General features: G+C 47.9%; 35 protein-coding genes (2 of these 35 running past the window's edge). 30 read left to right on the top strand and 5 right to left on the bottom strand.

Translation table 11 applies throughout. The features are described 5' to 3' along the window. Positions 1–538: the 5' portion of a carbonic anhydrase gene (locus tag ACFQRK_RS17445; RefSeq protein WP_379008992.1), read on the bottom strand. Its footprint begins 125 nt before the window's first position; only the first 538 of its 663 coding nucleotides appear in the window; the start codon lies at positions 536–538; its stop codon lies off the left edge, out of view. 22 nt (positions 539–560) lie between these two features. After that, entirely contained in the window at positions 561–2201 is a 1641-nt protein-coding gene (locus ACFQRK_RS17440; protein WP_379008990.1) for a SulP family inorganic anion transporter, read from the bottom strand. Between the two features lie 767 nt (positions 2202–2968). Here ACFQRK_RS17440 and ACFQRK_RS17435 point away from each other — a divergent pair. Further along, positions 2969–4837, top strand: a complete 1869-nt coding sequence (locus ACFQRK_RS17435; RefSeq protein WP_379008989.1) for a glycoside hydrolase family 2 protein — start codon at positions 2969–2971, stop codon at positions 4835–4837. 79 nt (positions 4838–4916) lie between these two features. Here ACFQRK_RS17435 and ACFQRK_RS17430 read toward each other — a convergent pair whose 3' ends face one another. Further along, entirely contained in the window at positions 4917–5702 is a 786-nt protein-coding gene (locus ACFQRK_RS17430) for a response regulator (RefSeq protein ID WP_379008988.1), read from the bottom strand. Then, a complete protein-coding gene (locus ACFQRK_RS17425; RefSeq protein WP_379008987.1) occupies positions 5677–8865 on the bottom strand; it encodes a two-component regulator propeller domain-containing protein in 3189 nt (1062 codons plus the stop codon). The genes ACFQRK_RS17430 and ACFQRK_RS17425 overlap by 26 nt, the downstream gene beginning before the upstream one ends. Before the next feature lie 493 nt (positions 8866–9358). On the opposite strand from ACFQRK_RS17425, the gene ACFQRK_RS17420 reads away from it, so the two are divergent. The 9 genes from ACFQRK_RS17420 to ACFQRK_RS17380 all read left to right on the top strand — a co-directional run bounded on the left by ACFQRK_RS17420 (position 9359) and on the right by ACFQRK_RS17380 (position 24585). Further along, positions 9359–10519, top strand: coding sequence for a cellulase family glycosylhydrolase (locus ACFQRK_RS17420; protein ID WP_379008984.1), 1161 nt, complete (start codon positions 9359–9361; stop codon positions 10517–10519). Positions 10520–10556: 37 nt separating this feature from the next. Then, a complete protein-coding gene (locus ACFQRK_RS17415) occupies positions 10557–13589 on the top strand; it encodes a SusC/RagA family TonB-linked outer membrane protein (protein ID WP_379008982.1) in 3033 nt (1010 codons plus the stop codon). Between the two features lie 28 nt (positions 13590–13617). Further along, positions 13618–15177 (top strand): RagB/SusD family nutrient uptake outer membrane protein, encoded by a 1560-nt coding sequence (locus ACFQRK_RS17410; protein ID WP_379008980.1) that lies wholly within the window; start codon positions 13618–13620, stop codon positions 15175–15177. Further along, a complete protein-coding gene (locus ACFQRK_RS17405) occupies positions 15177–16163 on the top strand; it encodes a glycoside hydrolase family 43 protein (RefSeq protein ID WP_379008978.1) in 987 nt (328 codons plus the stop codon). The genes ACFQRK_RS17410 and ACFQRK_RS17405 overlap by 1 nt, the downstream gene beginning before the upstream one ends. 37 nt (positions 16164–16200) lie before the next feature. Next, complete coding sequence (locus ACFQRK_RS17400; RefSeq protein WP_379008976.1) at positions 16201–17202, top strand: glycoside hydrolase family 43 protein; 1002 nt, start codon at positions 16201–16203, stop codon at positions 17200–17202. A gap of 82 nt (positions 17203–17284) precedes the next feature. Continuing rightward, positions 17285–20428 carry a SusC/RagA family TonB-linked outer membrane protein gene (locus ACFQRK_RS17395; RefSeq protein WP_379008973.1) on the top strand — a complete coding sequence of 1048 codons (3144 nt, stop codon included), beginning with the start codon at positions 17285–17287 and terminating at the stop codon, positions 20426–20428. 7 nt (positions 20429–20435) lie between these two features. Beyond that, a complete protein-coding gene (locus ACFQRK_RS17390) occupies positions 20436–22235 on the top strand; it encodes a RagB/SusD family nutrient uptake outer membrane protein (protein WP_379008972.1) in 1800 nt (599 codons plus the stop codon). Positions 22236–22286: 51 nt separating this feature from the next. Continuing rightward, entirely contained in the window at positions 22287–23438 is a 1152-nt protein-coding gene (locus ACFQRK_RS17385; protein WP_379008970.1) for a sialidase family protein, read from the top strand. A 64-nt stretch (positions 23439–23502) separates the two neighbouring features. Then, complete coding sequence (locus ACFQRK_RS17380; RefSeq protein WP_379008968.1) at positions 23503–24585, top strand: family 43 glycosylhydrolase; 1083 nt, start codon at positions 23503–23505, stop codon at positions 24583–24585. 8 nt (positions 24586–24593) lie between these two features. Here the strand turns inward: ACFQRK_RS17380 and ACFQRK_RS17375 are convergent, their stop codons facing one another. Then, on the bottom strand, positions 24594–25496 hold the full coding sequence (locus ACFQRK_RS17375; RefSeq protein ID WP_379008967.1) for an AraC family transcriptional regulator: 903 nt from the start codon (positions 25494–25496) through the stop codon (positions 24594–24596). 128 nt (positions 25497–25624) lie between these two features. Between ACFQRK_RS17375 and ACFQRK_RS17370 the strand changes: the two genes are divergently transcribed. The 20 genes from ACFQRK_RS17370 to ACFQRK_RS17275 form a co-directional block, all read left to right on the top strand. Next, positions 25625–28960, top strand: a complete 3336-nt coding sequence (locus ACFQRK_RS17370; protein WP_379008965.1) for a PVC-type heme-binding CxxCH protein — start codon at positions 25625–25627, stop codon at positions 28958–28960. 43 nt (positions 28961–29003) lie between these two features. Then, positions 29004–29714 carry a ThuA domain-containing protein gene (locus tag ACFQRK_RS17365; RefSeq protein WP_379008964.1) on the top strand — a complete coding sequence of 237 codons (711 nt, stop codon included), beginning with the start codon at positions 29004–29006 and terminating at the stop codon, positions 29712–29714. 34 nt (positions 29715–29748) lie between these two features. Further along, entirely contained in the window at positions 29749–30858 is a 1110-nt protein-coding gene (locus ACFQRK_RS17360) for a Gfo/Idh/MocA family protein (RefSeq protein ID WP_379008962.1), read from the top strand. Positions 30859–30873: 15 nt separating this feature from the next. Next, positions 30874–31719: a sugar phosphate isomerase/epimerase family protein gene (locus ACFQRK_RS17355; protein ID WP_379008961.1), complete on the top strand. Its 846-nt coding sequence runs from the start codon at positions 30874–30876 to the stop codon at positions 31717–31719. A gap of 91 nt (positions 31720–31810) precedes the next feature. Further along, the gene (locus tag ACFQRK_RS17350) at positions 31811–33019 is read left to right on the top strand and encodes an enolase C-terminal domain-like protein (protein WP_379008960.1); all 1209 of its coding nucleotides are present in this window, start codon (positions 31811–31813) and stop codon (positions 33017–33019) included. Positions 33020–33158: 139 nt separating this feature from the next. Beyond that, complete coding sequence (locus ACFQRK_RS17345; protein ID WP_379008958.1) at positions 33159–36299, top strand: SusC/RagA family TonB-linked outer membrane protein; 3141 nt, start codon at positions 33159–33161, stop codon at positions 36297–36299. A 30-nt stretch (positions 36300–36329) separates the two neighbouring features. Further along, positions 36330–38204 carry a RagB/SusD family nutrient uptake outer membrane protein gene (locus tag ACFQRK_RS17340; protein ID WP_379008957.1) on the top strand — a complete coding sequence of 625 codons (1875 nt, stop codon included), beginning with the start codon at positions 36330–36332 and terminating at the stop codon, positions 38202–38204. 17 nt (positions 38205–38221) lie between these two features. Next, on the top strand, positions 38222–38896 hold the full coding sequence (locus ACFQRK_RS17335; protein WP_379008955.1) for a DUF3823 domain-containing protein: 675 nt from the start codon (positions 38222–38224) through the stop codon (positions 38894–38896). A 180-nt stretch (positions 38897–39076) separates the two neighbouring features. After that, positions 39077–39706, top strand: a complete 630-nt coding sequence (locus ACFQRK_RS17330; protein WP_379008954.1) for a TetR/AcrR family transcriptional regulator — start codon at positions 39077–39079, stop codon at positions 39704–39706. A 1056-nt stretch (positions 39707–40762) separates the two neighbouring features. After that, complete coding sequence (locus ACFQRK_RS17325) at positions 40763–42406, top strand: vitamin K epoxide reductase family protein (protein ID WP_379008952.1); 1644 nt, start codon at positions 40763–40765, stop codon at positions 42404–42406. Between the two features lie 739 nt (positions 42407–43145). Continuing rightward, positions 43146–44489, top strand: coding sequence for a hypothetical protein (locus ACFQRK_RS17320; protein WP_379008951.1), 1344 nt, complete (start codon positions 43146–43148; stop codon positions 44487–44489). A 10-nt stretch (positions 44490–44499) separates the two neighbouring features. Next, positions 44500–46386 (top strand): glycosyltransferase, encoded by a 1887-nt coding sequence (locus ACFQRK_RS17315; protein ID WP_379008949.1) that lies wholly within the window; start codon positions 44500–44502, stop codon positions 46384–46386. Further along, positions 46367–47503: a UDP-galactopyranose mutase gene (gene glf / locus ACFQRK_RS17310; protein ID WP_379008947.1), complete on the top strand. Its 1137-nt coding sequence runs from the start codon at positions 46367–46369 to the stop codon at positions 47501–47503. The genes ACFQRK_RS17315 and glf overlap by 20 nt, the downstream gene beginning before the upstream one ends. A 9-nt stretch (positions 47504–47512) precedes the next feature. Further along, positions 47513–49693 carry a peptidase domain-containing ABC transporter gene (locus ACFQRK_RS17305; RefSeq protein WP_379008945.1) on the top strand — a complete coding sequence of 727 codons (2181 nt, stop codon included), beginning with the start codon at positions 47513–47515 and terminating at the stop codon, positions 49691–49693. A 9-nt stretch (positions 49694–49702) separates the two neighbouring features. Then, on the top strand, positions 49703–51034 hold the full coding sequence (locus ACFQRK_RS17300) for an HlyD family secretion protein (protein WP_379008944.1): 1332 nt from the start codon (positions 49703–49705) through the stop codon (positions 51032–51034). A 242-nt stretch (positions 51035–51276) separates the two neighbouring features. After that, positions 51277–51534 (top strand): hypothetical protein, encoded by a 258-nt coding sequence (locus ACFQRK_RS17295; RefSeq protein ID WP_379008942.1) that lies wholly within the window; start codon positions 51277–51279, stop codon positions 51532–51534. Between the two features lie 363 nt (positions 51535–51897). Continuing rightward, on the top strand, positions 51898–53283 hold the full coding sequence (locus tag ACFQRK_RS17290) for a sulfatase (protein WP_379008941.1): 1386 nt from the start codon (positions 51898–51900) through the stop codon (positions 53281–53283). Positions 53284–53303: 20 nt separating this feature from the next. After that, complete coding sequence (locus ACFQRK_RS17285; RefSeq protein ID WP_379008940.1) at positions 53304–54755, top strand: sulfatase; 1452 nt, start codon at positions 53304–53306, stop codon at positions 54753–54755. A gap of 3 nt (positions 54756–54758) precedes the next feature. After that, positions 54759–56207, top strand: a complete 1449-nt coding sequence (locus tag ACFQRK_RS17280; RefSeq protein WP_379008938.1) for an arylsulfatase — start codon at positions 54759–54761, stop codon at positions 56205–56207. A 104-nt stretch (positions 56208–56311) separates the two neighbouring features. Continuing rightward, positions 56312–57671, top strand: the 5' portion of a protein-coding gene (locus ACFQRK_RS17275) for a sulfatase (protein WP_379008937.1). It continues 176 nt past the right edge of the window; the window shows 1360 of its 1536 coding nt (coding positions 1–1360); it begins with the start codon at positions 56312–56314; its stop codon lies beyond the right edge, outside the window.

Below are 57671 nucleotides of genomic sequence, written 5' to 3'. Positions count from 1 at the left end.
AGGCGTTTTGCACAATTGACGTGGTACACAGGTTGAATACCTGCTCGGCAACATTGAGTTCGACCAGGCGGCTTACCTTTTGTTCCTCATCTTCAATGGCATCGATTTCGTCGCTGTGGAATCGGTATACATCCTTGATATGGCAGAGCCAGTTGTCAATGATGCCGAATTGTTTACGGCTGAGCGCTGCCGCGACACCCCCACAGCCGTAGTGGCCCGCTACGATAATGTGCTTTACTTTTAATACGTTGACAGCGTAGTCAAGCACGCTGAGCATATTCATGTCCGAATGGACACACATGTTCGCAATGTTGCGATGAACGAATACTTCACCCGGCTGGGTATTCGTGATTTGGTTGGCGGGAACCCGGCTGTCGGCGCAACCGATCCACAATAACTCCGGACTTTGGCCTTTCGCCAATTGTTGGAGTTTGCCTGTCGTGTCTTCTTTTACTTCTTTAACCCAAACGTCGTTACCGGCTAATATTTTTTCGAAACTCGCTTTTAAAACTGGGTTCTCTAATTGTTTTTTATACATGTTGATATTTCGTTTAAAGTAATTAAATGGTCTCCGTTGTTTTTTTGATCGTCGCTTTCCGTTTCAGGGAATCATTTTTCAGGATTGCCTGCGTAAAACGCTTGATGTTAGGCACGTTCTTCTTATTCACGATACCCACCAGTTCGATCGTTTTTCCTTTACTTACCGCATTTTGTTCAAAATCTTTGATGACTTCGATAACATCCTTGTCAATAAAGCGGCTCTGTGAACCATCAATAATGATTTCATTGATGCGTCTTGGAAGTCCATAAAGCGCTTTTTGTATCGCTGCTTTGTTGAGGAATGTCACTTCTTCTGCTAAGGTAAAAGTTATTTTCGCTCCGTCCTCATTTTCTTCCACATCATATTCAAATGCATTGGAAAGATTGTTCCTTAGGATATAGAACATCGCAACCAGTAGACCCACACCGACACCGGTAAGCAGGTCCGTGAACACCACGGCAAGGATGGTTACAACAAATGGCACGAACTGATCGAGGCCCTTGTGCCACATTTGTTTGAACGACGAGGGTTTTGCCAGCTTATAGCCCGTGTGCAACAAAATTGCCGCCAAACAGGAAAGGGGGATCAGGTTGATGATTGACGGGATAGTAATCACCGCCAGCAATAGCCAGATACCGTGCAATATCGCGCTTTGTCGAGTGCGTCCGCCGGAATTCACGTTGGCTGAAGACCGGACAATCACCGCCGTCAGTGGTAGTCCGCCCAACAAACCGGAACTCATATTTCCGATTCCCTGTGCGAATAGTTCCCGATTGGTCGGAGAAACCCGTTTGAAGGGGTCTATTTTATCAACGGCTTCCAGGCTAAGCAGTGTTTCCAAACTCGCAATGATGGCGATGGTAATCGCTACGATCCAAACCTCTTTATTTACGATCTGGGTAAAGTCAGGAAAGGTAAATAGGCCCAGAAATTCGTTAAATGAGTTGACCACGGGGATAACCACTAGGTGATTCTCAGCCAATTCAAAGCTCGTGCCCGCAAAGGACAGACTTAACAATACACCCAGGATTACCACGACCAAAGGTGCGGGAACGATGCTTAACTTTTTGAATTTCGGCCACAAGATCAAAATAGCTAACGAAAGGATACAGATAATAGTAGCGCCGTAATTTATGGCTCCAAAGGCTTTTTGTAATGCCGAAAATGTGTTTTCGCTATTAAGTTGGATAAAACTTTCCTCTCCGAAGAAACTCGAGTCGTACCCCACGGCGTGGGGCAATTGCTTGAGTATAATGATAATGCCGATCGCAGCGAGCATGCCGAGGATGACCGACGAAGGAAAATAGTTGCCAATCATTCCTGCCCTGATAATGCCCAGCACTACCTGGATCATTCCCGCTAGCAACACCGCTAATAAAAATGTTTCAAAAGCACCTAATTGCTCAATGGCGCCTAAGACGATCACCGTAAGGCCGGCAGCGGGGCCGCTCACACTAAGTTGCGAGCCACTAAAAGACGCGACGACTATGCCTCCGATAATTCCTGTCAATAAACCAGCAAATAAGGGTGCGCCCGAGGCTAGCGCGATGCCCAAACATAAGGGCAAAGCGACCAGGAAGACGACAATACTTGCCGGAAAATCATATTTCAAATCCCGCTTTGACAGTTTCAAAAACGCGGATGTGCGTGTACCAAACATATGGATAAATATTAATAAACTATATACATGATTTCACAGCCTAAGAAACCTAAATTTAGGTTCCGCAGACTCGAAGCCTACTGCTCATGGCCGATCATTGACCGGTAGAGCATATAAGCTGATCAGGAGGGCAATCGTAACGATGCCTCAACAAGATAATAAACAGAAATCTGTACTAGCAGTTTGGAGGGGGGGTCGGTACGCTTGGATAAAACGCACGGATGTGCCGTGCGTCATCAGCGATAAAATTTGCGTTCGTTGTCAGATGAGTAGGCGGTTGCAGACCAAAGTAAAACGACATCTTGGGATACCCTTTGGCGAAAATGTCCTTGACCTGGTCCCCGAGGCCTGATTTACCGTTATTATTTTCGATTTCCAGCTGCAGTACTACTTGCAGCAACGTGTCTCGGTCAAACTTATGAATAAAAATAGGTACCGTAGAAATAAACATTTTTGCAAAAAAGATTGCAAAAAATAATTTAGCGTATATTTCCCTTGTTACCTTCGTTGACATATAATTATGCGATCACTTGGCACAAAAATAATTAAAAGTGGGCTGAATATAGCGAATTTTTGTTGAAATTGTTACAAAAAACAGAGAAATTAACGTTATTTTAATAAATTGACATTCTGGTGATTGAACAGGTCGGAATATGGATAAGACGATTTGTAGAAACATTGAGACAAAAAAGCTGGGTTTTGTCTCTATTTTCGTCCGCTGGAGCCAATAGATAAACTCAGATACAATCTTATAAATAGTAAACCGTATGGAAGTAATAAAAAAAACGAAACACATCTTGGTACTCGGAGGCCTGTGTCTACTGCAGATCGGGCAACTTGTCGGTCAGCCATCGCAGACATGGCAACCTAAGGGAGATCGGATTCAATCGGCATGGGCAACCCAGATCGATCCCGCCAATCCACTTTCTGAATACCCACGCCCCCAGTTGGTACGGGAAAATTGGCAAAACCTCAACGGTTTGTGGGACTATACGATCGTGCCCGGTAAATTAGGCGCGATTCCAGCCCGGTATGAGGGACAGCTTTTGGTGCCGTTTGCGGTAGAATCTGCGCTTTCCGGCGTCGGACGCACCGTAGGTAAAGATAGTTCCCTGTGGTATCGCAGGACCATCGTCATCGACAAGAAGTTACGTAAGCAGCGGGTGCTTCTGCACTTTGGTGCTGTCGATTGGCAATGTGACATCTATGTAAATGGCAAAAAGGCCGGTTCACATGAAGGCGGTTACGATCCGTTTTCAGTTGATATCACTCCTTACCTGGCAAAAGGATCCGAGCAGGAGCTGGTAGTTGGGGTTTGGGATCCCACCGATGAGGGCCCCCAGCCCAATGGCAAACAGGTGGTTCGGCCGCACGGTATCTGGTATACGCCTGTGACCGGTATCTGGCAGACGGTATGGTTGGAGGGCGTGCCCGAAACCCATATTACAGCAACCAAGCATACGCCTGATATCGATCAAGGCAAATTAGCCGTTCAAGCTACCGTGGAAGGGGCAAAAGAAGGCGACCAATTGCGGATTTCCGCTTGGAAAGACCAGGAAAAAGTTGCTGAGGAAACCGTAGCCGTGGGCGGCGAGGTGTCATTGAACATCAACAATGCCGAATTATGGTCGCCCGCCAATCCGTTTCTTTACGACCTCAAGGTAGCGGTGTTGCGCAAAGGAAAAGTGGTGGATGAGGCGTCTTCTTATTTTGCGATGAGAAAGATCTCCATGGAAAAAGATGCAAATGGCATCCAACGCATGTTACTGAATAATGAATTCGTATTCCAGTATGGACCACTTGATCAAGGGTGGTGGCCGGATGGACTATATACCGCGCCGACCGATGAAGCCTTGCGTTTCGATGTTGAAAAGACCAAAGCCATGGGTTTCAATATGATCCGCAAGCACATAAAAGTAGAGCCCGCCCGTTGGTACCACCATTGTGACCAACTAGGGCTGCTCGTATGGCAGGATATGCCTAGTGGCGACCTAGGGGGCAATCATTGGGACATGCGGCCCGGTATCACATCAGGCCGGCAACACGATAAAACCCGCAGCGCCGAATCGGAAGCTATCTATCGCAAAGAATGGAAAGCGATCATGGATGCGTTGCATAATTTCCCAAGCATCGTGGTTTGGGTGCCGTTCAATGAAGCGTGGGGACAGTTTAAGACCCAGGAGATCACCGAGTGGACCATGGGGTACGATCCTTCGCGTCTGGTAAACAGCGCAAGTGGTGGTAACTTCTTCCCCACGGGACACATTTTGGACATCCACAACTATCCCGATGCGGTCATGCCGCGTCCCGAACTGTTCGGCGATCAGCAAATATTGGTGCTTGGCGAGTTCGGTGGCCTTGGATTACCTATGGAAGGCCATACCTGGCAGGCGAAGGACAACTGGGGATATCAGAGCTTCAAGAATGTCGACGAACTGAAACGTCGTTACCAAGGATTGGTAAAAGATTTGGCGCGTCTGATTCCGCTGGGCCTGTCGGCAGCTGTATATACGCAGACTACCGATGTGGAAATCGAAACCAATGGACTGATGACCTACGATCGTAAGGTGATTAAAATGCCCGAGGCGGAATTACACCAATGGCATCAGCAGCTGTACGACATCGAAATTGATTAATAAATAGCCGATAGATTGTGCTAGACAAGGGGCGATAAGCCCCTTTTCCGTTTCCACTCTCCATTTTTACGTTCGATTTTCACTTCCTACTTTTTGCCATATACTCGCTTGGTGACATACCGAATTGCTTTTGGAAATTCCGGCCAAAGTGCGTCTGCGAACTGTATCCGACCATGTCCGACACCTCGTAGATTTTGTACTGGCCTTCCGCGAGCAGCTCGGCCGCTTTTTTTAGGCGGGCCACATTGATGAGGTCGTTGGGCGTCAGGTCCGAAATCGCCTTGATTTTACGGTATAGGGTTGGGCGGCTCATGTTCATTTTATTGGCCAGGTGTTCCACATCAAAATTCGTTTCGGCCATATGTTCGTGGATGAGTTCATTTAGCCGTTCCAGAAAGTGTTCATCGGCTTTGGAATGGGCCATGGTCCGGATGTGGGCCAATGGTGAGCTGGCAAAGTATTCTCGGACTTTATTGCGGTTGGAGAGAAGGCTGTGGATCTGCGCCTGTAAGTGTTCGGGTGAGAACGGTTTTTCGATGTAGGCATCTGCCCCCTGTTCAAGGCCCTGGATTTTCGATTGAAGTGTGTTTTTGGCGGTCAGAAGAATCACGGGTATATGGCTGTATTGTAGGTCGGATTTGATGTGTCTGCAAAGTTCATAGCCATCCAGACCGGGCATCATAACGTCACTGACCACAAGCTGGACCGGCTGATCAGCCAACATTTCAAGCGCCTGGCAACCATTTTCCGCACGCAATACCTGGTAGTCATCACTCAGGTCATCCGCGATAAAGTCCAAAATTTCCACGTGGTCATCAACCACCAATAAGGTAGGGCGTTCAGTTTGTTGAGGTGCCGGTTCCATCTTCCTTTTCTTTTGGGTGTTGCTTAAAAGGCAACGTCAGTACAAATACATTCATGTCGTCTTCAGGTAACCCCAATTGGAGGCTACCCTTGTGTAATTGGGCCAATGAGCGGGCAAGTGCAAGGCCCAGTCCGGAGCCTTGTTGACGGTCGGTTGCTTTCAACCTGACAAAGGTTTCAAAAATCTTTTCCCGCATTTCGGGAGGAATCAGATAGCCGTCGTTTTTGACCAAAATGGTAAATTGTGAGTCCGAAGGTCCCCATTCCAGCAATGAAACGTAAATCTTCCGTTCGGCGTACTTGAGTCCGTTGATCAGCAGGTTGCTGACGATCTGGGTAACGGCTTCTTTATCCACAAAAGCAATACAGGGAACAGCCGGCAGGTCTAGCTTAAGCCGGATATTCTTCTGCGCGGCTACCAGTTTGAAGTTGCGGCAATTTTCCCGAAGCAACTCGTTGATGGAGATGGATACGAAGTTCAACTGATAACCCGTCACTTCGGTTTTTCTGAAATCCAGCAGCTGGTCAGTCAGCTCCAGTAAGCGTTCGGTATTACGTTCCATTGTTTGCAAGTGCCGCTTTACCGTTGGCAGTTCGTCTGCCTTTTTCATTACTTTTTCCAGTGGCGCTTTAATCAGCGTAAGCGGTGTCCGGATTTCATGGGTGACGTTCGTGAAAAAATCGATCTTCGCCCGGTAAAGCTCTTCTTCTTTGCGATGCCGCAGCAACTCCAACTTCCGTCTGTTTTTCTCCTTGACGCGTCGGTGATAACTCCGTACCAGATACCATGTGGCCAGCAAAATCAGAATTAGATACAGCAGATAAGCCGGTGCGCTCGCCCAAAACGGGGGCAGGATGGTGATGCGAAGATTTGTCTCCTTGCCTTTGAAACTTCCGCCGCTGTTCGCCACATTCACCCTAAACACATAATCACCGGGTGGCAGTTTGGTGAAATAGGCTCTTCGATTCGTCCGGATGTGCGTCCATTCTTTATCCAGCCCCTCCATCTTATAGGCGTACTCCGTCATCACGGGCGAAACAAAGCTCAAAGCGGCAAAGTCGATGCTGAACGACGACTGATTATATTTCAGCTCAACGGCATCCGTAAACGTGATCGATTGATGAAGAGGCGAACTTTTTTTGTTGATTTCCAATTCGCGGTTATAGACCTGTAATCCAGTAATGTAAACTGGCGGCTGGAAATCGCTTTCCCGATAGTTTGCTGGATTAAACCGGATCAACCCTTTTACACTGCCAAAGTACAAGGTTCCATCGGGAGCCTTGTATGCCGAATTATAGTTGAACTGGTCGCTTAGCAAGCCATTTGCTTGGGTAAACACCTTGATTACTTCCGTTTTCGCATCAAAGCATACCAACCCTTTGGATGTGGTTACCCAAAGTCGGTTATTCGCGTCTTCGAGAATCGCCAGTATGAGGTTGCTTGGTAATCCATGGGCGGTGCCGTAACGTTTGAAAGAGCCGTCAGGGGCATGCAGGCGGCACAAACCGCCTTCGGTGGCTATCCAGAGGGTGCCTTCGCTGTCTTCAAATATCCGGTTCACGCGATTACTGCCGATGCTATTGGGTTTACGGGCATCGTGGGTGAAAAAGCCCCGTCGACCGGTTTTCGGGTTAACATAATATAACCCGTCGCGCCACGTGCCAGCCCAGATCGTTCCCTGGCTATCTTCAAAGAGTGTGGTGTAAAAAATGTGTTCCGGAAATCCATCCAGAAGTCGGAAATATTTCCCTCGCCTTACGTATTCATAGAGGCCTTGTCCCGTTGCCAGCAATATTCGACCGTTCCGTGTTTGGTAACAATTGAATATAAAGTTATTACGTAAGGATCCATCGCTATTTTCAGCGTTGTAATGCTGGATAACCTTTCCGGTATTGATGTCCAGTAAATCCAGTCCATGTTCAAATGTACCGACCCAAAGTGTGTCGCCCGTGACAAGAAGTCCGTGAATGTTTGAGTAGGCAAGGCTATGCGGGCTGCCGGTAGGCTGGTAGTTAGTAATCCGACCGGTTGACAGCTCCATTTTATTGAGTCCTGCGTCTTCGGTTCCAATCCATACGTTTCCGTATCGATCCGCACAGATTTCCCTGACGGCATTGCCCGAAATGGTATTCGTGGCTTCACCCAACGGGAAAAACTTTTCAAAGAACGTATTGGCAGAAGCGTAGTGATTGACGCCGCCGAAATACGTGCCAGCCCAGATGCTGTGCTCACGATCTTTGCATAATGTATAGACTGCGTTGTCCGATAGCGCCCAGGGGTTGCCCCGTTGTTTCCGGAGGTTGGTCCATCGCCCGCTATCATATTGAAAAATGAAAATACCGGATTCGGTTGCTAACCAGTATTCATCGTTTTCATTCTCCAGAATATCCCTGACAAAGATATCCGTGCCATGTGGGTCATGCATTAGCAGGTCGCTGTACGTGCCCGTACCGGTATCAAACACTTTTACCCCCTGTTTGGAAGTGCCGATCAGTAGAAACCCCTCGTCACTGCAATACACTTTTTCAATCCATTGGGAAACCACATGAGGCGAGTGATCGAATAGCGTATATCGGCCTTTTAAACCTTCGGCAGGATGGTAATGGAGGAGGTCGCCCTGCGCGGTTCCCATCCAGACCTCACCCGCTTCCGATACGCCTAGGGAACTTATGAAGTCCAGCGAATTATCGGTGATCTTGGTCAGACGGTCCGAAGCAACCGCATACTTATACAACGTGAGGTTGTCGATAAACCAAACGTTGCCTGCGTGGTCGCCTTTTATCCCGAGTATTTCATTGGTAATGGTTGGGTGGAACAGCGTAAAGGTCTCGGACGTTGGGTCGAAAATATAGATTCCCTGATCGGTGCCAACCCAGACACGTCCGGTTTTGTCCACAAACAATGCCCGGATGAAATTACTGCCCAGTCCGTTTGGATTGTCGGGGTCGCTGTGAAAAACTTTGAATGAGTAGCCATCGAAGCGATTCAGGCCGTCTTTGGTACCAAACCACATAAAACCCATCTGATCCTGTGCGCTGCACAATACGGCATTGTTTGATAAGCCATTTTCTACCTGATAGTGGGTGAAATAGTAGGGCTGGCCGTAGGCATAATTGAAGAATGCCAGCGCAAACAACAGGTATTTCAGCAAAAGCGATCTCACAACAAAAGAACCCTCCCTGGGTATCCAGCCAAAGATAGCGGTAAAATTTGCAAGATCGGGGTATTTGTTTTATATTTGATCAATCAACCCAAAATCTTTTTTCCTCAATCCGGTACGTGTAACGACAAGGTAAGCATGGTCCGTACCCGCCAGGTACCTTCGCTACACTTCCTTCTCAATGAGTCCAAGATGAGTCCAATATAAGTCCAATATGACTCCAATTTTTACAAGTAAAAACTGGACTTACCTGGGACTTATTTTGCTGTTAACTTAGGTCCATGGAGAAGAAGGTGCACATAGGTCCACTTGTAGGTACAGAGAACGTTTGAACTCAGATAAGGAAGGGGCTAGGTCAACTAGCGTTGTTGCTAAGGTACCAAAAAATCATTGAGACAAAATAGGGAAAAATTGAAACAAATTGGTATCGAAGTCAGCGAGCATAATACCGTCCTTTGTCATTGAGGAAGGCAATAAGCCTAATTGATAACCAACGATGAGACCCGTAGCAATGCGTTTTTTTAGTACATTTTTATTTTTTGCGGCATTATTTGCCTGTATCCTATCAGCTTGTAGTAACCAAAGTGAAAACGTTAACCGTGATCCAGAACGTGGTATCTGGACAGCCGAAGAAGCGAATGCCTGGTATGCCCGGCAAGGTTGGTTGGTAGGCCCCAACTATACACCCGCTACGGCGATTAACCAATTGGAAATGTGGCAAGAGGATACCTTCGATCCCGAAACCATCGATAAAGAGTTAGGGTGGGCCAAGGAACTCGGAATGAATACGGCCCGGGTGTACCTGCATGATCTGCCCTATGAACAGGATTCAGCAGGGTTTATCGACCGGATCGACCATTTTCTGCGGTTGGCGGATAAGCACGGCATCCGTCCTTTGCTCGTTTTTTTTGATTCATGCTGGGATCCGTTCCCGGTTGCAGGCAAGCAGCGTGCCCCCAAACCACATGTGCATAATTCAGGATGGGTGCAAAGCCCCGGACAGCACGCTTTGAAAGACTCAACGCAATATCCCCGTTTGGAACGTTATGTGAAAGGCATTGTTGCGCATTTTGCCGATGACGACCGGATTTTGGGCTGGGATGTATGGAACGAACCGGATAACATGACCGGCCCCTCTTATGAAGCCGTGGAAATCAAGGATAAGGTATCCTATGTGTTGCCCTTGCTGGAGCAGGCATTCGAATGGGCTCGATCAGCGAATCCATCCCAGCCGTTGACCTCCGGCGTTTGGGCGGGCAATTGGTCGTCAGACAGTACCTTGAAGCCGATCGAACGGTTGCAGATCGAGCAGTCGGATGTCATCAGCTTTCATAACTACGATACGCCGGAAGATTTCGAGAAGCGTATCCAACAGCTCCAGCGCTATGGTAAACCGATTCTATGCACCGAGTACATGGCACGTCCGAATGGCAGCACATTTGCCGGATTTCTGCCGATCGCAAAAAAACATAACGTAGCTATGTTTAACTGGGGGTTTGTGGATGGCAAGACCCAAACCATCTATCCGTGGGACAGCTGGACTAAAACGTACACTGCGGAGCCGCCGTTGTGGTTCCATGACATTTTCAGGGGTGATGGTACGCCTTATAAGCAGGAAGAAGTGGAGTTGATTAAAGACCTTATTAAAACACCATAGACGTTATTTTAATAACGATAAACCAAACATAAGCAACATGATACAGCGCATTTTCATTTATTTCTTACTCCTTGCCGGTATCTGCTCGTCCGCATTCGCGCAGCAGGTATTGAACGGACAGGTAGTGGACGGAGACGGGCAACCCTTGCCCAATGCGACCATCGCAGTCAAAGGAACCTCCCAGGGTACCGTCGCCGATGAGGAGGGACGGTTCAAACTGGAGGTTGCCGATGGAAACGCCGTCATTGTCATTACCCACCAGGGTTATTTACCCTTGGAGGAGCCGGTTGGTACGCAACGCGACCGTATATTCACACTTCAGGTGGATGAAGCGCAAGCAACCCTGGAAGAGGTGGTGGTGATCGGTTACGGAACGACCCGGAAAAAGGATTTAACAGGTGCCGTGTCGGTCATAAACCCGAGGGAATTGACCAAGACCGGGGCAAGTACCATCGGGTTGGCCATGCAGGGACTGGCTACGGGGGTAAGCGTACGAAATACCGGAAATGCCGGGGCGGATGCCAATATCGAAATCCGCGGTGTGGGTAACCTCACCAACAATGCCCCGCTTTGGGTGATAGATGGGATGATCACCACCGGCGGTGCCGATTTCAATCCCAACGACGTGGAATCCATTCAGATTCTGAAGGATGCTTCAGCCGCAGCCATTTACGGTTCCCGGGCCGCCAATGGGGTTATTATCGTTACGACCAAGTCGGGCGGAAAGGGGCCGATGAAAGTTGACGTCTCGGTCAGGGAGTCGTTTGATTGGTCGCCGAAATACGACCTGATGGGGGCCGAGGAGTATAAGAAATATAACGACATGGCCTATCAGGAAGGGATTAACGATGGCGTTTGGAACCGCGGACTACAAAATCATGCCAACTTCGATACGGATTGGCAGGAGGAGACCATGAAAACCGCGCTGGTTCAGGATTATAACATCTCCCTGTCGGGCGGTGGAGAATCGGGCAACTATTTCATTTCCGGAGGGTATTACAACAACGAGGGGATGATGTACGGCAACTCGTTCGATCGGTACACGTTTCGGGTCAATACCAGCGGCAAGCGCGGTATTTTTTCGTTTGGTGAAACGTTCAATTTTGCTCAGACGGACCGCGATCCCTTGCAGACCTCACCCTATGTCGACGTCGTCCGCATGCTGCCCACCATCCCTGTCCGTGATCCAAACAACCCGGGTGGGTACGGCTATGGCAACGAAGCCAATGCCCGTACATTCGGTACCAATCCCATCGCGCGTGAGGACTTAGAAGCGACCAATACCAAGATTTACCGGTTGCGGGGCACGCTTTGGGCGGAAGCGAGGATTACCGATTTTTTGACGTATAAGATAAACGGTGGTATTGATTATATTTTCGACGACTACCGCTATTTCCGGGGCATGGGCAACTGGAGCATGAATCAGGAGTTCAGGGATCCTACGGGACAGAAGAACCGGATCAAGGAAACCAATGAGCTCATTGAGAATACACTGAATCTTAACAAGGACTTTGGTAAACATCACATTGATGCCGTAGCCGGTCTGACGTATCAGCACTTTTATTGGGAAGACGTCGGTGCACAGCGGCTTCGTTTTCCCTTGTTGGGAGGCGATTATCTAACGGTATTGAGTGCTGGGCAGGCCAACCAGACCAACTGGAACACCATTGGCGAAAACGCCCTAATTTCGTACCTCGGACGGGCCAATTACATCTACGACGATCGGTATTTCCTGACGCTGACCTATCGCCGTGACGGTTCTTCCAAATTGGCTAAGCAGTACCGGTGGGAAGATTATTATTCAGTTTCCGGTGCCTGGCGCATCAGCAGCGAACCCTTTTTCCAGTCGTCCTGGATCAACGACTTGAAATTGCGGGCCAATTACGGCCAGCTTGGCAATGCAGCGTTCGGTTCGGGAAATTCTGGGCATTGGGATTACATGAATACGGTGAACTCGAATATCGTAACGGTATTCGGCATTGACCAATCACTGATCAACGGCGCCACCCAAGTACGGATTCAGAATGAAGACCTGCGGTGGGAACGGACCGAGCAGGTCAATATCGGATTGGATGCCGCGTTTCTGTCCAATCGGTTAAGCGCAACGGCTGAATACTACCGGTCGACTACTTCGGATGTGCTGACTGCCATGCAGATCTCGATGACGACCGGGCATACAGGGCCCAACCCATTGGCAAATGCCGCAAGTATACAGAACAGTGGCTTTGAACTGTCGACAACGTGGCGTGATCAGGTGGGAGATTTCAATTATTCGGTGGGAGCCAACGTGACGACCCTGAATAATAAGATTCTCAAGCTCGGTTATGGAACACAGGTGTTCTATACCGGGCAGACCCGGAGCGAGATCGGCAGGTCACTCGGCGAGTTTTACCTGCTGAAAACCGATGGATTATTCCGTACGCAGGACGACATCGATAATTATGTGAATTCGCAGGGCGTGCCGATTACGATCGAAGGGAAAAGGCCAAAGCTCGGCGACCTACGGTACATAGATACGGATGATAATGGCGTGATTACGACCAACGACCGGCAGATTGTCGGCGATCCGTGGGCAGACCTCCAACTGGGTCTGACTGCTAATTTATCCTGGAAAAATCTCGATTTCTCCATGCAGTGGTATGGGCAGTTTGGCAATGAAATCATCAATGGTGCACTGCGTCAGGGTAGATTTTTTTCGGACAACTCCAACTACATCCGGTTTGAGCCGGGTAATGAGCCCTATCAGGAGAATCCCAACAGCAATTTCCCCCGCATTATTTATGGGGATATGCGGAACACACGCGGAGATACCGACCTGTGGCTGGAGAGTGGCTCGTTCTTCCGCATGCGGAATGTCCAGATCGGCTATACCTTCCCACAGCGCTGGCTAGCCAAGGCGGGAATGAATACGCTGCGGGCTTACGTGAGCGGCAACAATCTGATTACGCTGACGAAATATACCGGGCTTGACCCCGATTTCATCAACACGAGCGTGTGGGACCGCGGAACGGACAATATGGCGTTCCCGAATGCGCGTACCATCATGTTGGGATTGCAGGTTAATTTTTAAGAGAGGGATCTTTAAAATGCAGACGAAGATGAAGACATATCAATTGATCATGCTGGGTGTGGGGCTCAGCCTATTGGCGGGAGGTTGCAACAAAAACTTATTGGATATCGATAATCCCAATGAGGCGCCCGTCCATACGTTCTGGCAAACCGAATCCGATGCACAGATGGGCATCAACGCGGCATACAGCAGTTTATATAAGGAAGGCACCTGGATGCGGTGGCTGTCGTTTCGCTACGACCTGTCCTCCGACGAAGGCTGGAGCAGTAGTCCGTGGAACGAATTGGGAGATTGGACCCGGTTTAATTATGTGAATTATAACTTTTTTGAAGGTAACAATGTGCATTGGGCCAATTTCTATGCCGGGATATTCCGTGCCAATCAGGTGCTCACCAAAGTTCCCGCTATTGAATTCGCCGATCAACAGGTGAAGGACCAGGTGTTGGGGCAGGCGTCGTTCCTGCGGGCGTTATGGTATTTCCAGATTGCTACGCTTTGGGAAAAGGGTGCGCTGGTATTGGAGCCCAAGGATCCCAGCTACGTACCGGAGGAAGCTTCTGAGGAAGCTATCTGGGCACAGGTAGAAGCCGATCTTACGGATGCCATCGCTAAATTACCAGAAAGCTGGGACGGCAACAATGTGGGTCGTGCTACCATAGGGGCTGCCAAAGCCTTGCTGGCAAAAGCGTATATGCAGCAACACAAATATGCGGAAGCTCGGGATGAACTAAAATGGCTGATCGATCGGGAAGGAAGTCTATACGGGTTGGTTGATAATTACCTGGATAATTTTACGCACCTGCGCGAAAATAATATCGAAAGTGTATTCGAAATCCAATTTGATGACGAAAACAAAGGCGGGACAGGCGACGACATTTCCATGGCAACGGGATTTCAGCGCACCCAGTTTTATGCACCCGGGGGAATTGGCTGGCAGGACGGAAAGGCACGTTCATGGTTGGTTGGAGAATATAAAAAGGAGAAAAACCTGGAGGGCACCAACGATATCCGGCTTTACCATAATCTGTATTACAAGGCGAGCGCCACAGACTTTCCGGATGAAAATGCGTTGATTTACGGAAGGCCATGGAACGATGCGGATTGGGGGGATCACCTGTATATCCGGAAATATTCCACGGGGTATTACCGGAACTTTGAAGACTATTTCGCCCCCAACAATTACCGTCTGATCCGTTATGCCGACATCTTGCTGATGTATGCGGAATGTCTGGTGGAAACCGGGGGAACACCAGCTCAAGCGGCTCAATATGTTAATAAGGTGCGCCAACGGGCTTCTACGAATTTACCAGCGTTGGAAAATAGCATATATGCCGATGCGCTGACGTCAAGTGAACGTTTTCTTAAACATTTGCAGATGGAGCGCACGCTTGAACTTTGTTTTGAAGGTTGGCGGTGGGCAGACCTGAAACGCTGGGGACTGCTCGACTCACAGGAAGGAATCGACGAGTTGAAATCGAGAGATGCCGACTTCAATAACTTCATCATCGGTAAACATAGGCGTTTGCCTATTCCACAAATCGAAGTGGATAATAGCGGTGGGCAATTTACGCAAAATCCGAATTACTGATGAAATTGTTTAAAAGCAAGAAGTATTGGTTGCCCTTGGCAGCGTTCGTTTTATTAATGACGGTAAACTGTTCGTCGGACGCCTCGGTAGGTGAACCGGAAGAGCCAGCGAAGAAAGCAGAATCGCAGGTGTTCTTCGGAGATCCGTTCATTATGCTGTATGAAGGCACTTATTATGCTTACGGTACTGCAGAGGAGGACGGGATTGCCGTGCTGGTATCGCAAGATTTGTTGACGTGGGAGTCGGTCGAGGGCAATCGGCTGGCCTTAAGCAAGCAGGATTCCTGGGGCGACCGTTGGTTCTGGGCACCGGAAGTCTACCCGGCAAACGGCAAATTCTACATGTACTATACGGCAAGCGAGCATATTTGCGTGGCTGTCGCCGATAGTCCGTTGGGGCCCTTTAAACAGGCCGAAAAAAAGCCGATGATCCCGGGAGAGAAGTGCATCGACAACTCGCTGTTCATCGATGACGATGGAAAGCCGTACCTGTTTTTCGATCGCTTCAACGATGGCCTGAACATCTGGGTGGCCGAACTGGAAGACGACCTTATGACCCTCCGGCCCGAAACCATGAAGAAATGCATCAACGTTTCCCAGCCGTGGGAGGAGGTGTGGCCACGGGTTAATGAAGGGCCTTTTGTCATGAAACACGGGGGCAAATACTACATGACTTACTCGGCAAACAGCTACGAAAGTCCATTTTATGGAATCGGGTACGCTACGGCTGACCACGTTACGGGCCCGTGGACGAAATATGAAGGGAATCCCATTCTCCAAAAACCCGGAGAACTGGTGGGAGTGGGGCACAGTGCAATGTTTACCGATAAAGCGGGACAATTGCGGATTGTTTTTCATTCGCACCGGAGCGCCACATCCATTCATCCGCGGTACATGAACATCAGTACGGTAGACTTTGTGGAAAAAGACGGTGAGACCATCATGCAGATTGATAAGGAATACATGACGCCAACACTCCTGAAGTAACCTGTGAAAGACTGGAGCCTATTAAACTAACGAAAAGATGAAAACCATTATTTCCTATTCCATCGTTTTAACTACCCTATTGTCAATCCCTGAAATGCGGCTGGCGGCTCAGGAAAAGCAGGAGTTGTTTTTTGCAGACCCGACGATCTACGTCGAAAACGGCAAATACTACCTGACCGGAACCGGTGGAAGCGGAAAAAGGGCGGCATCAGGGTTTGCTGTTTTAGAATCCACGGACCTGAAAACCTGGACCAACCCCGTCGGTGCAAGCGACTCACCGCATATGATCTTAACCAAGGGGCGACAGGCCTTTGGTACCGAAGGCTTCTGGGCGCCGCAACTGTTCCGGGAAGGCAATACCTATTACCTGACTTACACCGCAAACGAACAAACCGTATTAACGCAATCGGGATCGCTACTGGGACCCTATACGCAAGCGGAAGTTGCACCCATCGACGGCTCAGAGAAGAATATCGATTCTTATATTTTTAAAGACGATGATGGTACCCATTATTTCTACCATGTTCGATTTGGTGGAGGCAACTACCTCTGGGTGGCGGAGTTTGACTTGGAAAAAGGGAAGATCAAGCCGGAGACGTTAAAGAAGTGCTTTAACCAAACAGAGGCGTGGGAGGCCACACCCGCTTACGAATCGGCACCCATCATGGAAGGGCCGACCGTCATCAAATTAAAAGGCAAGTATTACCTGTTCTATTCGGCTAACCACTTCATGAACATTGACTATGCGGTTGGTTATGCCGTTGCCGATTCTCCGTATGGTCCATGGGTCAAACAGAAAGACAGCCCGATCCTTCATCGTTCCATTGTTGGTGAAAACGGCTCTGGCCACGGCGATTTGTTTACAGGGCTGGACGGTCAATTGTATTACGTGTATCACGTTCACTTTGACGGACAACAGGTAACGCCGAGAAGGACACGGATTGTTCCCATAACCAAGCAGTGGGATGCCAAGGCAGGCCTTTACAAATTCAGCGTAAATAGCAACGAAATCATTGAACCTGTACAAGGGGAAGAATGATAAAAATCACGTTCTTTTATAACACTTAACGAATGTCTATGTAGTCAAACATTACTTAATTAACCATTACAAAGCTAAAATTATGATTAAACCATTGACACACAAAGGCTGTCATGATGGCCGCCGGCGTGGGCTGTCGCTGCGCCAGACCATGCCCTGTAACCAGGTATTCTTCGTACTGGGTATGGTGCTTACCTTTTTATTCGTGCAGACTAATGCGTATGCGCAACAGGTGCTTAACGGCACGGTGTTGGATGCAGCTGGGTTACCCCTGCCGGGCGCTTCGGTAAAAATTAAGGATTCGGACCGCGGAACGGTTTCGGATGTTGACGGTAAATTTTTGCTGGAAGTGCCTTCACCCGAAACGATGATTCAGATTACCTATCAGGGATATTTTCCATTGGAGGTTGTGGTGGGAAGCGCTCGCGAGCAGACGTTTACCTTACAGTTGGATGAAGAACAGAGCCGGCTGGACGAGGTCGTGGTTGTGGGGTTTGGCACCCAGAAGAAGATAACCGTTACAGGGTCGATGACATCCGTATCGGTAAAAGACTTGGAACAATCAACTGCTCCTTCGTTGTCGAACGCGCTGGCTGGTCGCATGCCCGGGATCATTACGAGGCAGACCAGCGGTGAACCCGGTTACGACCAAGCACAGGTATATATTCGAGGGATGGGTACATGGGGGGCCAGTCGTTCGCCATTGGTGCTGGTGGATGGCGTAGAACGTGGCATGGCTGCACTAAATAGCATCAATGCGCAAGAAATCGAAAGCTTCTCTGTGTTGAAAGATGCTTCGGCTACTGCGGTCTATGGTGTCCGAGGGGCGAATGGCGTTATTCTGATCACCACAAAAAGAGGGGTGCAGGGCCGGCCGAAAGTCACCTTGCGTTCTGAAACCGGGCTATTGACAGCGCAGCGGATGCCTCGATACATTGATGGTGTAGAGTACGCCGAATTGTGGAACGAAGCCTACCGGAATATGGGACAAGAGAACTTTTTCAGCGAAGAAGAGATCGAAAAATACCGGAGTGGCGAAGACCCTTACTTGTATCCCAATGTAGATTGGACGAACGAGATCATGAAGAAAAATACCTACCAGACCATCAATAACCTGAGTATCAATGGAGGTACGGAAGTTATCCGGTATTATGGTAATGTGGGGCTCACCGAGCAGAGCGGCCTATGGAAATCGGACGGGGCCAATTTATATGAAACGAATATCAACATGCGGCGGTACAATCTTCGTTCTAATATCGACGTGAACGTGACCAAGAATTTGCTGTTTGAGTTTGGCCTTGGCGGAATCATTCAGCAAGGAAATTATCCTGCACGTACGGCACCCGAGATTTTTGATGCGCTCCGGAAAACGCCGCCCATTGTGTTCCCGAAGCAAAACCCCGATGGAACACCGGCCGGCATTACGCAATTTTTGGGGTCAAACCCGTGGGGGATGGTTACGCAATCGGGATACTTGGTACAGGCCCGAAATACCGTGCAGGGTACCTTCGGCGCGAAATGGGATTTGTCTGAATTCCTTACGCAAGGACTTTCGCTCAATGGCCGGTTTGCTTATGACCACTATTATCAATCCGATGTAGATCGGGAAAAAAATTTCGAGGTTAAGCAATATTTAGGTAAAGATCCCGAGACGGGCGAGGATCGCTATAGCGAAATTCTTCGTGAGGCGACGCCATTGGGATATTCCACACTTAACGAGGCCGAACGGATCTATTATACCGAGCTGGTAGCCAATTACAATCGAGCATTTGGACGCCACGAAGTAACTGGTATGATGATGTATAACCAGCGCGATCTCGTTCGCTTAACAGTAGGAAACTCGATGCTGAATCTACCTTACCGACGATTAGGTACGGCAGCCCGATTCACCTACGCATATGATAATCGGTACTTGTTTGAAGTGAATGCCGGATACAACGGTTCAGAGCAATTTCCCAAAGGTAATCGATTCGGATTCTTTCCCTCCGCGTCTGCAGGATGGATCGTGTCGAATGAATCCTTCTGGGGCGAAACGAATCCGATAAACCACTTGAAGGTTCGCGGATCATTGGGAAAAGTCGGAAATGACGATCTTGGCCGAGACGTCCGTTTTCTGTTCCTCACGTCTATGAATACACGGACTGCGCAATCGTATCGTTTCGGGGAAGATATGCGTGTCATGCCGGGTATTGACGAAGCGACAACGGGAAATCAGAATGTCACCTGGGAAGTGGCCAGCAAAGCTAATCTAGGCTTGGATTTAGAGCTGCTCCGGAGTAAGATCGTTTTACAAGTGGATGCCTTTTGGGAAGATCGGGAAGGAATCCTCATCCGACGTCAGCAGATTCCATTTGTGACTGGCTTTTACCCCTGGGTCATTCCGTGGGCAAATCTGGGCAAAGCCAGAAATCGGGGCATTGATGGCATGTTGGAGTTAAAAAATTCCACGCCTTCCGGCTGGTATTATTCGTTCCGCGGTAATTTTACCTTTGCCAAGAATGAAATCGTAGAAAATGACGAAGCCACGCAACGATTTCCATGGCTATCCGGCAAGGGATCGCCTATTGATCAGCCGTTTGGCTGGATAGCTGAAGGGATTTTCCAGAACGACGAGGAAATCGCAAACAGCCCAGAGCAGCGGTTGGGAAGGGCTACTCAACCAGGCGATATCCGATATCGGGATTTGAATGGGGACAATATTATTGACGACAACGATCGGATGGCCATTGGCTATCCGCGTACTCCGCAGATCGTCTATGGTTTTGGTGGCACGGTAGCCTATAAAGGATTCGATGTAAGCTTGTTTTTAACAGGGGCGGGTCGGACTAGTATATTTCTAAATGGATCGACCATGTATCCGTTCCAGGATGGTGTGGGTACCTTCAACGTGCAACGTCAATATTACGATAACCGTTGGACACCCGAAAACCCGGAAGGTAAATATCCCGGTGCAATTACCGTGGCCAACCCGAATAATAACCGATCCTCCACACTTTGGCAGGTGGATGGTTCTTTCCTGCGGTTGAAAAACGCAGAGGTTGCCTATACATTTTCACAAAAAAGCTTAGCGAGATGGGGTATGAATAATATTCGATTGTTCGTCAATGGTGTAAACCTCCACACGTGGGATAATGTGAAAATCATGGATCCCGAATCCAATGACGGAACAAATTTTTATCCTTTGCAGCGTACATTGAATTTCGGTTTCCAAGTCAACTTTAAATAACGATACCATGAAGCAGATTATTAAAAATATAGGGATAATTACATTCTTTGTTGTACTTTCAGGATGTACCAAAGATTTTTTGGATAAGACGCCCGACGAAGATATGACGCTGGATGAGGTGTTTGCTCAGCGCCAATACGCAGAGCGGTTCCTTACATCGGCTTATTTCACCTTACACGAAGAAATCAGTTTCAACGACTGGTGGGGTCGTAATCCATTTGTGGGAGCGTCTGACGAAATGGAAATCACATGGACTTACCCGTTTGCCCATGTGATGACCTCCGGGGCGTGGAGCCCGCAGAATATTGAAGAAAATATCTGGCGATTCGATTGGGAAGGCATGCGAAAGGTCAATATTTTCCTTGAAAACATTGACAAGACGCCCATGAGTGATGCGGAAAAGAACCGATGGAAAGGCGAAGCCCATTTTTTGCGGGCATTCTTCCATTTCTACCAAGTTCGATTGCATGGCCCTATTCCGATCATGGATCGAGCGAGTACCTTAAATGATGATTTTACCCAAATTAAACGCAAACCTTACGAGGAAGTAGTGAATTTCATCGTTGCTGACTGTGATAGGGCCGCTTCATTGCTGCCGCCTTCTTATATCAGCGGGCCCACGGAAGATCGTACGCAATTGGGTAAACCGACGAAATCATCGGCATTGGCCCTGAAATCGCGCATGCTTTTGTATGCGGCCAGCCCGCTGTGGAATGGAAATCCCGACTTAACAGGCTTTACCGACCAGGATGGCGTCCGTCTGTTTGCAGAAGCGAATTCGCAAAAATGGCAGATCGCCGCTGATGCCGCGAAAGCAACGATTCAGGAAGCCGAGGGTGCAGGATATGGTTTGTATACATCATCGAACAATGATCCGATGAAAAATTACCAGGAATTGTTCTATATACGTAATAACAAAGAGGTGCTTTTTGCAAGGAACATGGGACCTTGGGATCATCAGGAACGTTGTACGAGCCCCAATGGGATGGGCGGATGGAGTGGTTACTGCCCTACGCAGGAACTTGTTGATGCCTATGAGATGGCAGACGGCAGTACACCCATAACCGGATATGGTGCCAATGGTCAACCCCTCATAAACCCAGAATCGGGATATCAAGAAACCGGATATGCGGAGGCTGCACATCCGAATGGCTATCACCCCGATCAGATTAGAAACATGTACGTAGGTCGTGAACCGCGCTTCTACGCGGCAATTAATTACAGTGGAGCAAACTGGCGAGGTCGCCGGATCGAATTCTGGAATAGTGGCGCAGATGGTCGTGCGCGGAGTGCGGTGGATCATTCCGTTACCGGATACCTAATGAAAAAATTCTCGGAGGAATCTGTGCGTATCCCGCAAAATATCTTTACGCAAAAGACTTGGATCTATTTTCGCCTTGGCGAACAATATCTGAATTATGCTGAAGCATTGAACGAAGCGCAGGGGCCGGTGGGAGATGTATATGTTTATGTCAATGCAATCCGTAACCGGGCAGGTCTGCCCAATCTGCCGGAGGGACTCAGTCAAGAGGAGATGCGGGAGCGGATCCGGCATGAAAGGCGGATTGAATTAGCGTTTGAAACCCATCGCTATTTTGATACAAGGAGATGGCTCATTGCCGAGCAGACGGACAACAAAGATTTCTACCGGATGACCGTGGACAAGGGTACCCACTTGCAGGATGATGAATTCTATCAACGCTCGCATTTGAAGCGCCGGGTGTTCGAGAAAAAGCACTACTTGTGGCCGATACCGCAATCGGAAATTAACAAGACGCCGACGATCATTCAGAATCCCGGATGGTAGGCTTATTTTTGAGGCATGGATAAAAAGGGTCAGTTGTTGGTTTTAATTTGTATGGCTGCGCTTCAACTGGTTGTTGCGCAGCCTACAAAGCAAGTCGATGGGCGTTCCGAACGTCGCGGCATCCGCATTGAATGGGACCAGAGCACCTTGCAACGCTTGGCGCCGAGGGATGGCCGCCAGCTGCGGTACGCGGGATACCCGCGGGTAAAGCGACTGCGTGATGGTACCGCCGTTGCCGTTTATGAAGCACAGGGCAATGCGGAATTGATCTGGAGCACGGATGCAGGGAAAACATGGAGCAGTCCGGTGATCACGTTCCATGGACACGCCGGGAAGGACTCCCTCGGCAATCAGGTAAAGGTGAATATTGCCAATCCGGAATTTATCGAACTGTACAATGGCGACTGGTTGATGGCTTGTAATTATCGGCCTACGCAACCTGAGGTCGTTCCCTTCGCCATCGCCATCTCGCGGAGCGGTGACCGTGGAAAGTCTTGGAGCCAGCCCCAGGTGATCTTTGAAGGGGGACCCCGATTCACAGACGGGTGCTGGGAACCGGCTTTCCTGCAATTACCCGACGGTACGTTGCAGGTGTACTTTGCTAACGAGGCACCCTACACGGCGACGGACGAGCAGGAGATATCGCTGCTGGCCTCTAGCGACAATGGGTACACCTGGGATGCCGAACCCCGCACCGTCAGTTTCCGGGCGGGGCGCCGCGATGGAATGCCGGTACCGGTGGTGGTGGATGATGAAATTCTGGTAGCGATTGAGGACAATAAAGTTGGACAGTTTAAACCCTACATTGTGCGTACTTCTATTGCCGACAACTGGAACGAACCGGTTACTGCTCATTCCCGGTTCAGGGAATATGCGTTGCAGGATTCGCTTCCGGAGCACGTTTATGCCGGAGCGCCATACCTCACCAGGTCGCCTTCTGGCGAAATCCTGCTATCCTACCAAACCACGAAAGGCCGCGGTACCGATTGGGAAAAATCAACGATGGAGGTGGCCATTGGCGACAAATACGGTCGCCATTTCCAAAAACTCACACAACCCTTTCCCGTGCCTTTGGATAAGGAAGCCAAATGGAACGCGATCAGTGTGTGGGACGATGACACGGTGGTGGCGACGTCCGCGACGAATTTCGACGGTGGACCCATAGGGGCGTGGATGATTCTCGGACGTATTAAGCGTGATTAACTCCGCGCTCACCGAGTCTGGTAGCTTTTACCCGCTAATGTTGAATAGTTAATAAATCATGACCATGGCACTTTATGTAGTTAATTACCCAATTTTTGCGTTTTTGCTGACGTTGATGGGTTGCGGGCAATCGCCCGTTGGCCCGGATCCGGTTGTGCAGCCACCCGCCGCCCGCGAGGAAGGTACATATGTTAACCCGGTTTTCGAGCCGATCCTCGCCGACCCGACGGTCGTCCGCGATCCGCAATCGAATTACTTTTACGCGTATGGGACGCAGGACGACTGGGGCGATGGGCAGGGGAGCCGGTTAATTCCGATTTTGCGTTCAGCCAATCTGGTGGATTGGGAGGTCGTAGGCCAAGCGTTTTCCAGCAAACCCCAATGGAAAACAAATGGCGGGCTTTGGGCGCCTGATGTGAATTACGTGAATGGCAAATATTACCTGTACTATGCCTACTCTACCTGGGGAGATCCCAATCCGGGTATCGGGGTAGCGACAGCGGAAAAACCTACCGGGCCTTTTCTGGACCACGGCAAACTGTTTACCAGCGAAGAGGTAGGGGTACCCAATTCAATAGATGCATTTTATTTCGAAGAGAACGGTGCCAAATACCTGTTTTGGGGAAGCTTCAGCAACGCACCTACCCAGGGTACCTATGTGGTGGAGCTAGCTGATGATGGACTTTCCGTTCCCAACCTCTCGCAAAAAGTCAAGATCGCAGCCGGGGATTACGAGGCCGTAATGATTCATAAGCGTGGCGAATATTATTATTTTTTCGGTTCTAAGGGCAGTTGCTGTGAGGGAGCGAACAGTCAATACCACGTGTTGCTGGCACGATCAAAGCAATTAATGGGGCCCTATTTGGATAAAGACGGAAATGTCATTACGGATCGAGGAAACGGAACGCTGTTCATCAAAGGCAATGAAAAATTCGTAGGGCCGGGACATAATGCACGGTTGATTGCCGATGACGAAGGTACCGACTGGTTTATCTATCACGGGATCGATCGTTCCAAGGGAAAGGTGGCCAGCGGAGCCAGTCGGCGGACCTTGATGCTCGATAAGGTCATTTGGCGTGACGGCTGGCCGGAGGTCGCGGGGGATGCACCCAGTACCACATCGCAGCAAGCGCCGATATTTCGTTAACGGTTATCTTAATAATAGTGGTGATAAGATTCCACGGCCATTTTCTGGTATTCATGCCGGTACTGGTGTGGCTGCTTGCCGGTGACCATCTTGAATTGTTTGTTGAAATTGGTCAGTGATTGAAAGCCGCACTCGTACCCAATGCGGTTGATATTCATTTTATCTTCTTTCAGCAGTTTACAGGCATATTCAATGCGTATCTCCTTCAAAAAATCCGAAAACGACTGGTTGACACGGGATTTGAAGTACCTGCTGAAAGACGTACAGGTCATGCTGGCAATCGAGGCCACCTCTTCGAGGTGAATTTTACGGTGGAAGTTTTTCATGATAAACTCGTAGACCTTGTTCATCCGGTCGGTTTCGGCTTCGGTGTTGTAGGATTTGGAATGCGTATCCGTAATCAGGTGGCATCCGTCTGAAAGGGCGATGGTATTCAGGATTTTCAGTAGCTGGATGATGCTGTCGGTTCCCGTCATTTCCAGTAACTCCAGCATGAGTTGACCGACTTTTTTCTGGGTGTCGCCGGTAATCTCGATACCGCATTGCGAACGTTGAAAGAGGTGCCGGATGCTTTCCAGTTCCTCCCGCTCGTGTATGGTTTCACCCAGAAAATAGTCATGGAAATAAATGACGACTACGGTCGTACTTAGCTGGCTGTCTTTTTCAAAATAAGCATTGTGACTACGCCATACGTGGGGAAGATTCGGGCCGATCAAGACCAGATCGTTTGCCTTGAAGGGCTTTATGCTGTCACCCACAAACCGATTCCCTTCGCCTTCCATGACATAAGATATCTGAAATTCGGGATGCAAATGAAACGTGGGGTCAAAGTAGGGCTCGACCTGTTTGCGTATAACAAAGGAACGGTTTTCAGGAATAAGAGCTTTGGGAATCACGTGGCCTTTCTTCATAATTTATCTTTGTTGAGAAGCAAAGATAGTATATCATGATATAATTTGACTATAAAGTGATAATATATCGCGGTTTTCCGAACACTTTCAGGCATACTTTTGTATGAACAATTGTAAGAATCCATATTATGAGCCGAATATCTTGCTTTATCAGCATTTGTTGCCTGTTGCTTATTGCTTGTACAAGTGATTCCCCGAGAAGGGCGGAAGTCCTGTTTTTGGGGCATGCTGGCGAATCGGCTGAATCTACCAAGTATGCGTCGTGGTTGGCAATCGAGCTTTTCAAAAGCGGGATTAACCTAACTTATACGGTTGATCGGAACGATTTAAATGACAACAACCTGGACGTATACGATGGACTCATTCTATTTTCCGGTCTGGATTCACTCTCTTCCAATCAGATAGATGCCGTTGAGGATTTTGTGGAAGATGGTAAGGGATTAATTACCTTGGGAATGGATCCGGCCAATAGCCCGGCGTGGTATAGGGAGATGATATCCGGAGGTGAGTCAACCGATTCGGCGCTTCGGGTAACCAAAGGGAGTGGCCGCATTTTCCATACGGCTAACGGTGGTGATGAATCTACCTGGAAGCGTCTGGACTTTTTGCGATTGATCGGCAGTGGCGTGCAATGGGCCATAGGTGACAAGGTAATGGAGCTGGTCGCGCAATTGAAAATCCCTAACGTGAGCATCTACGAAGATACGATTGCAGATTTCACCGCACGCCATTTTGTGCCGAAGATGCAAGATCCTTTGACTTCGGAAGAATCGAAGAAGTTGATACAGGTGCCTCTTGGTTTCGAACTGCAATTATTCGCTTCAGAGCCTGATATTGTTAATCCCATGGCGATGAGCTGGGACGAACGGGGCCGGTTGTGGATCATTGAGGCGATGGATTATCCCAATAATTTTGTGGAGCTGAAAGGCGAAGCCAACGACCGGATTAAGATATGCGAAGATACGGACGGTGATGGCTTAGCAGACAAATTCACCGTTTTCGCCGATGGGTTGAATATTGCCACCAGCTTCACATTTGCCAATGACGGCATCTTGGTGGCCATGGCTCCGCATTTCATTTTCCTCAAAGATACCAATGGTGATGATGTCGCCGATGTGCGGGATACCGTAATGACGGGATGGAACAAGAACGACACCCATGCCGGGCCTTCCAACCTACAGTATGGATTTGACAACAAAATCTGGGGCGTAACCGGCTATGCCGGTTTCAACGGAAGCATCGATGGCCAACAGATGGCGTTTGGCCAAGGGGTGTATCATTTCAAGCCCGATGGAACCGATTTCGAATACCTGGCCACCACCAGCAACAATACATGGGGCTTGGGGATGACCGAAGATAACAACGTGTTTATCTCCACGGCAAACAATACCCATAGTGCGTTTTATTCCATGCCCGAAGAACTGGTGCAGCGCCGGTTGCAGGAAGACGACCGGAAGCTCAATGTCAACGCGGTGCAAAAGATCGATGGGCACTATGAGGTACATGCCATGCAGCCCAACCTCCGGCAGGTGGATGTGGTGGGCGGTTTTACTTCAGCAGCAGGGCACCAGCTATACACCGCACGAGATTATCCTCAACAATATTGGAATAAGGTGGCTTTCGTCACTGAGCCTACGGTACGGTTGATCCACAATGCCGTTATCGAGCCGGATGGTGCCGGTTTCAAGGAACATGACGGATGGAACTTGGTGGCCAGCTCGGATGAGTGGTTTGGCCCCGTACACGCGGAAGTTGGGCCGGATGGCGCGGTCTGGATACTCGATTGGTACAATTTCATTATCCAGCACAACGTATTCGTGCCTGCACAAGCACCCTCAGATAAGGTGTTGCCGTTCGTAGAACAACCACACGGCCCGGGCAATGCGTTTGAGAGCGATTTGCGCGACAAAAAATACGGTCGGGTCTACCGATTGGTTTATAAGGATGCCAAGCATAAGTCAGCATACAAGCTTTCCAAAGATGACACCAACGGACTGTTAAAAGCCTTGAAGAGTGACAATAAGTTTTGGCGGATGCATGCCCAGCGGCTCCTGGTGGAGCGGCAAAAGGACGACGTGGTCAACGACCTGATTCGCATCGCCTCGGATAAAAAGGTTGATAAGATCGGCCTGAATGCTCCCGCTATCCACGCTTTATGGACCTTGCAGGGCCTGAACGTTATCGAGTCTAATCAGGATGTGTTCAATGCCGTGGTGAAATCCCTGAGCCATCCATCTGCGGGCGTGCGCAAGGCAGCCGTTCAAGTATTGCCGATTACGGAGCAATCCAGAAACGCCATACTGAAAAGCAACATTCTGGCAGACACTGCGCTGAACACTCGGCTCGCGGCCTTCGTGAGGTTAGCTGAATACCCGGCCTCGGCGGACATTGCCAGCGCCTTGCTTGAGGCGGCCAACGACGCTGTCAACGAAAGCGATCGATGGTTATCGCAGGCGTTGTTCGGAGCCATTACACGACATGAAGATGAGTTCTTCAAGGCTGCTTCGCAGGCGACCGGTAGTTTCGCTAGGCGTATCGCCGAGTCGTTGGCCAACGAGCAGTACACGCTCGGGCGCCGCAGCCGCTTCCAGTTCTCTCCCGATGTATCGAATAAGGAAATCCACATCCAGACCGAAGTCAGCCGGCGGGAGAATCAGCCGTACAATGGACTGATCGTAGGGCAGGGCGACAAATCTGAAGGGTACGCGTTGTACCTGAAAAACAACCGGCTGTTCTTCGAGGTCTACCAGCACGGCCAGACCGCCACCGTTTCCTCACGGGGCACTGTACCCAGCAATTTCACGGTAGATGCACAGTTAACTGCCGATGCGACCCTTGAGTTGGCCGTAAACGGTGCCAGCCAGGGCACGGCAAAAGCTATGCATTTATTTGCCGCGCCGCTGAAGTTCAACTTGCGCTCCGGAGAAGATTTTGACGACGATCATGCATTGACCGAATATGGTGAATCATCGCGCTTCACCGGCAATGTCAATAACATCATCGTACGGCTTTCGAAGAAGAGTCGGCAGGTTGTGCACGGTCAGGATCCCGCTACCGACCAAGCCAATGCTGCGCCTTCGGAGCGAATAGAGATCAAGGCTGTAAAGGACATCATGCAGTACGACAAAAAGTCGTTTACCGTGCCCGCGGGTAAACGGATCACGTTGGTATTCGAGAACCCCGACGGGATGCAGCACAACCTGGTCATTATCCAACCCGGTTCCTTAGAGATTGTAGGCAAGGCAGCGGACGACATGCTGCGGTCGTCAGAGGCGTATGAAAAGCAATATATTCCGTCTATTCCTGAGGTGTTGCACCATACACCCCTAGTGAATCCGGGCGAGAGCTTCACACTCGAATTTACGGCACCCACGGAACCCGGTGATTATCCGTATGTCTGTACCTTCCCCGGGCATTGGCGGGGGATGAATGGCATTATGCGTGTGGTTAATGGAAATGATTAATTGGATGTGATTAATAGAAAGTTGAACTTAACTATATATGAATATGAACAGGATTATGAAGCTATTTACAGGGGTATGCTTGATGGTGATGACCGTGAGTGCGACGTTGGCCCAACCCCAACCCCTCCGCGTGTTAATGGTCGGCGGTGGCGGATCCCATGATTTCGGTCGATGGTACGGCCAAGAAGACAAAAAGACCATCGAATCAACCGGCAAGTACAGCGTTACATACACAGAACAGACGGATTCCATACCTGCTTACCTGAAACAAGCTGATCTGTTGATTTTGACCAACAATCAGCCGATCAGTGCAGCAGGCCAGGCAGCGATCACCAAATTCGTCGAGAAGGGGCATGGGCTGTTGCTCCTCCATGCCGCGGTGTGGTACAACTGGGCAGACTGGCCCGCCTACAACCTGAACTATGTAGGCGGCGGTAGCAAGAGCCACGAAAAGCTTCAGGAAATAAAAAACCTTGTCGTCAATCCAGCGCATCCAATTACACAAGGTGTCCCGGCTAAGTTTGAGTTTGTGGATGAATTGTACCGTCATGTCCCCGATCCCGCTGCGAAAGGAATTGAGGTGTTGGTCATTGGTCAATCTAAAGAAACCGACGCCGTTTATCCAGGCGTATTCACCGTGAAGCACCGGAAGGCAAAGATTGTCGGAATTACAACTGGACACGATGAACGTAGTCATCAACATGAAGCATACAAAACATTGTTAATCAATGCGCTTAACTGGATTGCAAACTAACTAAAACGTATAATTAGCTAATTAGAATCAGAACATGTCAAAAATCACTGTCGTTATCGTAGGTATGGGTTTTGGGAAAGAGTTTATTCCCATCTATCAGAAGCATCCCAACATTAAAGCCGTCGGAATTTGTACCCGAAACGAAGATACGCTCAACGAATTAAAGAACAAGTTTAATCTGGACGAGAACCTGATTTTCACCGACTTCGAAGACGTGGTGAAGCGGGACGACGTAGATGCGATCCATATCGTCACCCCCGTACCAGAACATGCGCGGATGACCCTGGCCTCGTTAAACGCCAACAAGCACACGGCCTGTACCATACCGATGGCCATGACGGTTGAAGACTGCAAAGCGATTGTGGAGGCAAAACGGAAGTCGGGCAAGGTTTATATGATGATGGAAACAGCCCTGTATACCCGCGAGTTCCTTTATGGACTGAAATTGGCTGAAACCGGCCAGTTGGGTAAGATCCAGTTTGTGCGCGGATCCCACATCCAAGATATGAGCATGGAGGGTTGGGCCGAATATTGGAAGGGCTATCCACCTATGCTGAACGGAACACACGCTATTTCGCCGTTGCTGCGCATCAACAATACGATTGCCGAGTCGGTGGTTTGCCATGGCTCCGGCCGGCTGTCAGATGATCTGGCTAGCCGTTACAACGCGCCGTATGCCGTAGAAACGGCTACGTTCAAATTGAAGGATTCAGATGTAGTGGCGGAAGCAACCCGTTCACTCTTTGATGTGGTGCGCCAATACCGGGAAAGTTATGACGTGTATGGTACCAAAATGTCGTTTGAATGGGAGCAATTGCAAGACGAAGAACACGTCATTTTCGACGGCGGTGAAAATGCACGACGGATTGATGTGCCGGATACCGATGAACTGCTGATTCCTGAAATCGCCGATTTTACCAAACGCGAGAAAATCGACGATCCCAATCATGTGTCGTTCCTCCAGGGAGCCGGACACGGCGGATCACACCCTCACTTGGTCCAAGAGTTTGTCGCAGCCATTGTGGAAGGCCGGGATTCAGCAGTGGATGCTGCGTTGGCAGCTAATTATACGTGCGCAGGAATATGTGCGCATGAATCGGCCATGAAAGGCGGAATTCGGGTAGAAATACCAAGTTTTGAATAAGTTAATTTGTTGAAGATGACGATAGGAATAAGCACATTTGTTTGGGTTTCGCCGTTTTCCACGCAATCTTTTGACGTCTTGCGCAAGGCCAAGGCGGCAGGTTATGACCTGATTGAGATTGCCGTTGAAGATCGGGAGTTGATCGACTGGAATGCGTTGAAGCGCACGTGCCGGGAGCTGAATCTGAAGCTATCCGTGAGCGGCGCGTTCGGCATGGATCGGGATGTTTCCAGCGATCGGCCGGAAATCCGGGCGAATGGGCTTTCCTATATCATCGATTGCTTAGAAATCGCCAACGACCTGGAAAGTCCGGTTTTCGGCGGGCCGCTCTACTCGGCGGTCGGGAAGACCCGGCTGGTTTCGGCCGATCAGAAAAAGCAGGAAAGACTATGGTGCCTGGAGAATCTCTACGAAGCATCGAAGCGCGCCGAACAACTGGGCGTGACTTTGGCGCTTGAACCGCTAAATCGATTTGAAACCGATATGGTCAATACGGTCGACCAAGCCATTTCGTTGGTCGATGAACTCAATAGCTCTTATTTAAAGATTTTATTGGACACTTTCCACAGCAACATTGAAGAGAAGGACATCCCCGCTAGCATCCGAAAGCTGGGCGACCGGTTGGTCCACGTACAGGCCAACGAGAATGATCGCGGTACACCGGGCACAGGCCACCTGGATTGGCTCGGTATGCGCGATGCGTTCCAAGACATTGGGTATCGGGGAAGCCTCGTCATCGAAACCTTCGGTGCACCTTCGAAGGAGTTAGCCAGGGCGGCGAGTATCTGGCGGCCTTTGGCCAACAGTGCGGATGAATTGGCCGAGGAAGGTTTTGCATTTTTAAAACGAACGTTTTGTTAACGGCGAACCGTTAGTAAACAAACGTATAAAGCGCCCGCCCGCATAAGCGAGGGAGGTACGGGCGGAAACGTTAACCATTAAAACACCAATTATGAGACGAAGGGAATTCATCTATGCACTGAATGCCGGGATAGCCGCCAGTGTAGTATCAAAGACAGCGCTTGCTGGGGTATTTGAAGGCAGACCGGACGCGTCGCGTATGCAAGCCGAGCTGGCCTACCACACCATACAGTCGGTAGCATTTGATGATGTGCGACTGCAATACCCCCGTTTTGTCGGTAAAAACGCACGGCTTGATGTCCACGGTTTCGGACCGCGCATCGGCATATGTATCATCACAACAGACAAAGGCACAAAAGGCTGGGCTTCCCTCCGCGGCGGCCGCGGTGAGGCGCAGCAGCTCGTCCCCGAATTGATAGGCAAAAAACTGTCTGACGTTTTCAATGTTAATGCAGGCATTACGGATGATCGTTATCTGCCCTTTGACATCGCGTTGCATGACCTTGCTGGCGTAGCGTTAAACAAGCCCGTGTATGCATTGCTGGGCCGTGATCAGCCGTTTACTACCAAGTACTACAGCGGGATGATTTATTTCGACGATCTGGAGCCCGCCCATGCACCGGGAGGAATCGATAAGGTGTTGGCAAACTGTCGTTATGATTACGAGTACGGCTACCGCCAGTTCAAATTAAAAATCGGGCGGGGCCATCGCTGGATGTCGCTAAAAGACGGGCTGGCACGTGATATCGAAGTCACCAAGGCTGTTGCCCAAGCGTTTCCAGATTGCGAGATTTTGGTAGACGGCAATAACGGCTTTACGGTGAATGAATTTACGGCATACCTCGAAGGAATTGGTAATACGCCGCTATTCTGGATTGAAGAGCCATTCCATGAGACCGTTGAAGACTACCGTAAGCTCCGCGAGTGGATGGCCAAGGCCAATGTAAAGAGCCTGCTTGCCGAAGGCGAAGCCGATCCCGACCCGGCGCTGCTGGATACCTTGATGCAGCAAAAACTCATGGATGTACACATCTCCGACATAGAAGGTCTCGGATTCACCAATTGGCGGAAGCTGATGCCTTCATTGATTCAATACGGTGTGCAGGCGTCTCCCCACGCATGGGGTTCGCTGCTTAAGACATTTTATACCGCGCATATGACTGGCGGCTTAGGTAATACCGTCACGATTGAAGGCGTAACCAGTACGTCAGACGATGTTGATCTCAGCGGCTATGTGATCAAGGATGGAAAACTGATTCCGCCTAATGCGCCGGGATTCGGGTTGAAGCTGCTGCGGTAGTCGTTGTATCCTTTTTCAGTCATGCGTTTACCATCTGAACCGGATAGGTGGGAACGGTTTCGTGGTGGAGTTCAGACTGGTTATTCGAATGCAGGGTTAATCAATACAAATTATAAACAATTAAAACAAAACAACAATTATGAGTAAAGCTTTACTTGTAGCGTTGCTATGGTGCGTTGGACTATCCATAGCAATGGCCCAAACCCGGTCTGTCACAGGAACGGTGCGGGATGCCGAGGGCGGAACCCCCATCGGCAGTGCGACCATCAAGGCGATGGTAAGCCAGCGCACCACGTCGAGCTCGGCCGATGGTACGTTCTCAATTGAGGTGGCATCCGCAGGGGATTCCCTTTTGGTTACCTACCTCGGTTACGACCAGACCGTTGTACGTGTGGGAGCCAATGCGAGCAATGTGTCGATTGATTTGACTTCTTCTTCAGAAGCGCTGCAGGAAGTGGTGGTGACGGGTTTCGGTATGGCACAGAAAAAGGAGACGTTGACGGGTGCCATTTCAGTCATCGGTGCAGAGGATATAAGTCGGTCGTTGTCATCTACAACGTCCGGAGCGCTGGTTGGGAAAATCCCCGGTGTGAACTTTCGGCAAACAGACGGCCGTCCGGGTGGAACGACACAACTTCAGATCCGGAATATGGGAGACCCCTTATATGTTATCGATGGGGTTCAGAAGGATGCCGGCCAATTCAATAACCTGGATTTCAATGATATTGAATCTATTTCCGTGCTGAAAGATGCTTCGGCCGCGATTTACGGTGTACGGGCTGCAAACGGCGTTGTTGTCATAACTACCAAACGAGGAAAAAAGAATACTAAGAACACGGTTAGTTTGACATCCAACTACGGTTTTCAAAATTTATCTGCATTTCCGAAGCCCGCAGATGCGGTAACATTCGTAGAAAGCTACATTCAATCTGAGACCGTACAGGGAGTGAGCAACTATCGATACACGCCCGAGGATTTAGCCAAATGGAGACAAGGAACCGAAAAAGGTTATGTACCGTTTGATTGGTACGATTACATCTGGGAAACCTCTCCGCAGGTTTACGTCAACGCTAACGTATCCGGAGGATCAGACAAGATTAATTATTATTTCAGCTTGGGGCACCTCAACCAAAACGACGTCATTGTAAATTACGGCGGGTTCAAACGCACGAACGTACAGATGAACATTACAGCGCAGATTTCCGATCGGTTCAGGGTAGGCGCCAACTACAATGCCCGTCTGGAGTATCGGAGAAATCCGGGCGTACCCGGTGGCGACGACCTATGGCTGCCCCGGTTCGCCACATTTCGCAACCTGCCGACGGTACGTCCCTTCGCCAATGATAATCCCAATTACCCGACATTGACTTCCACCGACCCCGGCACGAACTTCGGGTGGTTGAACTACGATTTATCCGGTGAGCGGACGGAAACTTGGCGTGTGAGCCAGCTGAATTTTGATGCGGAATATGATATTGTGGACGGTTTGAAAGCCAAAGCATTGGTAGGATATTACTTTGCCAATCAACGGATGGACAATCATGAATTTACCTACAAATTATATGGTTATGACGAAGATACGGACACATACCCCGTGATTTTCGAAAACAACAACCCTTGGCGGGAGCGTCGTATGGGCCATAATGAAGAAATAACGTCCAATGTGCAGTTGAATTATACGAAGTCATTTGGCTTGCATAATTTATCTGTGATAGGTGGTGTCGAAAGCATTCTCCGTAAAACCCCGACAACTTGGTTACACTCCATTCCCGCGTCCAATGCGTTGGAGCTTATTTATTTTGAAACGATGGACGCCTATGATGATGAGGGCGAGAATCCACAGGCAAGACTGGGCTATATTGGTAAAGTTAATTACGATTATGACGGAAAGTACCTGCTTGAGTTACTGGGCCGCTACGATGGTTCGTGGAAATTCCCGACTGACGATCGTTGGGGTTTCTTTCCGGCGGCATCTGCTGGTTGGCGGATTTCGCAGGAGTCGTTCTGGCAAGACAGCAAGATTGGAAACATTGTCAACGATTTGAAAATCCGTGGCTCGTTCGGCTTGGTTGGGGATGACAATACCGCCGGCTACAATCCCTTCGACTACTTGGCGGGATACAATTACAAACGATATCGGAATGCTAATGGTGATTGGGTAAATCTTCCGTCATCCGTAATCGATGGTGAGTACGTTATCGGCTCACAACCTCGAGGACTTCCGGTAAACACCTTGTCATGGCTTCGCGCCGAAATTGCCAATATTGGTTTTGATGCCGCATTTCTCGGCAGTCGGTTGACCACTACTGTAGAGTTTTTCCAACGCAAGCGCACAGGGCTTCCTGCTTCACGTTATGATGTGTTGATACCCAAGGAAGTCGGTTTCGCATTACCTAATGAGAATCTAAACTCCGATATGCATCGCGGTTATGAAGCGGTTTTACGTTGGGCTGATCGCGCGGGCGAACTGAACTATTCACTCGCCGGAAACATCACATTTTCCCGCTTTTATGATTGGGATCGGTACAAGCCCCGCTTTAGTAATTCGTGGGATGTCTACCGGAATTCGCTTGTTGAGCGTTTCGGTTATTTGAACTGGGGATTGCAATCCGACGGACAGTTCCAAAGTTGGGAAGAAATAGCTACGTGGCCAATCGATAACGATCGGCAAGGTAACCGTACGTTACGTCCTGGTGATGTCAAATACAAAGACCTGAATGGCGACGGGGTAATCAACCATCTGGATGAGCGCCCCATTGGGTATCGTCGTGATTCTACACCAGCGCTGAACTTCGGATTGAATTTTGCCTTCGCTTATAAAGGGTTTGATTTAGGGCTAGACTTCTCCGGCGGTGCTATGTATACCTTCTACAAGGAACATGAAATGCGTACCCCTTTTCAGAACGGTGGGAACATTCCTCAGTATTATGCGGATGATGCTTGGAAGCTTTCCGACATTTGGGATGCCAATAGTGAGTTGATTCCTGGTAAATACCCGATGTTGTTGATTGGCAACGGCGCACATAGCAATTATTGGAACAGTGATTTCTGGAAGCAACGGATTCGTTATATCAAACTTCGTAATTTAGATTTCGGCTATTCATTGCCTTCCCATATTTTGGAGCCGCTTTCTATCACGGGAGTTCGGGTGTATTTTTCCGGACAGAACTTGCTTACGTTAACCAACTTGATTGGTATAGACCCGGAAACACAGGATACAAACGGATTGGGTTATCCTACTTATCGGATTATGAACTTCGGAATCAATGTGAGGTTCTAGTACGTTGAATATTATTTAAAAGAAAGCATTATGAAAAAGTCAAGCATATCCATATTCAAGGTATTGGTGCTAGCGGTTGGACTAACGTCCTTCAACGGTTGCTCCAACTTCTTAGAGCGCGAGCCCGATACGATATTGCCCGAAGAAGATATTTTCGGAGATGAGATAATGATCCGATCGGTTTTATCCAATTTTTATGGCAGACTAACTAATGTGCCGAACACCGATCCTGTTATTACATGGGGGCAACATATCGCTAATTCGTATCAGTATACGATATTGGATGAAGCAGGGAAATCGGACGGTGGCCCAGATGTGATGCAAAATTACGACAATAAGCTTTGGCGGGTGTACGACTATGAGCTGATTCGCAACATGAATCAGTTTCTACAAGGTATCCGTGCAACGACCGCACTCGACGAAGAAAAAAAGCGGCTTTATGAAGGCGAAGTTCGGTTTCTTCGGGCGTGGGTGTATTTCAATATGGCCCGCGGTATGGGCGGTATGCCGATAGTAGGGGATGAGGTATTTGATTACCAAGTGGGCATGGATGTAACGGCATTGCAATATCCCCGTTCTACGGAAGCCGGTATTTACGATTATATTATTCAAGAGTGCGAAGCTGTCTCGACGATGCTCGATGACAAGCGGAATACCAATTCAGCACGTGCTAATAAATGGGTCGCGTTGATGTTGAAAGCTCGGGCTGCTATCTATGCAGGGTCATTGGCAAATTACAACAACAAGATGTCTAGTCCGATTCGTACGGCTGGCGGCGAGGTTGGAATTCCGGCTGATCGTGCACAGGGGTATTACGAACAAGCCTTAACGGCGGCGGAAGACGTAATCAACAACAGCCCGTATGACTTACAGCTGAACAAGCCAGATGATTTGGAGCGTAATTTTTATGAAGCAGTCAGCGTAAAAGATAACAATACCGAGGTCATTTGGGCTCGGGATCATATTTACCCAGGCACAAACCAGCAGGTGAATTTCACAACGATCAACATACCTGGATCGCACGCCGAGGACATCGACCGGGCGTATGCGGGTCCGATTCTTAATCTGGTGGAGGATTTTGAATATAGGGATAACCGAAACGGTGATATCAATATTCGGGATAATCAAGGCAACTACATTTTCTATGACAGTCCAACGGCTGCCTTTGCAAACAAAGACGCCCGTCTAGGCGGCACCGTAATCTTGCCGGGTGCACAGTTTAAAGGAACGCCCGTAACATTGCAAGCTGGACAAAAGGTATGGAACAATGGCGCTTGGCAGACGGTTACCGGAGCACCCGGCGCGGCGGACAATAACGGACGGCTGATTACTGCTTCCAACGGTCCAAATCGTACTAACGACGTGTATATCAATAAAACGGGCTTTTTCTTTCGTAAATTTTTGGACGAAGCATCTGGAGCATCCACCCGTGGACGCAATAGTGAAATGTGGTTTCCCCGTTTCCGTTTTGCTGAAGCCGTGTTGATTGCCGCCGAAGCGGCTATGGAACTGGGGCGACAGCCGGTAGCAGTCGGCTACATCAATCAAGTCCGTGAACGTGCCGGTATCCAACCTCTGACTTCTGTGACTTTGGATGATATCATTCAGGAACGGCGGGTCGAATTCGCTTTCGAAGATCACCGATACTGGGACATGAAGCGATTCCGTCGCGCGCACATTATTTGGAATGGGGTGGTCAATAGCCCGACCGCTCAACAGTGGGCGTTGTTTCCTTATTTGGTAGTTGCTCCCGGTACGGCAAACGACGGGAAATACGTGTTCGATCGAGTAACATTTAGCAACTCGTTGCACCCGCGATTTTTTGAGTTAAGGAATTATTATAACTTCATTGACCTGGAGTGGCGGAATGCAAATCCTAAAATCGTATTGAATCCATTTCAATAACCTTTATGCTTATAACAATGAGAAAATATATGAATATGTTGCTGCTTCCAGTGATTGTAGCTGTAAGCAGTTGCGGACTGGATAACTATGACGCACCGGAATCGAAGATACAAGGACGGGTTGTCTATAACGGTGAGCCGGTAGGCGTGCGTGGTACGGGTGAAGCGGTTCAGCTTCAACTTTATCAAGATGGATACGAATTGCGGGACCCCATTCCTGTATATGTAACACAAGACGGTACGTTTGAAGCAAAAGTATTCGACGGTGAGTATAAGTTAGTAACTCGTGATAACAACGGCCCGTGGGTGAATGATCGTGATACGACTGTAGTCAATGTAAAAGGTACTGCCAACGTGGATATTGAGGTTACGCCTTTCTATACGTTGTCAAACGTGCAGCTTTCATTAAGTGGAAGCACTGTCAACGCGTCCTTTCAAATAAACGAAGTGGCGGGCGGTAGGGACATTGAGTACGTATTGATATTAGTCGGTAAGACCTCTTTCGTTGACGATGTGTCAAATAACGCTCGCCTTCGTATCGACGGCGTTACCGCAGGAACTACGGTCACCGAGGCGCTTGACTTGACAGGTAATGGTGATTTCGAGGCCGGGAAACCTGTATTTGCGCGCGTGGCATTGCGCCCGGAAGGCAAAGACCAAGCAATTTATTCGCAGGTCGTAAGATTGCGGTAATCCTTTTTTAAGTTAAGTGACCGCTACTGTCGATAATCGATGGTAGCGGTTATTCCTATTTATACCTGCGATGGTTTTATAAACTCCTAAATGAGGTATATGACTAAATCTAAACCTAAATTATGTAACCGATGAAATAGCCTCATCTGTTATTACCTGTCAAATCAATTCAATCCTATCATGAAAAGAAATAGCACACAAACCAAAGAAAAACTAATTAATGCCATACAAGAAATTCTCTTGGAAGAAGGGTATGGGGGGTTGGGAGTGAATAAGCTGGCCAAAAAGGCCGGAGTAGATAAGCGGCTTATATATCGGTATTTTGGTAGTTATAACAACTTATTGGAACAGTTTATCCTAAAGAAAGATTATTGGATTAATATCGTAGATAACGTTGATAATGTATTAACAAAGTCCAAGTCGTTGAGTTTGCAAGAAATTGTCTTTTTTTACTTGGAAAAGCAAATGAGTATATTTTATCATGATAAAGTTCTACAGCAGCTTACGTTATGGCATTTAAATGAACCTAATCACCCGGTTTTTTTAAAGATTAATGAGATAAGGGAAAAAACTAGTAGCCATGTGCTTAGGAAGATGAGTCTTCGCTTTGAAAAATCCAATATTAATTTCAGATCGATTATAGCAGTTTTGATAGGGGGAATTTGTTATATATCCTTATCCGCTCAATCTCACAAAATTGCGTTTTGTGAAATTGATCTAAATGACGAGTTAGGGCAGATGGAGATTCGGAAGGCGATTAGATTGATTACGGAATGGAGTTTTAGTGGAGTTAGAAATGAGCAAGAATAATTGCTGAATTGTGGGCAACCTTAGCTGCCCTGACAAGCCTGATCTTTTGCTGCTTTCTTGAGGGCTGATCGTACCGCCAGGGTAATAATTGCATAAATTAATCACAACCCAACAAAGCGGTGACATAAAGTCCTTTTTAGCTCTTATTTCAAGTGAAAGTGGTGACATACCAATGTCCTTTTAACATTTGGCGTGACATTATTTGAAGTTGAGTGTATATCATATTTTGAATTTTTGTTAAAGCGCCGTAATATTAAGTCAAATACGTATTCGAAGGTACCCATGAATTCAGAATTCGTTTGCCAGTTAAAACTTAATGCGAGAACACTATGACTTCATAATCAATAGATATATAACGGATAGTATCCTATGTCGTGCTAACACGGTGTAAATCTTAATCTTGTCTTATGACATGGTTTAAGAGCAAATCGTCCACAAATTTATGTTGCGATGTTGATGGCGATCAGCAAAGTGTAAGTTCGGAAAGACACCGATATGTTATTAGCTAAAGTCGTGTTGGCTTTAGGCTGAGCGAGCCCCAACCTGTCAGTTTGAGCAGATTTGTGGTAGATTATTTAACTAAGTGATTGAAAAATAATTCTAAAAAACGTGATAAAGAAATTGAAATTGAACCTTGGTAAGGTCGAACAGATTCTATCAAGGGACCAACTGAAGCAAATAGTTGGAGGTAGTGGAAGTGGTGATGGAAACTGCAATTCTACGTTGGACTGCACGGCTTCCTATGGAATGGATGCCTATTGTTATAATGGGTACTGTCACGGAGGTACCGCACCTCCGGTTGGAACTGGGTGTAATTGTCCCACTTTCTGGCGTTGTCTCAGCCCCTCTTCGGGAATATGCGTTCCGGATGGTGGATAGCAATATTCTTATAGTCTTCATTATGAGCATGACGTATTGAAAATTTTGATCAAGTTGTCGAACCTACAAACGGCAATTACGAAGATATCGCTGAGCTTGGTATTGAATAATTGTAGAGGCGTAGTAAAATATTCGAAAGGAGCCTATAACTTCGTTAATCAATTAGAACTAAAAAACATGTTTTCGTTAGTCAAGAATCTGATGTATCCATCAGACAATATCAACGACGTCGCTTGGCACTACGCTAGATTGCTTAACCTTCGTGTAACGAGGAATACTTTATATAGATCCGTTGACGAGCATCCAGATTATCCCAGTATGCTAGCACTAAGCGATGCGTTTTCAGAATTCGGTGCTGAAACTTTCGCGGCTAAGTTAACAAGCGAACAATTAGAACAGGTAAATATTCCCTTCATAACGCAAATTAAACTTCCGGATAATCATGGGGAATTCTTCACTGTCGTCAATCCAAAGACTGACGGTTCGCTCGAGTTTTTCCATCCCGAAAAGCGTATTTGGGAGACTTCTACGTTAAATGAGTTTGCCGAAATCTTTACTGGTTTCGTGTTAGTGGCGGAGCCGAGGGAAATCGCAGGTGAACAAGATTTTGCTGTTAAACGAAAGCTGGAAAAGAATGAAAGTCGAAAAAAAATAGGCAGTTTCATCTTTTTGTCGGTATTAGTTTTAGTTTTTATAGGTAGTACAATGTTTCTGGAGCGAACCCAAGGGATATTGTTCTCCTTCTATCTGTTGCTTTTTTTTTCTGGTATAGCTATTACGACGCTTTTGCTATGGTATGAGGTCGACCAACACAATCCGGCATTAAAAAAAGTGTGCGGCAGCGGAGGAAAAAAAGCTAACTGCGGTGCAATTCTCAATTCGAAGGCATCCAATCTGTTTGGTGTGAGTTGGAGTTTGATCGGCTTTACATATTTTATGGGAGCGACTTTGATTTTAGTCATAGGAGGGTTAGAAAATGCCAAGTTTTTACAAATGGTTGGTTGGCTTAGTTTGCTAGCCGTGGCCTATACCGGTTTTTCTATTTATTATCAACGATGGATAGCTAGGCAATGGTGCCGACTGTGTCTTTATATCCAAGCTGTATTGGTGTTACAGGCCGTCGTTGCTACAAGAGCCGGTTGGCCATTTCTTCCTATCGACGATTTGTCGATACGAGATGGGGTTACGCTACTATTATCGTTTTTATTCCCTTTTATCGTAGGGCAGTTTTCGTTGTCGGCGCTAAAAAGAGCGAGGGCCGGGGAAGCTCAAGGTCGTGAACTTCGGCGATTAAAGAATAACCTACCGATTTTTCAAAGTCTATTAAGTAAGCAAAAAGCCATTACGATAGACCCTTCGGGATTGGGGATTACATTAGGCGATGCCAGTGCAAAACACAAAATCATTAAAGTCTGCAATCCTTATTGCGGTCCATGCGCGATTGCCCATCCCATCATTGAAGAGATCATACATGGCAATCCAGACGTTCAGGTGCAAATTATTTTCACTGCTGGAGACGATGAGAAAGACATCAAAGCACCACCTGTTAAACATTTAATGGCAATTGCCGAGAAAGCAGATGAGTCGATGTTGAAACGGGCATTAGGTGATTGGTACAACGCGGAAAAGAAGGACTATGATTTTTTTGCAAAGAAGTACCCTTTGAATGGTGAGTTGGAAAAACAGGGTGAGAAATTAGCAAAGATGAAAAAATGGTGTGACGAGACAGCAGTAAACGTTACACCGACATTTTTTGTGGATGGGTACCAATTACCTGATGTGTATTCGATAAAGGATTTAAAGTATCTGTTGAAAGCATGACTACCGAGTATCAAGTGAAAGGCTGTAAATAGTGAGATTATAAATGTATAGGGGTTACTTCACATAAAAATCTGGCAAAGAACACTTAAATACGCAAAAAACTATCTAAGGCAGTTACTAAAAATGTTGTAACCCTTTCTAGGAAAGGGCTACAACAAGGATTTGCCAACTTCAGCAGGCTTGAAATAATTGAATTGCAAACATACGGTGTTTTTCAATAGAAAATAACTGTGAAAACTTTAAAAATGAAAAAGTTAAAGCTAAATTTAGGAAACGTTCAGGAAATTCTAACCCGAGATCAACTAAAGACAGTATTTGGAGGATCAGGAGGTAGTGACGGAGGATCAGGATTAACACCTCTATGTATTACAGCCCCATGTAAGGTCTTTTACTTTATTCCTGGGCAACAAGGGCCGGAAATAATGGGGACATTTTCGTATGACTCAACCTGTTCCCCTACCGGGTCGGGAGGATGCAGTTGCAAGTTAAATCTCTCAATTGCTCCCATTGATAGAGTTTACAATACGCAGGGATGCTAATTCATTGCGTGTGAAACTATTTTCTGTAAAATAAATAGTTTGCATGCGAGGTCGATTTAAAAAGCCTATCTTTCAGCTGTTGTAAAGCACCAATCGACCGAGAAAAAATAGACTTCGTAAATCGTCCTCGCTATTTAGACTGTTATTTAAAAGCCGATAACAAGTTTATCGGCCCTAATTTTTCAGCAAACTTGGTTAGCATGGCAATAACTAAAGGTAAACCTTATCAGCGAAATCGAACGGCTATACAGCTTTATGTTATCAACCTAGAGAAACGGGTCGATCGTTTGGGGCATATTTCAAGAGAATTAGTTAAAAAAAGGGAGTTTAAATTTAAGGTTGTAAAAGCTGTCGAGTATCCCATAGGAGCTATAGGCCTTTGGAAAACAATTAATCAAATAATTAATTCCGCTTGTAATAGCGAAAAAGATCTCGTGATTATTTGTGAAGATGACCATACCTTTACATCCGATTATTCAGAAGCCCTATTGCTTAATGTAATAGAAAATGCAAAGGAAATAGATGCAGATATCCTCTTAGGAGGCGTTAGCTGGTTTACAAATTGTGTACCCATAACGGAGCATTTGTATTGGGTAGAAAAATTTTCTGGGTTACAGTTCGCCGTCATCTTTAGGAAGTTTTATGACACGATATTGAATACAACGTTTTACGCTGGCGATGCGGCTGATTATAGAATATCTGCTTTGAGTGATAAGATATATTTTATATTCCCATTTATATCGATACAAAAAGAATTTGGCTATTCAGATGTAACAACCAAGAATAACGAGACGAATCGGGTTGAAACGCTTTTTAAAGATTCGGCGGAACGAGTAAAGGCCGTCGATCAAGTCATTCAATCCTATAAGGAAAGAATGACTTTAGTTAGGCACGGGGATGTTGGCATAGGGGAAACCGAAGGTATATCAATTAGTACGTATATTCTCAGTCCGATAATCGGAGAAAAGAAAAATAGCGATATCACTTGTCAATTTGACGATAAGGAGGAGTTTGATATCCAATTTATCGAATCGCATACACATAGTAATTATGAGATCGCTTATTGGCTTAGTCTTCAAAATATCGTTCGGCAAGCAATATTCAATGAAGACGATGTCATTGTTATTTGCGAAAGCGATCATCAGTTTACGGAATTTTATGTCCGAGAGAGGTTTGTGAGACAGATTATTGATTTAAATAATCTGGGTCTGGAATTACTGTGTGGAGGCGTAGATGATTTTGATATGGCTGTGCCGATTACGAAGGATAAATTCTGGATAGGCGCCTTTAAGTCTGCTTCCTTTTTAGTCTTATATAGATCTGTCTTTGGTAAGATTTTGGAGACAAGTTTCAATGAACAGTCAACCAGAGAAAGCCTATTTCGAGAATTGACGAGCAACAAAATGTTGCTATTCCCCTTTATTTCGAGGCGTAAGGAATTCTACAATCCCTCACTGTCTAATGAAAAGTTGACATCAAGTGAACTTGTGATTTCCCGATTGGAAAAAATTCGTGATGTTGCATCGTCATCAGGCCTGATTTAACAAAGTTGACATGAAAGAAAATGGTATATCAATCATTATGCCTACTTACAATCAAGGGGCATTCATCTCCAGGGCTATGGCTAGCCTTTTCGCACAAAATCACCAAGAATGGGAGCTAATCATTATCAATGATGGGTCTACTGATTACACCCTCGATACGTTGGCTGGATACTTAAAAGACGATCGTATTCGATATGTCGAAAATGCGACAAACCAAGGGCTCGGGAAGTGCCTTAACCAAGGATTTGAACTTGCGTCTTTCCCTTATATCTGTTATTTGCCCTCAGATGATATCTACTATGCTGATCACTTGAGCTTGCTTTGCCGCACACTACGAACCACTGATACTGCCGTACTTTGTTATTCAGACATGAATTGCCATTATCAAGATACGTCAAACGGGTCTAGGAGACTATCATCTGTTGATATAGGTAATATTCATTCCTTGCAATTGGTGCAAGTCATGCATAAGAAAACAGGACAAAGTTGGATGGAACGCGATGAACTGGTTACCGACGATTTGCATCGCATGTTTTGGTCAAAGCTAGCCACGGAAGGAACGTTTGTGGGGACCAGGGAGGTCTCCTGCGAATGGGTTGACCACCCCCATCAGCGGCATAAGATTATTAGGGAAAGTCACTTAGGAGGTATATACCATTACAAGCGGTATTACCAAGTTAATAAAGCCATACGTTTTCATTCAACAGTAGGAAACTACATAGATGAAATAGAAGAGTATAAACCTTTTCGATGGCAACCGTTAAAGCAAGATCAATTAAAAATATTGGTTGTAGGCGAATTGGGCTATAATCCGGAAAGGCTTCATGTGTTAGAACAATTCGGGCATCAATTATATGGTCTTTGGATCGATAGTCCACATAGCTACAATGCAGTAGGTCATTTTGCCTTTGGTAATATTGTCAATCTGGATATGGACAATTCGCAAGTGGAAATTGAGCGAATCAAACCGGATATTATATACGCACTACTGAACTATCAGGCCGTTCCCTTAGCAAATTATGTGATGCGGGCGAATCCGAGTATTCCTTTCGTGTGGCATTTTAAAGAAGGACCATTTTTCTGCAGGAGTTTCGGCCTTTGGAAGGAGTTGACGGAACTCTATTGTAATGCCGACGGAAGGATTTATATCAATCCGGAGAACAAACAGTGGTATAGTCAGTTTATTCCCGATAGTCGTCGGCCGACGCTGGTGCTAGATGGCGATTTGCCGCCGAGTCAATGGTTTGGTAATAAGGTTTCATCATTGTTGTCTTTTAGTAACAATGCTATACATACCGTGTCTTCCGGTCGTCCGTACGGTATTACGCCAACCGTAATGGCAGAGCTTGCACGAAACAATATTCATCTACACTTATATGGTGACTACATGCAGACTTCTTGGGTAAATTGGATTGAGCAATGCAAGCAAGTAGCAGGTGGCCACTTACACCTTCATAAACAGTGTAAACCCAAAGACTGGGTCTACGAGTATTCACAATACGATGCCGGCTGGCTGCACTTCTTTCATAGTGATAATCATGGAGAGCTCATGAGGTGTACGTGGGACGATCTGAATTATCCAGCCCGGATGTCAACACTGGCAGCTGCCGGGCTTCCGATGATTCAAAAACGTAACAAGGGACACATTGTAGCTACTGAGAATTTGGTCGGGAACTTGGATATGGGAGTTTTCTTTGATTCAATAGGGGATTTGGCCGCGCAATTGAAAAACAAAAAGAGAATGGCCGAGATTCGGGCGAATGTTTGGAAAAACCGGCATATGTTCTCGTTCGATCATTATGCCGAGCGATTAGTGGAGTTTTTCAAGGAAGTAATCCGGGCGCATAAAAATCAAGTAAACGAAGAATCGTCGAACTATGACCGAGAAGCCATATGACTACTTGATCGTCGGCTCCGGACTGTTCGGTAGCGTTTGTGCACATGAACTCAAAAAAGGAGGCAAACGGTGCTTGGTACTGGAGAAAAGAGCACATGTCGGTGGCAATGTCTATTGTGAAAACGACAACGGAATTAATGTACATGTTTATGGCGCCCATATTTTTCACACCAATGACGAACAGGTATGGGACTATGTGAATAGTTTCGTGCGATTCAACCGGTATACGAATAGTCCCTTGGCAGTTTATCAAAACAGGGTGTACAATCTGCCTTTTAACATGAATACATTTAACCAGCTTTGGGGAATTACTACACCTGAGGAAGCACAACGGAAAATCGCAGAGCAGGTTAGCCAAGTCAATATCAAACGACCTAGCAATTTAGAAGAGCAAGCGTTGTCGATGGTCGGTTTTGATATTTACAATTATTTCATCAAGGGATATTCAGCAAAACAATGGGGCAGGCACCCACGGGATTTACCAGCTTTTGTCATTAAGCGAATTCCCCTGCGTTTCAACTACGACAATAACTACTTCAATGATAAATACCAAGGAATACCCATTGGGGGCTACAACGTGTTGATCGGTGGCCTATTGAACGGTATTGAAACGAAGACCAATACGGACTATTTACAGCATCGCACCCATTGGAATGAACTTGCTAAAAAGGTCATCTATACGGGGCCGATTGATGCATTTTTTAATTATCAGCATGGGAAGATGGACTATCGTAGCCTGCGGTTTGAGCACGAACGGAAGGAAATGGAAAACTATCAGGGAAACGCTGTAATCAATTACACCGAACTTGAAGTGCCCTATACACGTATTATTGAGCATAAGCATTTCGAATTTGGTCAACAGTCCCATACCGTGATTACCAGGGAATATCCACAGCAACATGGAACAAATACAGAACCCTACTATCCCATCAATGACGCTAAAAACATGAAGTTGTATCAACAGTATCGGGATATGGCCAAGGCAGTTCCACACGTTATTTTCGGCGGAAGATTGGCGGAATACCGATATTATGATATGCATCAGGTAGTTGCCTCGGCGTTAGCGAAAATGAATAAAGAAATAACAAAAGGCTTTGCGTCATGCATAATTAATTGAAGTAACCCATTGAGACTGTTCCCTCACTATATTCAACAAGACCAGATGGACTGCGGCGCTACGTGCCTCAGAATGATCTGTAGGCACTATGGCCGGAATTTACCGATATACCGCCTAAGGCAGCTATGCCAGGTCACTAAAAGTGGGGTTAATCTTTTGGGAATCAGTGAAGCTGCGGAAAAGCTTGGTTTCCGTACGCAGGGGGTAAGGCTTACACTGGAGCAGTTGGAAGATATCACGCTGCCCAGTATCCTGCATTGGCGGCAGAATCACTTTGTGGTACTTTATAAAATACGCGGCGGCCGGTATTACATTGCCGATCCGGCAAATGCCAAACGCGTATTGACAAAAAAGGAATTCACGGACAACTGGTTTGCACATAAAGAACTGTATGATGGCTTATCATTGGTGTTGAGCCCTACTCAGCAATTTTATGAGGAAGAGGATGACAAAGCAAATGAATTGAGATGGGGCACGGTACTGCGTTATTTCTATACCTATCGCAGGTTATTCATGCAACTGGTACTGGGTTTGCTACTAGGCACTATCTTGCAGTTGATAGCCCCGTTCCTCACCCAATCGGTCGTCGATATCGGTATCAATACACGCAATATCAATTTCATCTACCTGATACTCATTGCCCAACTGACGCTGTTCGTAGGGCAGGCCGGTGTGAATTTTATCCGTTCATGGATATTACTCCATATTAGTACCCGCGTAAATATCTCTATCCTGACAGATCTGTTGATCAAGTTTATGAAGTTGCCCATGGGTTTCTTCGAAATCAAAACCACGGGCGATATCATGCAACGCATGAACGATCAACAGCGGATCGAATCGTTCCTTACAGGCTCTACGTTGGGCACGCTGTTCTCGTTCGTAAACCTCATCGTGTTCGGCTTTGTGCTGGCTTTTTATCATGCCGGTATCTTCTTCATCTTTATGGGGAGTACCATCCTCTATACGGGCTGGATATTGCTCTTCCTCAAACGGAGACGCGAGCTCGACCACAAGCGGTTTGCCATCTCTTCGGAAAACCAGACCAACATCGTGGAGCTGGTCGGCAGCATGCAGGAAATCAAACTGAACAACAGCGAACGGCAGAAGCGCTGGGTATGGGAGGGAATACAAGCCAAGTTATTCAAATTCAAAGTGAAAAGCCTAGCACTATCGCAGTACCAGGAAGCGGGTTCCATGGCTATCCATCAGCTGAAAAATATCTTCATCACCTTCATGAGCGCCAAAGCAGTCATAGACGGTGACATTACGCTGGGTGGCATGATGGCCATACAGTACATCGTAGGCATGGTGAGTAGCCCTATTGAACAATTGCTTGGTTTCATCCAGTCCTACCAAGATGCGAAAATCAGCCTCGAACGGATCAACGAAATCTATGGGGAGGAAGATGAAGAGCCCGTAGACCGTGAGTGGATGAGGGAGTTGCCGGAAAACAAAGGTATAGTTCTGCATTCGGTCACGTTCCGATACCCGGGCGCAGGCAATGATCCAGTATTAAAAGATATCAGCCTATGTTTTCCCGAGGGAAAGACTACGGCTATTGTGGGGACAAGCGGTAGCGGAAAAACTACCATATTGAAACTGATACTCCGATTCTTCGAACCCGAGGCCGGCGAGATCCGCATTGGACACACTAAGCTCAATCAGATTGCCTTTGCGACCTGGCGTCAGGATTGCGGGGTGGTCATGCAGGATGGATTTATCTTTGCCGATACCATTGAAAATAATATCGCGGTTGGCGATGAATTCCCAGATCGCAACCGGGTAGAGGAGGCGATTCGTATGGCCAACCTGGAAGACTTCGTCGAGGAACAGCCTTTTGGACTGCGGACTAGGATCGGTGCAGCCGGGAAAGGCGTCAGCCAAGGTCAGCGGCAACGGTTGCTTATCGCTAGAGCGATATATAAAAACCCGCACTACATTTTTTTGGACGAGGCAACGAATGCGCTGGATGCCAACAATGAACGCGTCATCATCGATAACCTGAAAGGATTTTTCAGGAACCGCACAGTGATTGTCGTGGCCCACCGGCTTAGTACGGTGAGCCACGCCGACAATATCATTGTGCTTGATAAGGGAGGGGTAGTGGAGCAGGGAACGCATCATGAACTGACCGACAAACGGGGAGATTACTACCGGTTAGTTAAAAATCAACTGGAACTGGGTAATTAACGGTGGCATATGAAGCGGGATAGCGACGAAATGAAATTCAAGAAGGGAGGTTTCCTGCAGACCACACTATACAACGGACAGGAAATCCATACGGAGGATATCCAGGATATTATCGGAACACCGCCCTCCGCGTTATTGCGCTGGGGAATCACATGGGTATTTGTGGTTGTGGTAGCCATCGTGGCCTTATCGGCTTTTGTCCGTTACCCGGAAATCGTGCGGACTAATATCCGCATCAATGCGGCCAACGCACCCAAGACGGTAATAAGCAAAGTTTCCGGAAACTTAGTCGCCGTATTGGTAAACGAGACGGATTCGGTAAACGCCGATCAACCGCTTGCTTGGATGGAGAGCACGGCAGATCACAAGCAGGTGCTGGATTTACTGGCACAGCTCCATTCACTTAGAGATGCGCAGCAGGAAAGCGGAGCGTTTGCTGAACTATCGGTGAATGCACCGACTAACCTGCAACTAGGGGAATTGCAAAATAGCTACCAATCCTTTTATCAATCTTATCTGAATTATCAGGCTGCTACTGGCAGTGGCATATACCTAAAGCGACGTGAATACATCCTGCAAGATATTCAGAATGTTCGCGAACAGCGGACACAACTGGAGTACCAACGGAAACTTCAGGAAAGGGAATATGCGCTGGCAGAAGGAGAGTTCAAGCGATATGAAGAACTAGCCGAACGTAAGGTGATCTCCCCAGCGGAATTTCAGCAGCAGCGGGCTGCCTTGCTCGCAAAGCAGCATCCCCTGCAACAAACGCAATCGACCATGTTGGCTAGCGAGGCCACGCTTACGGCCAAAATGAAGGAACTGGCCGATCTCGACAACCAGATCGGAGAGGAGAAATCCAAGTTCATACAGGCATTGAATAGCTTTATCAGCGAATCCGAACAGTGGAAGAACAGGTATGTGCTTACCTCGCCCCAATCCGGAACGGTGGTTTATGCGGGGATCATCCAGCAGAATCAACACATTGATGCGGGCCAAGAAGTCTTTTATGTCAATCCAGGTAGTACCGATTTTTTCGGTGAACTGAACGTGCCGCAATACAATATGGGTAAGGTGCACGTAGGACAGGAGGTACTTGTCAAACTGAATAGCTATCCCTTCGAAGAATTTGGGGTATTGAAAGGTGAAATTGGTCAAATAAATAAGGTCCCGCATCAGGATAGTATATTTCTCTCCCGGGTCGATCTTCTGACGATGAGCGGTAACCAACGGATCCAGCTGACCACAGGCTTAACGGGATCTGCCGAAATCATAACGGAAGATGCTTCGCTCTTGCAAAGACTATCGCGAAATATTAAATTGCTGCTCGGTAATAAGTAAGCAGATGTTTGGACGGCCATGTTTGTTAACTCTCGGCTTTTTTCTGCGGATTATTTCTTGCTGCGGTAAGTCGATGGCATTATCAAAGGAGGTTTCACGTTTGGCCAGCAAACGAAAGCTTTTTCCCCCGCGAAAAACTTCATCCCGCGCGACCATTCTGACTACCTGTCGGGCGGCACGCTATAGTAGCGCGGTTATGTGCTGCGTGCGAATACGAACGCCCCGGCGACCCAAGAGGATATATGAATTACCTGCGCCCATACTTGGAGCATTTCAGGGCCGAAGATATTGTCGGTATTGAAGTGATGAGCGGTATGCAGTATAAATCACGCTACCAGAGTCGGTATTTGAGCATGAAAGAAAACGTAGCCGCTCAAGGAATAGGCCCCTGTGGCTTGGTATTCATAGAGATTACCACGCGTCTTGGCACAGGCCCCTTCCTCGTTTCATTGTCGTCAGTCCAGTGCGGAATGAAAATTAAGATTTACCTACAAATGTAAAAATTATCGGATGTTTCTGTGAATCTTTACTTTCAATGGGCAATCCAATCGAAATTAAAAGTAAATTCGCTTTCGTACTTATAGACTTTATATTCGCTGCTATATGGTCATTTCACCGGCAATCCGATCGAACGAAGACAGGATTGCCGGTGAAATCACACAATAACCGTGATTTGTCCCGTTTTATCTTAATTAGCGAAATGTAAAGATATATTTTGACTACAAAAGGATAACATATCGTGGTTTTATGGAAGCGCTCTGGGCTATTTTTGTATTATGAACGATTATTAACCATAAAGGACCATGTTACCTCGCTTCTTTCTTACCAAAGTAAAAGTAAGCGTTTGCGATTATCGAACGATTATGAAACGCATTGTTAAAAGTATACTCTTAGTCGGATTAATGTTACAGACTTCCGCCTCTTGGGGTCAGGAGCAGCCCAATATCATCGTTATCCTGACGGATGATATGGGTTTTAGCGATATCGGAGCGTTCGGCGGCGATTTCGTGCCAACTCCACAGTTAGACCGATTTGCGGAGGAAGGTACCCGGTTTACACAATACTACAGCGCTTCTCCGATCTGCAGCCCTTCCCGCACGAGTATCCTCACGGGCATGTTTCCCGCGCAATGGAATTTTACAACTTTTCTCAATAATAGGCGGAGCAATGAACTTGCTGAGCAAGCCAACTACCTCAATGTCCATGCACCGTCTATCGCCAAGGTACTGAAAAATGATGGTTATGCAACCGGACATTTCGGGAAGTGGCATATGGGGGGTGGTCGCGACATCAAAAATGCACCAAAATTTGACAAATATGGTTTTGATGAGCATGCCAGTACGTATGAAAGTCCGGAGCCGGATCCGGCATTGACAGCTACCGATTGGATATGGTCTGACGTGGATAGCGTAAAGCGTTGGAATCGCACGGCTTATTTCGTAGATAAGACGCTTGACTTTTTGCGGCGGCATCGGGGGACGCCGTGTTTCGTAAACCTGTGGCCCGACGATATGCATGATCCGTGGGTGCCCGAGGAGAACCGGCGGCAGGCGGGCCAGTTTCCGATGAACCCCAAGGAAGAGGCTGCATTCAAGCTCGTGTTGGCTGAGTTTGACAAACAGATGGGCAGGCTCTTCGACGGGTTGCGTGAATTGGGAATCGCTGAAAATACGTTGGTGATTTTCACCAGCGACAATGGCGCACTGCCGAGCTTCAAAGGCAGCCGTAACGGTGGTCTACGGGGTACGAAGCTTTCGCTCTACGAGGGGGGCATACGCATGCCGTTCATCGTCCGTTGGCCGGGTCGTGTGCCGGCTGGCGCGACGGACAGCGTTTCCGTGTTGAATTCGACTGATCTTTTCCCGACACTGGCCAATATCGCATCGGCTACGCTGCCCACCAATTACAAAGGCGATGGCGAAGACCGCACCGCTGTATGGATGGGAGCGCCTGCACTCCGGACCAAGGATATGTATTGGGAATACGGCAGAAATGATTATGCGTTTAATTATCCGCGCGGGAGAGACCGAAGTCCCAACTTGGCCATCCGATCTGGAAAGTGGAAGTTGATCATGGACTACCATAAGAACAACCCCGAACTGTACGACATGGAAATGGATCGCTATGAAACGACTAATTTAGCTGATGAGCACCCCGATATCGTCAAAGAACTGCGGGCGAAATTGATTACTTGGCGGATGTACCTACCTGAGTTGACCACTGGTCGCGCCAATCCGCCCATGGAATGAAAGCAATAAATCAAACAGTAATGCGTAGTTATTTTCGGATGAACAAGCTGGCACTTTTGCTGGGATTTACCTGTTGGTTGGCCGTTGCTAATGGGCAACAGGGTTCCTCACTTCCCAATATGGTCATCTTTATCGGGGACGACCTGGCGGTCCGGGATATTGGGCCATATGGAAATCGCATTGTTCGCACCCCTCACCTGGATAAACTGGCTCACGAATCCTTGGTGTTTGATCGGGCGTTCGCCGCCTCGCCAACCTGTGGGCCATCTCGCAGTTCGCTGTTTACCGCGATGTATCCGATGCGGCATGGAGCACACGGCAACCATTCGGGGGTCAGGCCAGGTGTGTCTTCCGTGGTGCAGCAGCTTTCGGCGCTGGGCTATCGTGTGGCAATTGCAGGTAAGCTCCATGTCGGTCCGCAGGATGTGTTCCCTTTCGAGCGTATCGCTGGGACGAATGCCCCTGAACCGGGCTTTGAAAACACTCCGGGGTTGCATTATGACTTGATTTTGGCTCCGGTTGACGAATGGCTTAGCGCACAGAAGCCGGGCAAGCCGTTCGTATTAATCGTGGCAGACCATAGTCCGCATGTAATCTGGCCGGAAAAGCCGACCTATGAACCGGCCGAAGTGGATATCCCACCGATGCACATCGACACAGACGACACGCGGAAAGCCCGCGCGAGGTATTACACCGACGTCACCAAGATGGATGAGAATTTAGGTGGGTTGATGGATTTGCTGGAAAAGCATGGAATGGCGGCTAATTCCATCTTGATGTTTACCGCAGATCAGGGACCGCAATGGGCATTCGGGAAATGGGGTTTATACGATTACGGTATTCAGGTGCCGTTTATGGTACGGTGGCCCGGACACGTCAAGGCGGGAAGCCGGACGGATGCGCTGGTATCCCAGGTGGATATCTTACCAACCATGGTGGAGATAGCCAATGGCACGTCTCCCCAAGGGATCGATGGCCAAAGCTTTCTGTCGGTATTGAAGGATCCAAGCGTAAAACATCGAGACACGGTTTTTGCGTCCCACACGGGAGATCGCTTGATGAATCGTTCGCCCATGCGCATGCTACGTACCGATCGGTTTAAGTACATTTTAAACCTGGCACCGGATATCCCCTACACCACGCATATGGACCGGGCCACAGATCACGACGGGGGACGGGAATATTGGCCGTCATGGCGTGTAGAGTCGTTCCGCGATCCGCACGCCGCTGCCGTGCTGTGGAGATACCATAATCGGCCGACAGAAGAGCTTTATGATGTCGTTGCTGATCCCTGGGAACAGATAAATCTGGCCGCTGATCCTAAGTGTGCTAATATGCTGGACCGCTTCCGCACGCAAATGAAAATGGCAAGGGAAGCACAGGAAGATCATGAAACCGGTCCGGAGGATTTAGCCGCTCCGAATAAAAACCCTGATAAAGGAAAAGGGCCGATAGCTCCTTATGTGTTCTAGAAAATGACAGCAATGAATGTGTTCGCTAAATTAACCATGGCATGCTGCGCGGTATTTGGTGGATTCCTGCTTGGCGCCGCCCAATCCATGGAAAAGCCTAACATCGTAATTATCTTGGCAGACGACTTAGGATGGGGCGACGTGGGTTACAACGGCGGAGATATCAAAACACCTTGTATTGACCGTTTGGCGAAGGATGGCGTGGTACTGAATCATTTCTATACAGCGCCGATTTGTTCGCCTACACGTGCGGGACTACTGACAGGTAGGTATCCAAACCGGTTCGGTTTACGTCAGACCGTCATACCGCCCTGGAGCGAATTTGGTGTAGATACGACGGAAGTCTTCTTATCGGATATGCTGGCTGAAGCAGGGTATGTACACCGGGCCGCATTCGGGAAGTGGCATTTGGGGCATTCAAAGCGTGCTTATTTGCCTTTACAGCGAGGGTTTACCCGTTTTTACGGTCACTATAATGGAGCCATAGACTACTTTACGCACATGCGCGAGGGCGAATTGGATTGGCATCGGAATGAAGAAACGTGTTACGACGAAGGGTATGCCACGGATCTGATTACGAACGAGGCAGTCGCCAGTATACGGCAATATGCGAAAGAATCCTCACCGTTCTTTATCTACGTCGCATATAATGCGCCCCATAGTCCTTTGCAGGCGAAGGAAGATGATCTCCGGTTGTACGGATATGAGAATGACAAACCGCTTTACGGAAGTGGCAAACAAGAATTGGCAGGGAGAGGGAATACCAAGCGCCAAACATATTCAGCAATGGTGACTGCTATGGATCGCGGCATTGGCGAAATCTTGTCTGCGCTCAAAGAAGCAGGTATTTCGGAACAGACATTGGTGCTCTTTTTTAGTGATAACGGGGCAGCTCCTGGGTATGGTGGGTCCAGCGGTGAACTCCGTGGCGCTAAGTTCACAGAGTGGGAGGGCGGGGTTAGGGCTCCCGCAATTGTCAAATGGCCTGCAGGATTTGCCGGCGGTCGCATTAGCAATCAAGTTACCGGCTATATCGATGTGGTGCCTACCATTCGTGATGTGCTGGGCTTGTCCACAGACTTAATTAAACCACTGGATGGGATCAGCATTTGGCCGGTATTAAGTGGTAGCCGAGCAACGATACCGAGGGAGTTCTACCTGGGATACGGTACACTGATCACGGAGAATCGCTGGAAATTAGTAAAGGCTGGATCCGGCAATTCACGCATGGAAATTCAAGAAGATATGCTTTTTGATATACAGATGGATCCGTATGAAAAGAAAGACTTGAAGACGCAATTTCCGTCGGTTTATCGCCAAATGTTGCGGCAAGTAACACAGGTTTATGATGCCATACCGTCTCAGGTTTCCGTGCCTTCGTATGAAACGGGGCGTGAAAATTTCAAAGCACCGAAAGAATGGAAGGTGTTGGATCGCAAAACGATTGAATAATGCTGTTTAGATAAGTTTGTGCCTTCGGTGCAGGACCCTTCATTGGAGCAGAAAGACGGATATTGAACGGTAAATAGCGGCATAGTTTAGACGAAATACAGAACATGAACCTATTAAGTATTAAAGGAAGGAATGTGAAGCCAACCGTGCAATGTGTGATTGGCCTTGTTCTATTGGTGGCAGCTGCGTCATGCGCCACGGCAGACAAGCCGGATAAGCCCAATGTGTTATTAATTCTGGTGGACGACCTGCGACCTGCCCTGGGTGCGTATGGGGATGTGACTGCTCTGACGCCGCATATCGACCGGCTTGCTGCAAAGGGTATGCGTTTTGATAGGGCTTATTCAAACCAGGCGGTATGTGCACCATCGCGGTTCAATTTGCTATTGGGTAGCAGGTCTACCTCGTCGGGGATTTATGGTTTTGGGCAAAATTTCCGCGACTATTATCCGGACGCAGTGACTTTACCCCAGTATTTTAAACGGCATGGCTATCATACAGAATCCATGGGTAAGGTGTTTCACATTGGTCACAACACTTATGCCGACGAGGCTTCTTGGAGCGTGCCTCATCACAAGGATCTGGTGATTGAGTACGTAGATCCCGAAAGTAAGAAAGAGGGGTTCACGCGTGAGGAAGCCTTGTTTTCAAACCAGCCTGCCCAGGGACTTCCTCGTGGCCTTGCTTGGGAGTCGCCCGATGTTGCCGACGATGCGTACGCGGATGGCCGTGTTGCACAGCGGGCGGTTGAGCGGTTGCGTGACCTGAAATCGAACTCCGACAAGCCATTTTTCCTGGCCGTCGGATTCGCCCGACCGCACCTTCCGTTTTCGGTGCCCAAAAAGTACTGGGACTTGTATGACGAAGATCGGTTGCCCTTGCCCCAGCGGACGGTTCGGCCGAAGGGCGCACCACCTTATGCAGTAAAGTACGGTACTGAAATTGACCAGTATGTTCCGATTCCGACAAACGTTACCGACGAGCCCTTTCCGGATAGCCTAACCCGTAAATTGATACATGGTTATTACGCAGGTGTGAGCTACGTAGATGCCCAAATCGGCAAGGTCCTGGATGAATTGGCCGCTTCGGGACTCGACGAAAATACGATTGTGGTGCTCTGGGGCGACCACGGCTATCTACTCGGCGAGATGGGCATGTGGACCAAGCATGTCAACTATGAACTGGCAAATCACATCCCGTTGATCATCTCCGCGCCGGGTGTGGCGCAACCGGGTACGCATACGGCGCAGCTTGCCGAAACGGTTGATATCTACCCAACGTTGGTTGAACTTGCGGGCTTGCCGACTCCCGAACTTCCGCAACCGTTTGATGGCCTGAGCATGGTGCCTGTGCTTAGGGATCCGGAGGCTCGGATACGGGATCATGCTTACCATTGTTTTCCGCGGGGTGGCCGCCTTGGAAGGGCGATCCGTACAGATCGTTATCGGCTGGTAGAATGGAAAA

The organism is Parapedobacter sp. GCM10030251, assembly GCF_042666505.1.
GTDB lineage: Bacteria > Bacteroidota > Bacteroidia > Sphingobacteriales > Sphingobacteriaceae > Parapedobacter.
The sequence above is the reverse complement of the archived record's forward strand: the minus strand, read 5'-3'. Positions and strand labels throughout refer to the sequence as shown.

What these genes read in the sequence shown, in the direction of transcription:
- ACFQRK_RS17440 (WP_379008990.1), bottom strand. Translation starts at nt 2,201, where the DNA reads ATGTTTGGTACACGCACATCCGCGTTTTTGAAACTGTCAAAGCGGGAT.
- ACFQRK_RS17435 (WP_379008989.1), top strand. Translation starts at nt 2,969, where the DNA reads ATGGAAGTAATAAAAAAAACGAAACACATCTTGGTACTCGGAGGCCTG.
- ACFQRK_RS17430 (WP_379008988.1), bottom strand. Translation starts at nt 5,702, where the DNA reads ATGGAACCGGCACCTCAACAAACTGAACGCCCTACCTTATTGGTGGTT.
- ACFQRK_RS17420 (WP_379008984.1), top strand. Translation starts at nt 9,359, where the DNA reads ATGAGACCCGTAGCAATGCGTTTTTTTAGTACATTTTTATTTTTTGCG.
- ACFQRK_RS17415 (WP_379008982.1), top strand. Translation starts at nt 10,557, where the DNA reads ATGATACAGCGCATTTTCATTTATTTCTTACTCCTTGCCGGTATCTGC.
- ACFQRK_RS17410 (WP_379008980.1), top strand. Translation starts at nt 13,618, where the DNA reads ATGAAGACATATCAATTGATCATGCTGGGTGTGGGGCTCAGCCTATTG.
- ACFQRK_RS17405 (WP_379008978.1), top strand. Translation starts at nt 15,177, where the DNA reads ATGAAATTGTTTAAAAGCAAGAAGTATTGGTTGCCCTTGGCAGCGTTC.
- ACFQRK_RS17400 (WP_379008976.1), top strand. Translation starts at nt 16,201, where the DNA reads ATGAAAACCATTATTTCCTATTCCATCGTTTTAACTACCCTATTGTCA.
- ACFQRK_RS17395 (WP_379008973.1), top strand. Translation starts at nt 17,285, where the DNA reads ATGATTAAACCATTGACACACAAAGGCTGTCATGATGGCCGCCGGCGT.
- ACFQRK_RS17390 (WP_379008972.1), top strand. Translation starts at nt 20,436, where the DNA reads ATGAAGCAGATTATTAAAAATATAGGGATAATTACATTCTTTGTTGTA.
- ACFQRK_RS17385 (WP_379008970.1), top strand. Translation starts at nt 22,287, where the DNA reads ATGGCTGCGCTTCAACTGGTTGTTGCGCAGCCTACAAAGCAAGTCGAT.
- ACFQRK_RS17380 (WP_379008968.1), top strand. Translation starts at nt 23,503, where the DNA reads ATGGCACTTTATGTAGTTAATTACCCAATTTTTGCGTTTTTGCTGACG.
- ACFQRK_RS17375 (WP_379008967.1), bottom strand. Translation starts at nt 25,496, where the DNA reads ATGAAGAAAGGCCACGTGATTCCCAAAGCTCTTATTCCTGAAAACCGT.
- ACFQRK_RS17370 (WP_379008965.1), top strand. Translation starts at nt 25,625, where the DNA reads ATGAGCCGAATATCTTGCTTTATCAGCATTTGTTGCCTGTTGCTTATT.
- ACFQRK_RS17365 (WP_379008964.1), top strand. Translation starts at nt 29,004, where the DNA reads ATGAACAGGATTATGAAGCTATTTACAGGGGTATGCTTGATGGTGATG.
- ACFQRK_RS17360 (WP_379008962.1), top strand. Translation starts at nt 29,749, where the DNA reads ATGTCAAAAATCACTGTCGTTATCGTAGGTATGGGTTTTGGGAAAGAG.
- ACFQRK_RS17355 (WP_379008961.1), top strand. Translation starts at nt 30,874, where the DNA reads ATGACGATAGGAATAAGCACATTTGTTTGGGTTTCGCCGTTTTCCACG.
- ACFQRK_RS17350 (WP_379008960.1), top strand. Translation starts at nt 31,811, where the DNA reads ATGAGACGAAGGGAATTCATCTATGCACTGAATGCCGGGATAGCCGCC.
- ACFQRK_RS17345 (WP_379008958.1), top strand. Translation starts at nt 33,159, where the DNA reads ATGAGTAAAGCTTTACTTGTAGCGTTGCTATGGTGCGTTGGACTATCC.
- ACFQRK_RS17340 (WP_379008957.1), top strand. Translation starts at nt 36,330, where the DNA reads ATGAAAAAGTCAAGCATATCCATATTCAAGGTATTGGTGCTAGCGGTT.
- ACFQRK_RS17335 (WP_379008955.1), top strand. Translation starts at nt 38,222, where the DNA reads ATGAGAAAATATATGAATATGTTGCTGCTTCCAGTGATTGTAGCTGTA.
- ACFQRK_RS17330 (WP_379008954.1), top strand. Translation starts at nt 39,077, where the DNA reads ATGAAAAGAAATAGCACACAAACCAAAGAAAAACTAATTAATGCCATA.
- ACFQRK_RS17325 (WP_379008952.1), top strand. Translation starts at nt 40,763, where the DNA reads ATGTTTTCGTTAGTCAAGAATCTGATGTATCCATCAGACAATATCAAC.
- ACFQRK_RS17320 (WP_379008951.1), top strand. Translation starts at nt 43,146, where the DNA reads ATGGCAATAACTAAAGGTAAACCTTATCAGCGAAATCGAACGGCTATA.
- ACFQRK_RS17315 (WP_379008949.1), top strand. Translation starts at nt 44,500, where the DNA reads ATGAAAGAAAATGGTATATCAATCATTATGCCTACTTACAATCAAGGG.
- glf (WP_379008947.1), top strand. Translation starts at nt 46,367, where the DNA reads ATGACCGAGAAGCCATATGACTACTTGATCGTCGGCTCCGGACTGTTC.
- ACFQRK_RS17300 (WP_379008944.1), top strand. Translation starts at nt 49,703, where the DNA reads ATGAAGCGGGATAGCGACGAAATGAAATTCAAGAAGGGAGGTTTCCTG.
- ACFQRK_RS17295 (WP_379008942.1), top strand. Translation starts at nt 51,277, where the DNA reads ATGAATTACCTGCGCCCATACTTGGAGCATTTCAGGGCCGAAGATATT.
- ACFQRK_RS17290 (WP_379008941.1), top strand. Translation starts at nt 51,898, where the DNA reads ATGAAACGCATTGTTAAAAGTATACTCTTAGTCGGATTAATGTTACAG.
- ACFQRK_RS17285 (WP_379008940.1), top strand. Translation starts at nt 53,304, where the DNA reads ATGCGTAGTTATTTTCGGATGAACAAGCTGGCACTTTTGCTGGGATTT.
- ACFQRK_RS17280 (WP_379008938.1), top strand. Translation starts at nt 54,759, where the DNA reads ATGACAGCAATGAATGTGTTCGCTAAATTAACCATGGCATGCTGCGCG.